The 55,508-nt window shown below is 64.5% G+C and carries 57 protein-coding genes, 1 tRNA gene and 1 riboswitch (2 of these 59 only partly in view); of the genes, 18 read left to right on the top strand and 40 right to left on the bottom strand.

Annotated features, from left to right (window positions below; genetic code table 11):
• Positions 1–508, top strand: partial view of a capsule polysaccharide biogenesis protein gene (locus tag M8744_RS01405; protein WP_251408259.1) — the final stretch only. 1,529 nt of this gene lie to the left of the window's left edge; the window shows 508 of its 2,037 coding nt (coding positions 1,530–2,037); the start codon falls outside the window, past its left edge; it ends in the stop codon at positions 506–508.
• Here the strand turns inward: M8744_RS01405 and ribD are convergent.
• The 3 genes from ribD to M8744_RS01390 form a co-directional block, all read right to left on the bottom strand.
• Positions 505–1,605: a bifunctional diaminohydroxyphosphoribosylaminopyrimidine deaminase/5-amino-6-(5-phosphoribosylamino)uracil reductase RibD gene (gene ribD / locus M8744_RS01400; protein ID WP_252409357.1), complete on the bottom strand. Its 1,101-nt coding sequence runs from the start codon at positions 1,603–1,605 to the stop codon at positions 505–507. The two genes, M8744_RS01405 and ribD, sit on opposite strands and share 4 nt — an antisense overlap.
• Positions 1,602–2,075, bottom strand: a complete 474-nt coding sequence (nrdR, locus tag M8744_RS01395) for a transcriptional regulator NrdR (protein WP_251408253.1) — start codon at positions 2,073–2,075, stop codon at positions 1,602–1,604. The genes ribD and nrdR overlap by 4 nt, the downstream gene beginning before the upstream one ends.
• 192 nt (positions 2,076–2,267) lie before the next feature.
• Positions 2,268–2,672: a secondary thiamine-phosphate synthase enzyme YjbQ gene (locus M8744_RS01390; RefSeq protein ID WP_251408251.1), complete on the bottom strand. Its 405-nt coding sequence runs from the start codon at positions 2,670–2,672 to the stop codon at positions 2,268–2,270.
• Here M8744_RS01390 and M8744_RS01385 point away from each other — a divergent pair.
• The gene (locus M8744_RS01385; RefSeq protein WP_251408248.1) at positions 2,660–3,655 is read left to right on the top strand and encodes an AEC family transporter; all 996 of its coding nucleotides are present in this window, start codon (positions 2,660–2,662) and stop codon (positions 3,653–3,655) included. The genes M8744_RS01390 and M8744_RS01385 overlap by 13 nt on opposite strands.
• On the opposite strand, the gene M8744_RS01380 is transcribed toward M8744_RS01385, so the two are convergent.
• The 10 genes from M8744_RS01380 to M8744_RS01335 all read right to left on the bottom strand — a co-directional run bounded on the left by M8744_RS01380 (position 3,649) and on the right by M8744_RS01335 (position 15,810).
• Positions 3,649–4,062, bottom strand: coding sequence for a hypothetical protein (locus tag M8744_RS01380; protein ID WP_251408245.1), 414 nt, complete (start codon positions 4,060–4,062; stop codon positions 3,649–3,651). The genes M8744_RS01385 and M8744_RS01380 overlap by 7 nt on opposite strands.
• 119 nt (positions 4,063–4,181) lie before the next feature.
• Positions 4,182–4,442, bottom strand: a complete 261-nt coding sequence (locus M8744_RS01375; protein ID WP_251408242.1) for a hypothetical protein — start codon at positions 4,440–4,442, stop codon at positions 4,182–4,184.
• Between the two features lie 208 nt (positions 4,443–4,650).
• Positions 4,651–6,630 (bottom strand): RNA polymerase sigma factor RpoD, encoded by a 1,980-nt coding sequence (gene rpoD / locus M8744_RS01370; RefSeq protein ID WP_251408239.1) that lies wholly within the window; start codon positions 6,628–6,630, stop codon positions 4,651–4,653.
• Between the two features lie 122 nt (positions 6,631–6,752).
• Complete coding sequence (dnaG, locus tag M8744_RS01365; RefSeq protein WP_251408236.1) at positions 6,753–8,690, bottom strand: DNA primase; 1,938 nt, start codon at positions 8,688–8,690, stop codon at positions 6,753–6,755.
• Positions 8,691–8,743: 53 nt separating this feature from the next.
• Entirely contained in the window at positions 8,744–9,058 is a 315-nt protein-coding gene (locus M8744_RS01360) for a DNA primase (protein ID WP_251408233.1), read from the bottom strand.
• A gap of 69 nt (positions 9,059–9,127) precedes the next feature.
• Positions 9,128–9,673 carry a sarcosine oxidase subunit gamma gene (locus M8744_RS01355; protein ID WP_251408230.1) on the bottom strand — a complete coding sequence of 182 codons (546 nt, stop codon included), beginning with the start codon at positions 9,671–9,673 and terminating at the stop codon, positions 9,128–9,130.
• Entirely contained in the window at positions 9,666–12,596 is a 2,931-nt protein-coding gene (locus M8744_RS01350) for a sarcosine oxidase subunit alpha family protein (RefSeq protein WP_251408227.1), read from the bottom strand. The genes M8744_RS01355 and M8744_RS01350 overlap by 8 nt, the downstream gene beginning before the upstream one ends.
• A complete protein-coding gene (locus tag M8744_RS01345; RefSeq protein ID WP_251408225.1) occupies positions 12,593–12,865 on the bottom strand; it encodes a sarcosine oxidase subunit delta in 273 nt (90 codons plus the stop codon). Before M8744_RS01345 ends, M8744_RS01350 begins: the two co-directional genes overlap by 4 nt.
• A 69-nt stretch (positions 12,866–12,934) precedes the next feature.
• Positions 12,935–14,188, bottom strand: a complete 1,254-nt coding sequence (locus M8744_RS01340; RefSeq protein WP_251408222.1) for a sarcosine oxidase subunit beta family protein — start codon at positions 14,186–14,188, stop codon at positions 12,935–12,937.
• A gap of 191 nt (positions 14,189–14,379) precedes the next feature.
• Positions 14,380–15,810, bottom strand: coding sequence for a Glu/Leu/Phe/Val family dehydrogenase (locus tag M8744_RS01335; RefSeq protein ID WP_251408219.1), 1,431 nt, complete (start codon positions 15,808–15,810; stop codon positions 14,380–14,382).
• Between the two features lie 320 nt (positions 15,811–16,130).
• On the opposite strand from M8744_RS01335, the gene M8744_RS01330 reads away from it, so the two are divergent.
• From M8744_RS01330 to M8744_RS01320, 3 genes are read left to right on the top strand one after another with little or no spacing between them, the layout of a single operon-like run.
• Positions 16,131–17,567 (top strand): pilus assembly protein TadG-related protein, encoded by a 1,437-nt coding sequence (locus M8744_RS01330; protein WP_251408216.1) that lies wholly within the window; start codon positions 16,131–16,133, stop codon positions 17,565–17,567.
• Positions 17,568–17,620: 53 nt separating this feature from the next.
• Positions 17,621–18,100 (top strand): TadE/TadG family type IV pilus assembly protein, encoded by a 480-nt coding sequence (locus tag M8744_RS01325; protein ID WP_251408214.1) that lies wholly within the window; start codon positions 17,621–17,623, stop codon positions 18,098–18,100.
• 5 nt (positions 18,101–18,105) lie between these two features.
• The gene (locus tag M8744_RS01320; RefSeq protein ID WP_251408211.1) at positions 18,106–18,663 is read left to right on the top strand and encodes a TadE/TadG family type IV pilus assembly protein; all 558 of its coding nucleotides are present in this window, start codon (positions 18,106–18,108) and stop codon (positions 18,661–18,663) included.
• A 21-nt stretch (positions 18,664–18,684) separates the two neighbouring features.
• On the opposite strand, the gene M8744_RS01315 is transcribed toward M8744_RS01320, so the two are convergent.
• Both M8744_RS01315 and M8744_RS01310 read right to left on the bottom strand, forming a co-directional pair.
• Positions 18,685–19,158 carry a hypothetical protein gene (locus M8744_RS01315; protein WP_251408209.1) on the bottom strand — a complete coding sequence of 158 codons (474 nt, stop codon included), beginning with the start codon at positions 19,156–19,158 and terminating at the stop codon, positions 18,685–18,687.
• A gap of 138 nt (positions 19,159–19,296) precedes the next feature.
• Positions 19,297–19,884: a TetR/AcrR family transcriptional regulator gene (locus M8744_RS01310; RefSeq protein ID WP_251408206.1), complete on the bottom strand. Its 588-nt coding sequence runs from the start codon at positions 19,882–19,884 to the stop codon at positions 19,297–19,299.
• A gap of 67 nt (positions 19,885–19,951) precedes the next feature.
• Between M8744_RS01310 and M8744_RS01305 the strand changes: the two genes are divergently transcribed.
• The 5 genes from M8744_RS01305 (at position 19,952) to M8744_RS01285 (ending at position 24,587) form a co-directional block, all read left to right on the top strand.
• Positions 19,952–20,275 carry a hypothetical protein gene (locus M8744_RS01305; protein WP_251408203.1) on the top strand — a complete coding sequence of 108 codons (324 nt, stop codon included), beginning with the start codon at positions 19,952–19,954 and terminating at the stop codon, positions 20,273–20,275.
• Positions 20,276–20,386: 111 nt separating this feature from the next.
• Positions 20,387–21,673, top strand: coding sequence for a homoserine dehydrogenase (locus tag M8744_RS01300; protein ID WP_251408200.1), 1,287 nt, complete (start codon positions 20,387–20,389; stop codon positions 21,671–21,673).
• Positions 21,674–21,697: 24 nt separating this feature from the next.
• Positions 21,698–22,663, top strand: coding sequence for a class II fructose-bisphosphatase (glpX, locus tag M8744_RS01295; RefSeq protein WP_251408197.1), 966 nt, complete (start codon positions 21,698–21,700; stop codon positions 22,661–22,663).
• A 7-nt stretch (positions 22,664–22,670) separates the two neighbouring features.
• On the top strand, positions 22,671–24,413 hold the full coding sequence (gene recJ, locus M8744_RS01290; RefSeq protein WP_251408194.1) for a single-stranded-DNA-specific exonuclease RecJ: 1,743 nt from the start codon (positions 22,671–22,673) through the stop codon (positions 24,411–24,413).
• 99 nt (positions 24,414–24,512) lie between these two features.
• Positions 24,513–24,587, top strand: a tRNA-Glu gene (locus tag M8744_RS01285).
• Between the two features lie 443 nt (positions 24,588–25,030).
• On the opposite strand, the gene M8744_RS01280 is transcribed toward M8744_RS01285, so the two are convergent.
• The 9 genes from M8744_RS01280 to M8744_RS01240 all read right to left on the bottom strand — a co-directional run bounded on the left by M8744_RS01280 (position 25,031) and on the right by M8744_RS01240 (position 35,043).
• Positions 25,031–26,110: a TRAP transporter substrate-binding protein gene (locus tag M8744_RS01280; RefSeq protein ID WP_251408192.1), complete on the bottom strand. Its 1,080-nt coding sequence runs from the start codon at positions 26,108–26,110 to the stop codon at positions 25,031–25,033.
• A 29-nt stretch (positions 26,111–26,139) separates the two neighbouring features.
• Complete coding sequence (locus tag M8744_RS01275) at positions 26,140–27,696, bottom strand: TRAP transporter large permease (RefSeq protein ID WP_251408189.1); 1,557 nt, start codon at positions 27,694–27,696, stop codon at positions 26,140–26,142.
• On the bottom strand, positions 27,693–28,205 hold the full coding sequence (locus M8744_RS01270; RefSeq protein WP_251408186.1) for a TRAP transporter small permease subunit: 513 nt from the start codon (positions 28,203–28,205) through the stop codon (positions 27,693–27,695). Before M8744_RS01270 ends, M8744_RS01275 begins: the two co-directional genes overlap by 4 nt.
• Positions 28,202–29,794, bottom strand: a complete 1,593-nt coding sequence (locus M8744_RS01265; RefSeq protein ID WP_251408183.1) for a gamma-glutamyltransferase family protein — start codon at positions 29,792–29,794, stop codon at positions 28,202–28,204. Before M8744_RS01265 ends, M8744_RS01270 begins: the two co-directional genes overlap by 4 nt.
• Positions 29,791–30,471 carry a GntR family transcriptional regulator gene (locus M8744_RS01260; RefSeq protein WP_251408179.1) on the bottom strand — a complete coding sequence of 227 codons (681 nt, stop codon included), beginning with the start codon at positions 30,469–30,471 and terminating at the stop codon, positions 29,791–29,793. The genes M8744_RS01265 and M8744_RS01260 overlap by 4 nt, the downstream gene beginning before the upstream one ends.
• Before the next feature lie 502 nt (positions 30,472–30,973).
• Entirely contained in the window at positions 30,974–31,993 is a 1,020-nt protein-coding gene (locus M8744_RS01255; RefSeq protein ID WP_251408176.1) for a GGDEF domain-containing protein, read from the bottom strand.
• Between the two features lies 1 nt (position 31,994).
• Positions 31,995–32,582 carry a heme NO-binding domain-containing protein gene (locus M8744_RS01250; protein ID WP_251408173.1) on the bottom strand — a complete coding sequence of 196 codons (588 nt, stop codon included), beginning with the start codon at positions 32,580–32,582 and terminating at the stop codon, positions 31,995–31,997.
• Between the two features lie 98 nt (positions 32,583–32,680).
• A complete protein-coding gene (locus tag M8744_RS01245; RefSeq protein WP_251408170.1) occupies positions 32,681–34,246 on the bottom strand; it encodes a trimethylamine methyltransferase family protein in 1,566 nt (521 codons plus the stop codon).
• A gap of 107 nt (positions 34,247–34,353) precedes the next feature.
• Entirely contained in the window at positions 34,354–35,043 is a 690-nt protein-coding gene (locus M8744_RS01240; protein ID WP_251408167.1) for an HAD family hydrolase, read from the bottom strand.
• Positions 35,044–35,146: 103 nt separating this feature from the next.
• Between M8744_RS01240 and M8744_RS01235 the strand changes: the two genes are divergently transcribed.
• Positions 35,147–35,602: a MarR family winged helix-turn-helix transcriptional regulator gene (locus M8744_RS01235; protein WP_251408163.1), complete on the top strand. Its 456-nt coding sequence runs from the start codon at positions 35,147–35,149 to the stop codon at positions 35,600–35,602.
• Positions 35,603–35,615: 13 nt separating this feature from the next.
• On the opposite strand, the gene M8744_RS01230 is transcribed toward M8744_RS01235, so the two are convergent.
• Positions 35,616–35,900, bottom strand: a complete 285-nt coding sequence (locus tag M8744_RS01230) for a DUF3572 domain-containing protein (RefSeq protein ID WP_251408160.1) — start codon at positions 35,898–35,900, stop codon at positions 35,616–35,618.
• Positions 35,901–35,981: 81 nt separating this feature from the next.
• On the opposite strand from M8744_RS01230, the gene M8744_RS01225 reads away from it, so the two are divergent.
• Positions 35,982–37,367: a diguanylate cyclase domain-containing protein gene (locus tag M8744_RS01225; RefSeq protein ID WP_251408157.1), complete on the top strand. Its 1,386-nt coding sequence runs from the start codon at positions 35,982–35,984 to the stop codon at positions 37,365–37,367.
• 31 nt (positions 37,368–37,398) lie between these two features.
• Here M8744_RS01225 and M8744_RS01220 read toward each other — a convergent pair whose 3' ends face one another.
• The 4 genes from M8744_RS01220 to M8744_RS01205 form a co-directional block, all read right to left on the bottom strand.
• Positions 37,399–37,902, bottom strand: a complete 504-nt coding sequence (locus M8744_RS01220) for a periplasmic heavy metal sensor (RefSeq protein ID WP_251408154.1) — start codon at positions 37,900–37,902, stop codon at positions 37,399–37,401.
• Positions 37,903–37,905: 3 nt separating this feature from the next.
• Positions 37,906–38,289 carry a hypothetical protein gene (locus tag M8744_RS01215; RefSeq protein WP_251408151.1) on the bottom strand — a complete coding sequence of 128 codons (384 nt, stop codon included), beginning with the start codon at positions 38,287–38,289 and terminating at the stop codon, positions 37,906–37,908.
• Complete coding sequence (locus tag M8744_RS01210; RefSeq protein WP_251408148.1) at positions 38,279–38,866, bottom strand: RNA polymerase sigma factor; 588 nt, start codon at positions 38,864–38,866, stop codon at positions 38,279–38,281. The genes M8744_RS01215 and M8744_RS01210 overlap by 11 nt, the downstream gene beginning before the upstream one ends.
• Positions 38,867–38,944: 78 nt before the next feature.
• Positions 38,945–39,493 (bottom strand): EF-hand domain-containing protein, encoded by a 549-nt coding sequence (locus M8744_RS01205; protein ID WP_251408145.1) that lies wholly within the window; start codon positions 39,491–39,493, stop codon positions 38,945–38,947.
• A gap of 216 nt (positions 39,494–39,709) precedes the next feature.
• On the opposite strand from M8744_RS01205, the gene M8744_RS01200 reads away from it, so the two are divergent.
• Complete coding sequence (locus M8744_RS01200; RefSeq protein ID WP_251408142.1) at positions 39,710–40,090, top strand: DUF983 domain-containing protein; 381 nt, start codon at positions 39,710–39,712, stop codon at positions 40,088–40,090.
• Positions 40,091–40,116: 26 nt separating this feature from the next.
• Complete coding sequence (locus M8744_RS01195) at positions 40,117–40,827, top strand: NUDIX hydrolase (protein ID WP_251408139.1); 711 nt, start codon at positions 40,117–40,119, stop codon at positions 40,825–40,827.
• Between the two features lie 135 nt (positions 40,828–40,962).
• Here M8744_RS01195 and M8744_RS01190 read toward each other — a convergent pair whose 3' ends face one another.
• The 3 genes from M8744_RS01190 to M8744_RS01180 form a co-directional block, all read right to left on the bottom strand.
• The gene (locus M8744_RS01190) at positions 40,963–41,616 is read right to left on the bottom strand and encodes a class I SAM-dependent DNA methyltransferase (protein ID WP_251408136.1); all 654 of its coding nucleotides are present in this window, start codon (positions 41,614–41,616) and stop codon (positions 40,963–40,965) included.
• A gap of 78 nt (positions 41,617–41,694) precedes the next feature.
• Positions 41,695–42,597 carry an EamA family transporter gene (locus tag M8744_RS01185; protein ID WP_251408133.1) on the bottom strand — a complete coding sequence of 301 codons (903 nt, stop codon included), beginning with the start codon at positions 42,595–42,597 and terminating at the stop codon, positions 41,695–41,697.
• Positions 42,598–42,617: 20 nt separating this feature from the next.
• Positions 42,618–43,580: a fatty acid desaturase gene (locus M8744_RS01180; protein ID WP_251408130.1), complete on the bottom strand. Its 963-nt coding sequence runs from the start codon at positions 43,578–43,580 to the stop codon at positions 42,618–42,620.
• A gap of 106 nt (positions 43,581–43,686) precedes the next feature.
• Here M8744_RS01180 and M8744_RS01175 point away from each other — a divergent pair, with 106 nt between their 5' ends.
• Positions 43,687–44,547: a helix-turn-helix domain-containing protein gene (locus M8744_RS01175; protein WP_251408127.1), complete on the top strand. Its 861-nt coding sequence runs from the start codon at positions 43,687–43,689 to the stop codon at positions 44,545–44,547.
• A 15-nt stretch (positions 44,548–44,562) separates the two neighbouring features.
• Here the strand turns inward: M8744_RS01175 and M8744_RS01170 are convergent, their stop codons facing one another.
• Both M8744_RS01170 and M8744_RS01165 read right to left on the bottom strand, forming a co-directional pair.
• Positions 44,563–45,009, bottom strand: a complete 447-nt coding sequence (locus tag M8744_RS01170; protein WP_251408124.1) for a lipocalin family protein — start codon at positions 45,007–45,009, stop codon at positions 44,563–44,565.
• On the bottom strand, positions 45,009–46,058 hold the full coding sequence (locus M8744_RS01165) for an aldo/keto reductase (protein ID WP_251408121.1): 1,050 nt from the start codon (positions 46,056–46,058) through the stop codon (positions 45,009–45,011). The genes M8744_RS01170 and M8744_RS01165 overlap by 1 nt, the downstream gene beginning before the upstream one ends.
• A 123-nt stretch (positions 46,059–46,181) precedes the next feature.
• Here M8744_RS01165 and M8744_RS01160 point away from each other — a divergent pair, with 123 nt between their 5' ends.
• The 3 genes from M8744_RS01160 (at position 46,182) to metG (ending at position 49,872) form a co-directional block, all read left to right on the top strand.
• Positions 46,182–46,781: an ImuA family protein gene (locus tag M8744_RS01160; RefSeq protein ID WP_251408118.1), complete on the top strand. Its 600-nt coding sequence runs from the start codon at positions 46,182–46,184 to the stop codon at positions 46,779–46,781.
• An 86-nt stretch (positions 46,782–46,867) separates the two neighbouring features.
• Positions 46,868–48,091: an MFS transporter gene (locus M8744_RS01155; protein WP_251409989.1), complete on the top strand. Its 1,224-nt coding sequence runs from the start codon at positions 46,868–46,870 to the stop codon at positions 48,089–48,091.
• 71 nt (positions 48,092–48,162) lie between these two features.
• Complete coding sequence (gene metG / locus M8744_RS01150; RefSeq protein ID WP_251408115.1) at positions 48,163–49,872, top strand: methionine--tRNA ligase; 1,710 nt, start codon at positions 48,163–48,165, stop codon at positions 49,870–49,872.
• A 6-nt stretch (positions 49,873–49,878) separates the two neighbouring features.
• Here metG and M8744_RS01145 read toward each other — a convergent pair whose 3' ends face one another.
• The 6 genes from M8744_RS01145 to M8744_RS01120 all read right to left on the bottom strand — a co-directional run.
• Positions 49,879–51,327 (bottom strand): TrkH family potassium uptake protein, encoded by a 1,449-nt coding sequence (locus M8744_RS01145; protein ID WP_251408113.1) that lies wholly within the window; start codon positions 51,325–51,327, stop codon positions 49,879–49,881.
• 118 nt (positions 51,328–51,445) lie between these two features.
• Positions 51,446–51,670, bottom strand: a complete 225-nt coding sequence (locus tag M8744_RS01140; RefSeq protein WP_251408110.1) for a hypothetical protein — start codon at positions 51,668–51,670, stop codon at positions 51,446–51,448.
• Between the two features lie 123 nt (positions 51,671–51,793).
• Positions 51,794–52,129, bottom strand: coding sequence for a hypothetical protein (locus tag M8744_RS01135; RefSeq protein ID WP_251408107.1), 336 nt, complete (start codon positions 52,127–52,129; stop codon positions 51,794–51,796).
• Between the two features lie 203 nt (positions 52,130–52,332).
• Complete coding sequence (gene folE2 / locus M8744_RS01130; RefSeq protein ID WP_251408104.1) at positions 52,333–53,433, bottom strand: GTP cyclohydrolase FolE2; 1,101 nt, start codon at positions 53,431–53,433, stop codon at positions 52,333–52,335.
• A 117-nt stretch (positions 53,434–53,550) separates the two neighbouring features.
• Positions 53,551–54,732, bottom strand: coding sequence for an O-succinylhomoserine sulfhydrylase (gene metZ / locus M8744_RS01125; RefSeq protein ID WP_251409986.1), 1,182 nt, complete (start codon positions 54,730–54,732; stop codon positions 53,551–53,553).
• Positions 54,733–54,797: 65 nt separating this feature from the next.
• Positions 54,798–54,874: riboswitch (SAM riboswitch) on the bottom strand.
• Between the two features lie 83 nt (positions 54,875–54,957).
• Positions 54,958–55,508 carry the 3' portion of an inner membrane-spanning protein YciB gene (locus tag M8744_RS01120; protein ID WP_251408101.1) on the bottom strand. Its footprint extends 58 nt past the window's final position, so 551 of the gene's 609 nt are visible here — the last part of the coding sequence; its start codon lies beyond the right edge, outside the window — the gene reads right to left on this strand; it ends in the stop codon at positions 54,958–54,960.

Here is a 55,508-nt window from a genome sequence, read left to right as displayed (position 1 = left end):
GCAGGCCGCGCGCGCGGCCAACCCCGACGCGGTGATCCTGTACAAGCCGCACCCGGATGTCGAGGCCGGGCTGCGGCCCGGGAATATTGCGCCCATCGACCTGGTGGGGCTTGCCGACCGGGTGCTTGACCTGACCGATCCGGCCGCCGTGCTGCCCCATGTGGACGAGGTATGGACGATGACCTCGCTGCTGGGGTTCGAGGCCCTGATGCGCGGCGTGCCGGTGGTAACGCTGGGGGCGCCTTTCTACGCCGGATGGGGCCTGACGCGGCACCTTGGTCCCGCCCTGCCCCGCCGCACCGCGCGCCCGACGCTGGAAAGCCTGGTGCATGCAACGCTGATCGACTATCCGCGCTATCGCGACCCGGTCACGGGCCAGCCCTGCCCGGTCGAGGTTATCGTGACCCGGCTGGAACACGGCCGCCTGCCCGCGCCCGGCGTGCCGTTGCGGCTTTTGTCGAAATTGCAGGGGGTTTTTGCCAGCCAAGCCTACCTGTGGCGGCGTTAGGCCGGGGTCCGCCACCAGCGATGCAACACGTCACCACCCAGGGCGCGCGTTTCCACCAGCTTGAACCGGGGCGCCTCGGCCAGGCGTGCCACGCCCATAACGCCCACGGCGGGCCGCCCTTCGGCCCCTATGACGACACCGGCGGAAAAGCCGACCAGTTCATCCACCAGCCCCGCGGCCAGCAACGACGCGGCCAACGCGCCGCCGCCCTCGCAGAACACGCGCGTCAGCCCTGCCGTGGCCAGCTCTGACAAGACCGAGCCCGGGTCGAGTTGGCCCCCGATCACGGCGCAGGGCAGACGTTTCGCCCCGATGCCATCCCAGGCGTCGGCCAGCGGGCCGTCGGGGTCAGGGCCGTGGCACAGCCATACCGGCACCTCGCGCGCGGTGCGCGCCAGTTTCGACGATAGCGGCAAATCCAGCCGGCGCGATACCACCACGCGCACGGGCTGCCGCGCGGCGCCGATGTCGCGTACGGTCAGCGATGGATCATCGGCGCGCGCCGTGCCCGCGCCCACCATCACCGCATCATGGGTCATGCGCATCGCATGCACCGCGCGACGGGCCTGCGGGCCGGTGATCCACTGGCTTTCGCCGGTGGCGGTGGCAATGCGCCCGTCAAAGGAATTGGCCAGTTTGAGCGTAAGCCAGGGCCGCCCCTGTCCGCGCACCAGCCGGAACCCGGCCAGGTCCTGCGCCGCCCTTTCGGCCAGAACGCCGGTGTTCACGTCAATGCCCGCCGCGCGCAAAAGGGCAAGGCCCTTGCCCGCCACGCGGGGGTCGTTGTCTTCAAGCGCAACGACCACGCGCGCCACGCCTGCATCAATCAGCGCATCGGTGCAGGGCGGGGTCTGGCCGTGATGGGCGCAAGGCTCCAAGGTGACGTAAGCGGTAGCGCCTTGTGCCAGCCGGCCGGCCTGCGCCAACGCCTGCGGCTCGGCATGGGGCCGCCCGCCCGGCGCGGTCCACCCGCGCCCGACGATGCGGCCATCGCGCACGACCACGCAGCCGACCGCGGGGTTGGGCCAGGCGTTGCCCTGCCCGCGCCGCCCCAGCGAAAGGGCCAACGCCATGAATCTCGCGTCGTCCCCGGTCACTCTTTCGGGGCCGCATCCACGTCGGGGCGCAGCTCGGATACGAATTTATCGAAATCGTCGGCCGCCTGGAAGTTCTTGTAAACGCTGGCAAATCGCACGTATGCAACGGTGTCGATCCGCGCCAGCGTCTCCATCACTATTTCCCCGATCGTCTTCGACGGAATATCCGTCTCGCCCATGCTTTCAAGGCGGCGCACGATGCCCGAAATCATCTGGTCGATGCGCTCGGGTTCGACGGGCCGCTTTTGCAACGCGATGCGGATCGAGCGTTCCAGCTTGTCGCGGTCGAAATCTTCGCGGCGGCCATTCGTCTTTATCACGACAAGATCGCGCAGCTGCACCCGTTCATAGGTGGTAAAGCGCCCGCCACATGCGGGGCAAAAACGCCGGCGCCGGATCGACACGTGATCCTCGGCGGGGCGTGAATCCTTTACCTGCGTGTCTATGTTTCCGCAAAACGGGCAGCGCATTGCCGTTCCCCTTATTCTTCTGTCTCTGCCTCTGGTGGTGGCTTTGCCCCACTTATCCACAGGCACTATAGGACAGCGCCCAAGTTTTGGGTAGGGGGGAAATGCGACCCCAAGATAGGGCGTTTCTCCATCTGACACGGCGCTGCAACAGGCCGCAATGCAGGTGGCCGCAAAAGGCGAGACGCCAGCAAATCAGCCCAGATGCGCGGCCACCTGCCGGGTATGGGGCGCGTCGCGATGCTCGAACAGGTAGATGCCCTGCCAGGTGCCCAGCCGCATCCGCCCGCCCTGCACCGGGATTTGCAGGCTGACGGGCAAGAGCGCGGCCTTGATATGCGCGGGCATGTCATCGGGGCCTTCGTATGTATGGGTCAGGTAGGCCATGCCGGGGTCGGTCGTGGGCGGCACCAGACGATGAAAGAAGGCGCGCAGATCGCTCTGCACCTCGGGGTCGGCATTTTCCTGGATCAGCAAACTGGCCGAGGTGTGGCGCACCATCAGCGTCAGCACCCCGTCGCCCGTCACCCAATCGGCCACGTCGTCGGTGAATTCGTAAAGCCCCTGACCACGGGTCCGTATCTGGAATGTATGCTGCATGGGCGCAGCTTTACATCGCCATCCATGCACGGCAAGACGAGGCGCGCGATCCGTCAAAGGGCACATGCATGTTCCAGATCATCCTGACCGGGCTTCTGCCCCCGATCCTGCTGGTCGGCCTTGGCGGGGCGGTGCGGCGGCGGCTTTCGGAAAATGCCTGGGCCGGGCTGGACCGCCTGAATTTCGAGATCCTGTTTCCGGCGTTGATCTTTGTCACGGCCGCCGCGCGGCCCATTGACCCGGCCAGCCTGACGCTGATCGGGCCGCTTGTCTGGGCGATCCTGGCGCTGGGTCTGGGCCTGGGGTGGTTGGCGCGCCCGCTTGGCCCGGCGCGGTTTCTGGATTTCGCGGGCGCCTGGCAGACCGCCTGGAGGTTCAACACCGCGCTTGGTTTCGTGGTGGTGCAGGCGCTGCCCTCGACCGATCCGGCGCTGTTCTCCATCATCATCGGCATGGCGATCCCGGTGGCAAACATCTTTGCGGTGGCCGGCCTGTCACGTGGCGAGGGGCTGCGCCTTGGCCCGGCCTTGCGCAAGCTGGCGTTGAACCCGTTTCTACTGGCAAGCCTGGGTGGCGTGGCGGTGGGTGTCAGCGGGCTGACCATTCCGCAACCGGTGCTGGCGCCGGTCTCGTTGCTGGGCCAGGCGGCGATCCCCGTTGCGCTGATTTCCATCGGGGCGACGTTGAATTGGCGGGCCATGGCGAAACTCGACCGCTTTTCGGCCTGCCTTGTGACGACCAAGCTGGTGGCGCTGCCCGCGGCAGTCAGCCTGGTTGCCCTGGCTGTCGGGGCCGGGCCCGGGCTGGCGCCGGTTCTGGTGGTTTTCGCAGCCTTGCCCACGGCCTCGGCCGCGCATGTGCTGGCCGCGGGTTTCGGGGCCGACAGGCAATTGGCCGCCACCCTGATCGCGCAGGGCACGATATTGGCGGCGCTTACATTACCCGCCTGGATGGCCGTTGCCGAGATGCTGGCCCGTCAATAAAGCCAGAGCGGGTCATCGTCGAAGCAAAAGCTGGTGCGGGCCATGCCGATACTGACATTGAACCCGACCTCGCTGACCGAAAGGCCATAGCGATTGTCATCACCCGCACGGCGCCCGGGGCCGTCATCCACCACGAAGGCCACCGCGCGGCGGCCGGGGCGGGTTTGGCTGGCGCCACGGGGCGCGGCAACCGACACACGGCCCGCGACGGGCGCGCCAAGTACCGATTGCGCATAATCGGCTGCCGCGCAGAAATACTGCTGCGGTCCCGAGCCGGCACGGCCGATCACCTCGAACCGGGCGCCATCGCCCATGGGAACAACCCGCAACCCGTTGATCGCCGCGAAATCCGCCAAGGAAGGCGTCGCCGCGAACAGGGCAAGTGAGATGGCAAGACTGCGAAACATGCTCTTTCCTTTCCCGTGACAATATGGGGCTTGGCGGGCGCCTTGGCTTCACGATCGGGTGAGGGCCAGCGATTGGGCAAGGCATCCCCGGGCCGCGCAAGCGCCCGGGGGGCGACGCATCAGCTTGCCGCGGGCATTTCGGCCGCGTCGTCGATGCGCACGCCGGATTTTTCAAGCTGGCGCAGCGCGATCAGCGCGGTCTTCGTCCGCGCGCGGCGCTCGGTGCCCCAGGCGGCCTTGATCGCGGCCTGGTCGGCCTTGGGGTTTGTCTTTTTGAACTCGGCCTTCCAAAAGGCCATTGCCACCTTGCGGGCCAGCTTGCGGCGGGCCTTTTGCTCGGGTGTCATGGTTTTGCCGGTTTCGTCTGTCTTACTGTCCATGGGGGTAATCCTGTATGGGAACGCCTGCGCCACTCCGGCTGCCCCTTCACGGGGCGCAGCAAGGCGGCGCATGGAATCGGATTACGACGATGACTGCACCCGCGCCAGCAGAATTTGCACACCGTACATCAACCAAAGCGGAAAACTGCCGGACCGCAAAAAAAACCGGCCCGTATTCGGGCCGGTTCCAGCGCAATCAAGGTTGCGGTCACTGATCCAGGAAGGACCGCAGCTTGCGCGAACGTGAGGGGTGTTTCAGCTTGCGCAGGGCCTTGGCCTCGATCTGGCGAATACGTTCGCGCGTCACGCTGAATTGCTGGCCCACCTCTTCAAGCGTGTGGTCAGTGTTCATGCCGATGCCAAAACGCATCCGCAGCACGCGTTCCTCGCGCGGGGTCAGGCTGGAGAGAACCCGCGTGGTGGTTTCCTTGAGGTTTTCCTGAATCGCGGAATCCAGCGGCAGGATCGCGTTCTTGTCCTCGATGAAATCGCCAAGCTGGCTGTCCTCCTCGTCGCCGATGGGCGTTTCGAGGCTGATCGGCTCCTTGGCGATCTTCATCACCTTGCGAACCTTTTCCAGCGGCATCTGCAGCTTCTCGGCCAGTTCCTCGGGCGTGGGCTCACGACCGATCTCGTGCAGCATCTGGCGGCCGGTGCGCACCAGCTTATTGATGGTCTCTATCATGTGGACCGGGATGCGGATGGTGCGCGCCTGGTCGGCGATGGAGCGGGTGATCGCCTGCCGGATCCACCACGTCGCATAGGTCGAGAACTTGTAGCCGCGGCGATATTCGAACTTGTCCACAGCTTTCATCAGGCCGATATTGCCTTCCTGGATCAGGTCCAGGAATTGCAGGCCACGGTTGGTGTATTTCTTGGCGATGGAGATCACGAGGCGCAGGTTGGCCTCGACCATTTCCTTTTTCGCCTGCCGGGCCTCTTTCTCACCCTTCTGGACCTGCTGCACGATGCGGCGGAATTCGCTGATATCCAGGCCGACATACTGGCCCACCTGGGCCATGTCGGCGCGCAGTTCCTCGATCTTGTCGATCGACCGCTCCATCAGCATGGTCCAGCCACGGCCGGTCTTTTGCTGCATGTCGTCCAGCCAGGTCGGGTCCAGCTCGCGGCCACGATAGGCGTCGATGAACTCGCGGCGGTTGATGCGGGCCTGGTCGGCCAGCTTGACCATCGCGCTGTCGATGGACATCACGCGGCGGTTGATGCCGTAAAGCTGGTCGATCAGCGCCTCGATGCGGTTGTTGTGAAGGTGCAGCCCGTTCACCAGCTCGACGATTTCCGAGCGCAGCGACTGGTAGGTCTGCTCTTCGTTGGCCGAGAACTTGGAATCCTCGTTCAGCGTGGCCGAAATCCGGCTGTCCTGCATTTCCGACAAGCGCGCGTAATCGTCGGCGATACGGTCGAGCGTTTCCAGCACGCGCGGCTTCAACGCCGCTTCCATCGCGGCGAGGCTCATGTTGGCCTGGTCGTCCTCGTCGTCGTCGGCTTCCTTGGCGATGGGGTTGCCGTCGGCATCCAGTTCGGGCTCGTCGTCTTTCTTTTCACTGGGCGGGGCGGTCACGTTCGCCGCCTCGACGACGGGTTCCTCGTCATCGGCGTCCAACTGGTTGCCAAACGTCGCCTCAAGGTCGATCACGTCGCGCAGCAGGATGTCCTCGGACAACAATTCGTCGCGCCAGATCGTGATCGCCTGGAAGGTCAGCGGGCTTTCGCACAGGCCCGCGATCATCGTGTTGCGCCCGGCCTCGATCCGCTTGGCGATAGCAATCTCGCCCTCGCGGCTCAGCAATTCGACGCTGCCCATTTCGCGCAGATACATGCGCACCGGGTCATCCGTGCGGTCCAGCTTTTCCTGACCACCCGAGGACACGGCCACATCGCGGGTCGAGTTCGCCTCGACAACGGCGGTCGACTTGCCATCCTCGTCTTCGGCTTCTTCTTCCTCGATGATGTTGATGCCCATCTCGGAGAGCATCGACATCACGTCTTCGATCTGTTCCGAGCTGACCTGGTCGGGGGGCAGCACCTGGTTGAGCTGATCGTAGGTGATGTAGCCACGCTCACGCGCCTCGGCGATCATCTTCTTGACCTGCGTTTGGCTCATGTCGAGCGAGACTTCGGCTTCGCTGACGTCCTGCTGTGTCTCTTCGGCGTCTTTGGCTGCCATTCAATGCTCCTGCAAGCTGCGTCCGGGCTCGGCTGATTCGGTATATGATCGAATCATTAACGCGTTAGGGTGATTCGTTCACCGTTTACCGTGTCTTACTTACCTATTCCTCTCCAAAATCGCTACCGGCGGGGTTTGGTATAGGTAATCTTGTTAAGCAGCGCGTCGAATGCGCTGCGCTCATCTCGGTCCATCATCAGACCATTCGGCCCCTTGTCATAGGCGGCCTTGTCTTCTTGTTGGCTGCGCAGGGCGCGATTCCGGGCTTCGGCGGCTTCGCGCAGGCGCCATGTCAGCGCCTCGTCCGCAACCCCGCTCAATTCTTCCTCGGCCTCGGCGATCTCGGCAACCAGCCCCCTAAGGGCACTGAGCTTGCCGAATGCCTCGTCCAGCGTCAGCCTTGCCTGCTCGGCGTCACCGGGGTGGCGCACGGCAGGGCATATGGCCACATGTGGTATTCGCATGAGGTTTTCAAGGGCATCATCCCCGATCCGTGCACCCACGGCAGCCCGCGCATCGGCGCCGGGCGGCAGCGCCAGCAGCTCTGCGCGGATGGCGTCGTGGTCGCTGTCGCGGCATTCCATGCGCTCCAGTTGCGGTTCGACCTCGTCGATGACGGAAGGCGTGGCGATCAGGGTGGCCAAGATCACCGCCTCGCGGATATGGTCATCCACCCGACTGTCCGCCGCCGCCAGCAGCGAGCTTTTGGTCGAGGCCTGGGGGGTGCCGGGTGGCTGCCATTTGCGCCCCTGCCCGCGCCCGCCGTTGTTGGAACGGCGCGGGTTGAAAAGCTGCCAGCGCATCTCCTTGATGGCCTGCCCGTAATGGCTGCGAATGGATGGATCGCTGATCAGCTTGATCTTTTCGCGCAAGACCCGATCCAGCGCGGCGCGGCGTTCGGGGCTGTCGAATACCTGGCCCTCGGTTTCGCGCGCCCAAAGCAGCTGGACCATGGGCAACGCGCCATCCACCAGGTTTTGCATCGCGCCCGCGCCGCTGGCGCGGATCAGGTCGTCGGGGTCCTGGCCTTCGGGCATCAGCGCAAAACGCAGCGATTTGCCCGCTTCCAAAAGCGGCAACGCGATGTCGATCACCCGGTAGGCTGCACGCAGGCCGGCCTTGTCGCCATCAAGGGCAATCACCGGCTCGTCGGCGATGCGCCACAAAAGACGCAGCTGATCCTCGGTCACGGCGGTGCCCAGCGGTGCCACGGTAGCGCCGAACCCCGCCTGCACCAACGCGATCACATCCATGTACCCCTCGGCCACGATCAGGGTCTGGCCCTTGCCGGCAGCCTCGCGCGCGGGGCCATGCCAATACAGGCTGCGGCCCTTGTCGAACAGCTCGGTCTCTGGCCCGTTGAGGTACTTGGCCCGCGCGTTCGGGTCCATCGAGCGACCGCCAAAGGAAATGCAGCGCCCGCGCGGATCGCGGATGGGAAAGATGATGCGCCCGCGAAACCGATCGTACGGCGCGCGCCCATCATCGGGCCGTGCGGCCAGCCCCGCGTCGATGATTTTCTGCGGGTCCACGCCCCGGCCCGTCAGATGCGCGAAGAGCGCGTTGCCCTCGGGCGCGTATCCCAGTTCGAACCGCTCTTGCGCGGCAGCCTCCAGTCCCCGCCGCGCAAGGTAGTCGCGCGCCCCTGACGCCGCCTGCTGGTTGAGCGACAGGCGGAAGAAGCGCACCGCGGCCTCGGTGATCTCGGCCAGTTCACTGCGCCGGTCAGCCTTTTGGGCGGCCTGAGGGTCGCGCGCGGGCAAGGTCATTCCGGCCTCGCGCGCCAGGATCTCGACCGCCTCCATGAATTCGACATTCTCGGTTTCGCGCACAAAGGAAATCGCGTCGCCCTTGGCGTGGCAGCCAAAGCAGTAATAGAATCCCTTGCGGTCATCGACGTGGAAACTGGCCGTCTTTTCCTGGTGGAAAGGGCACGGCGCCCACATGTCACCCTTGCCCTGGTTCGATTTGCGCATGTCCCACATGACCTTGCGACCGACCACCTGGGTCAGCGAGGTGCGGCTGCGCAGTTCTTCCAGGAATCCGGGGGGTAGGCTCATGCCTTTGAATATCGGGGCTGGGGGCGCGAATGTCCAGTCGCGCCGGGCACGCGTCAGGGCTTGAAGCCGTCGCAGGCCGCGCGAAATTCTCCGGCCACGTCGCTTTCAAGCTGGTCGTCGGGCAAGGCAAAGACCCAGCCCACCAAGGGGCTGACCGCCTCGGTATAGGGCGCATCCATCCCGGCCCGGTCGCGGGTGATCTGCCGGATCGCACGATTTTCGCGCCGGCCCTCGGTGCGCAGGGACACGGCCTGGGCCACGATCTCGGTCTGTGCGGCGCAGCGCGCCGCGCGTTCGGCACCTGTTTCGGCAAGCGCCGGAAGGGAAGTTGCGGCCAGGCACAGGGCCGCCAAGGTGAAACGGGTCATTTGCATCCCCCACTCAGTCCAATCACATCGGGTTTGGCAGGGCACGGGCGCCTGCGCAAGCCTCTGCCGTTACCTGCGGGCGGCAACCCCGCGCATCGCGGCGTCCAGGTCATGCACCAGCGTCGTGGCCATCGAGCGGAACACCATCATCTGCCATGCCTGCGCCCCCACCCGCGTGATCGCCGCCTGCATATGTGCCAGTTCGGTCCGGGCCGTGGCATCCACCGCGAAAACCGCGTCGCGCAGGTCCAGCGGCGTCAGACGCGCCAGCACGTCGCGTGCCTCGGCGCCCTCGACCTGCACCACCGCCCAGGCATCGCCTTGATCCGTCAGTGCCGCGTGACGAGCCAAGGTAGGCTTGGGCGCCACCCCGACAAGCAGCGCATGGGCGTGTCCGAACCACAGGATGCGCACATGGCCCTTGACGCGGGTCTGCCCCGGCGCGGGCCCCCCCAGCCCATGCGCACGATCAAGGGCGCCCGCCAGCGTCTTTTCCTTGCCCTTGAAGGGCGCGATCGCCGTCATCGGGCCCGGATCGACCTCGGTCACCGTCACGCGGCCCGCGCTTATCGGCAACAGGCCCGCGCAAGGGGTTTTCGCAGTCAGTTCAGCCACGGGCGCGCCCTCCTTCCGGGTCAAGGACCACCGGATCGACAACCTTGCAGGTGGTTTCCACCCCGCGCACATGATCGACCATGCGGATTTCCTCGCCATGGCGCGCGCGGCCATCCTTCAGGAACCCGAGCCCCAGGAAATGCCCCAATGTGGGCGAGAATCCCACCGAGGTGATATATCCCTGATCGTTTTCGCGCACCGCCTCCTCGCCTAGGCAGAACAGGTGCGCGCCCGCGGTCAGTTGCTTGACCGCCCCTGTGGGCATCAGCCCCACCAACTGTTCGCGCCCGGGTGAAACCAGCCCTGGCCGCGCGGCCATCGCCTTGCCGATACAATCTTTTTTCGCGCTGATCATGCGCGCCATCCCGATGTCGAAAGCGGTTGTGCGGCCGTGAATCTCCGAATGGGTGATGAACCCCTTTTCGATGCGCAGCACGTTCAGCGCCTCCATCCCGTAGGCGCCGCCCCCCATTCCCTCGGCCCGTGCCACCAGCGTGCGGAACAGGCTGTCCCCAAAGCGCGCGGGCACCGCGATTTCATAGGCATGTTCGCCGCTGAACGATATACGGAACAACCGCCCCTGAACGCCCATCACCGACACCGGCCCGCACCCCATGAAGGGAAAGCTGTCATCGTCGACGGGGGTGTCGAGCAGGCCATTCAGAAGCTCGCGCGATCTGGGGCCGGCCACGGCGAATTGTGCCCATTGTTCGGTCACCGAGATGAAACTGACATCCAGGTCGGGGCGCAGCGCCTGGTGCACAAATTCCATGTGCTTCATCACCTGCCCCGCGGCAGCGGTGGTGGTGGTCATCACGAAATGATCCTCGCCCAGCCGCGCGGTGGTGCCGTCGTCCATCACGTGCCCATCCTCGCGCAGCATCAGGCCGTACCGCGTGCGCCCCACCTTGAGCGTCGAGAACATGTTGCAATACAGCATGTCCAGGAACGCGCCCGCACTAGGCCCCTGCACGTCGATCTTTCCCAATGTGGACACGTCGCAGACGCCCACTGCCTGGCGGACCATCCCCACTTCGCGGTCGCAGGATTGGCGCCATGTCTTTTCGCCCGGTCGCGGGAAATAACCGGGGCGATACCACAGCCCCGCCTCGACCATGGGCGCCCCCATTTCGACGCTGGCGGCATGGCTGGTGGTAAAGCGTTGCGGCGCAAACCCCTTGCCTTGCGCCCCTGCCCCCATCGCCGCGATGGGCACGGGCACGTAGGGCGGGCGAAAGGTGGTGGTCCCGGTTTCCGGAATACCCCGGCCCGTCGCATCGGCCAGCACCGCCAGCGCGTTCACGTTCGAGTTCTTGCCCTGGTCGGGCGCCATACCTTGCGTGGTATAGCGTTTCATGTGTTCGACCGATGTGAAGTTTTCGGTCGCGGCCAGCTTTACATCCTTCACCGTCACGTCGTTCTGGAAATCCAGCCATGCGCGGCCCTTGCCCGGCACCGCCCAAAGCGGGCGAATGCGATAGGGCGCATCCTCGGCCCGCGGCAGATCGGTCTTCCTCGCGCGCTTGCCCAGATCCTTCGCAACCGCCTTGCCCGCCGCGACCCCGGCGGCAAGGCAGGCATGGGTCGAGAAATCGCCCGCGCAGGCCCCTGCCGTTATCATCCCCGGAACCGCCCCGTCACACGGCACGAAAGCCGCCAGGTCAGGCGACCACGCGGGCCGCCGCCCCGTGTGGCAGGTCAGGTGCAGTGTCGGGTTCCAACCCCCCGAGATTGCCAGGCAGTCGGTGCGGATCTTGTCGATGCCCGACATCGTGGCGATGCTGATCGCCTCAAGCCCGCCGCGCCCATGCGCATCGGTAACCTGCGCGCCCGCGTAGCGGCGCACCGGCAGATCGGTGGTCGCCTCGGGGCGGGAATCGATCAGCGCGGCCACGTGAATGCCCGCCGCCAGCAGATCGGCCACCGTGCGATGCGCATCGTCATTGTTGCCGAACACCGTCACCGCCTTGCCCGGGCTCACGGCCCAGCGGTTCACGTAGGCGCGCAACGCGCCGGCCATCATCACGCCGGGGCGGTCATTGTTGCGAAAGGCCACCGGGCGCTCCAACGCGCCCGCCGCCAGGATCGCCCGTTGCGCATGGATGCGCCAGAAACAGGCGCAAGGCGCGTCGGAATGACCGGCCCAGTCGGGCGCGGGCCGTTCAAGCGCGCCATAGGTGCCGCCATCATAGGCGCCGGTTACGGTGGTGCGAGTCATGATCCGCACGTTGTCCATCGCGCGCAACGCCTCGACCATATCCTCCGCCCAGTCGGCGCCGGGCTGGCCTGCCACCTCGATCGTCTCGGCATTGAGCCGCCCGCCCGGGCGGGAATCCTCATCCGCCAGGATCACGTCCAGCCCGGCGCGCCCGGCCACCAGCGCCGCCATCAACCCCGCGGGCCCGGCGCCGATCACCAGCAGGTCGCAATGGGCAAAGGCCTTTTCATGATAGGCGTCATTGTTTTTGCCCGACAGCGCCCCCAGCCCGGCGGCGCGCCTTATGAACGGCTCGTACAGCCTTTCCCAAAAGGCCGCGGGCCACATGAAGGTCTTGTAATAGAACCCCGCGCCAAGGAACGGGGCCGCAAGGTCGTTGAGCGCCAGAAGATCGAAATCGAGGCTGGGCCAACGGTTCTGGCTGCGGGCCTCCAGCCCCTCGAACAGTTCCACCATCGTGGCGCGCTGGTTGGGGTCTTGCGCAGCAGCCCGGCCCAGCGTGACCAGGGCGTTGGGCTCTTCGGAGCCGGCGGTGAAAACCCCGCGCGGGCGATGATACTTGAACGATCGCCCCACCACGCGAACGCGGTTGGCAACCAGGGCCGAGGCCAGCGTGTCACCGGCAAAGCCCTCGTACTGTCGCCCATCGAAGCTGAAGCCTATCGTTTGCGTCCGGTCGATCTGGCCACCGCTTGCCAACCTCATGCCCTGCCCCCCGTGACATCACGCGCAAGCTCTGCCCCGAACACCTCGTGGGTGACGGTATCGCGGCTGACCACCAGCCACGCGCCGCAGCCCAACCCGTGAAACCACAGGTCGCGCGTCGGCCCGGCCGGGTTTTCGCGGTTGTGCAGATAGTCATCCCACGCCCCAAGCCCCGCGTCGGGCGCAGGCCGGTCCAGCGTCAGCGCATGGCCCATGTAATCGAATTCGCGGCTGTCGCGGTTGCCGCATATCGGACAGGGTATCCTCATGGGCGCACCCGCCCTGTCATCTTGCCAAGCCACGTGGCGCCAATGGCGCCTACGGCCTGCCCTTTGCGCCTAGTGCAGATTGTGTTGCGCACCTGTGCCCTCCTCGTCCATCAGGCCATGCCCGGTGCGGAACCTGTCCAGCCGCAGCTTTTCCGCCGCCGGGTGGGGGCGGTCCTGCGCGATCAGGTGCGCAAGGCAATGGCCAGCGCCCGGCACCGCCTTGAAGCCGCCATAGCACCAGCCGCAATTGAGGTAGAGCCCGGCCACATCCGTGCGGTCGATGATGGGTGAGCCATCGGGCGACATGTCCATGATGCCGCCCCAACTGCGCAGCACGCGGGCCTTGCCGATCATCGGCATCAGCGTCATGGCCGCCTCCATCACGTGCTCGGCCATGGGCAGGTTGCCGCGCGCCGCGTAAGAGGCATAGAAATCGAGATCGCCCCCGAACACCAGCCCGCCCTTGTCGGACTGGCTGATATAGAAATGCCCCATACCAAAGGTCACGACATTGTCGATCACGGGCTTCAGCCCCTCGGTGACAAAGGCCTGTAGGATATGGCTTTCGATGGGCAGCCGCATCCCCGCCATCGCCGCCACCTGGCTGGACCGGCCCGCAACCACCAACGCCACCTTTTTCGCCCGGATCGCGCCGCGGCTGGTTTGCACGCCGCGAACCTGGCCGTTCTCGATGTCGATGCCGGTGACCTCGCAATTCTGGATTATGTCGACGCCACGGCTGTCGGCCCCACGGGCATAGCCCCAGGCCACCGCGTCATGCCGCGCGGTGCCGCCGCGGCGGTGCAGAAGACCCCCATAGATCGGGAATCGGACATTGTCGAAATCGAGATACGGCACAAGGCGCCGCACACCCTCCCGATCCAGCAGTTCGGCATCGTCGCCCTGGTTGATCATGGCATTTGCCCGCCGGGCAAACGCATCGCGCTGCCCATCGGAATGGCACAGGTTCAGAACGCCGCGCTGGCTCATCATCACGTTGTAGTTAAGATCCTGCTCCAGCCCCTCCCAGAGCTTGAGAGAGTGGGAATAGAACTCGGAATTGCCAGGCAGGTTGTAGTTGGCGCGCACGATCGTGGTGTTGCGGCCCACGTTGCCCCCGCCGATATATCCCTTTTCCAGCACCGCGACATTGGCCAGACCATGTTCTTTCGCAAGGTAATAGGCGGTCGACAAACCATGCCCGCCGCCGCCGATAATCACGATGTCATAATCGGATTTCGGCGCCGGATCGCGCCAGTGCGGCCGCCACCCCCTGTTGCCGGTCAGCCCTTCTTTCAGGACGCGCAGGCCCGAAAACCGCATCTCATTCTCCTGCTTCGCCTGGTCCCGAATTGACACCCGTCACGGTCAGGTTAGCAACGGGCGGTGCCGCGGTCCGCCACGCTTTTCGACACGAACTGTTCTGTCTGCGACGGAATGTGCCGGATTCCGCCCGGCAGACCGACCGCCGGGGGACGGCGAGGCGGTCACCCCGCCCCGCAAAACCGCGCGCCTCAGATGCCCTTGGCGCGATAGCTGGCTGCCACCCGTTCGATGGCCACGATGAAACCGGCGGTGCGCATGTCGCGCACATCGTCGCGGCTGTGCCACATCTCGGACATCGACTGATAGGCGGTGCGCATCGTGTCATCCAGGCCCGAGCGAACCAGTTCAAGCTCGTCTGCGCCGCGCAGGTATTTCGTCTTGAAATCCGGCGTCATGGTCCAGGCGTCACCCAGGTAGCGATCAAGGCGCTCCAACTCGTCCACGACCAGTTGGTGACGGGCCTCTTCCTGGCGACGCTGCAACCGGCCGAAACGGATATGGCTGAGGTTCTTGACCCATTCGAAATAGCTTACCGTCACACCGCCGGCATTGGCGTAAAGATCGGGAATGATGATCGTTCCTTTCTCGCGCAAGATCTCGTCGGCGCCCGCAGTGATCGGGCCGTTGGCCGCCTCGATGATCAGCGGCGCCTTGATCCGCGCGGCATTGTCGAGCGAGATCACCCCTTCCAACGCGGCCGGGATCAGGATGTCACATTCTTCCTCAAGCACCACCGCGCCATCGGCGACATGGCGTGCATCGGGAAAGCCCGTCACACCGTCGTGGCGCACGATCCAGTCGCGTACCGCCTGCACGTTTATGCCGGCGGGGTTGAACAGCGCACCGTCGCGCTCGATGATGCCGGTGATCAACGCCCCGTCTTCCTCCGACAGGAACTTGGCGGCGTGATAGCCCACGTTGCCCAGGCCCTGCACGATCACACGCTTGCCATCAAGCTTGCCCTCCAGACCGGCCTTCTTCATGTCGTCGGGATGGCGAAAGAACTCGCGCAGGGCGTATTGAACGCCGCGACCCGTCGCCTCGACCCGGCCAGCGATACCGCCGGCATTGGGCGGCTTGCCGGTGACACAGGCGCGCGCGTTGATGTCGGTGGTGTTCATCCGCGCGTATTGGTCGGCAATCCAGGCCATCTCGCGCTCGCCCGTGCCCATGTCGGGGGCGGGCACGTTCTGGGCCGGGTGAATCAGGTCACGCTTGGCCAGTTCATAGGCAAAGCGACGGGTGATCCTTTCCAGCTCCTCCTCCTCGTATTGACGGGGATCGATGCACAACCCGCCCTTGGAGCCACCGAACGGCGTTTCGACCAGCGCGCATTTGTAGGTCATCAGCGCCGCCAGCGCCTCGACCTCGTCCTGGTTCACCTCGGGGGCATAGCGGATGCCACCCTTGACGGGTTCCATGTGCTCGGAATGGACCGAGCGGTAGCCGGTGAACGTGTGCACCTGCCCGCGCAGCCGCACGCCGAACCGCACGGTGTAGGTGGCGTTGCAGACGCGGATCTTTTCTTCCAGCCCGGGCGGCAGATCCATCAGCGCAACCGCGCGATTGAACATCAGGTCCACACTCTCGCGGAAACTCGGTTCGGCCCTGTTCGACATGTGACTTCTCCTCCCTGGCTGTTGGCGCGGGCGATGCGTAGTGTGCGCCTCTTGACCCTGCAACGCTTTCGATCACCTTAACGCCTGATCGCCACAGGTCCATGGGGTCGGGCGAATTCTGTCGCGGCGGCTGAATGTGCAAGGATACGGGATGATAAACCCGACCTGCGCCATATTGCCTTGGCCCAGGCCACAATGATTCAATTTGGCCACATTTCAGACCCGATTCTGGACAAACATCCTAGCCATAAGTGAACCCGACCGCCGTAGCTCCGCCCGGAGTCTGATTCGGTCATTTGTGGTGAAGAGAGGTGCTGGATATGGCAGACGGGTTCAAAGGAAAGGGCGCAGGCAGCGCGCGCCGATTGTATCCCGACCGTGCGGCATTGCGCTTCTTCCGTCGTTTTCACAAGGAAGAAGACGGCGTGATGCTGGTCTTTTCAATCATGGTCTTGATGATGATCCTGCTGATCGGCGGGATCGGCGTCGATCTGATGCGCCACGAGATGACGCGCACACGCCTGCAAGCGACGCTGGACCGCGCTGTGCTGGCCGCTGCCGATCTTGACCAGCCTCTCAACCCCACCGGCGTGGTCGAGGATTACTTTGCCAAATCCAACATGGCCGACTACCTGACCAACGTCACCGTGCGCGAAGGCATAAACTTTCGCAACGTCGAAGCCAGCGCCGCGGCCGAGATGAAGACGACCCTCATTCACATGGCAGGCATCAAGACGCTGACCGCCCCAGCGCATGGCGCCGCCGAAGAGCGGATCGCCAATGTCGAAGTGTCGTTGGTGCTGGATATCTCGGGCTCGATGGCGAACAACAACAAGATGGCCAACATGCAGTCGGCAGCGCGCCGCTTCATCGACACGGTGCTGCGCGGTGACGACAATGACAACGTCTCGGTCTCGCTGGTGCCGTATTCCGAACACGTCAATATCGGTGAAGACCTGTTCAGCCTGATCGATACCAAGCATTTCCACGATTACTCGTATTGCGTGGAAGTACCCGACGGGCACATGCAGCAAACCTGGCTGAACCAGGGCCACCAGTTCGACCAGGCCCAGCATTTCCAGTGGAATTTCGACGGCTGGAACAACGATCGCTCCAACACGATCTGCCCGCGCTTTGATTATGAAACCGTCACCACCTTCAGCCGCAACGCCAGCGCCCTCAAGGCGCAGATCGACCAGTTCCGCCCCCGTGCCGGCACGTCGATCTTCCTGGGCATGAAATGGGGCGTCGCCCTGCTCGACCCGGAGTCGAACAACATCGTTCAGGGCATGGTCGGCAAGGGCAAGGCAGACTCGGTTTTCGCGGACCGCCCCAAATCATTTACCGATCACGAGACGCTGAAAACCGTGATCCTGATGACGGACGGCAAGAACGACTATTCCCACCGGATCGCGCCCTGGTACTATCGCAATGATAGCCACTACGTGCACTGGAACCGCTACAATTTCTGGTGGTACCTCAACTACGAAGTGCGCAAGCATCACTACAACAACTGGTACCGCGAGTATTACAACCCCACGACGGGCGATGCGCTGACCCATCACATCTGCGAGGCGGCCAAGACGAATGGCATCATCATCTGGTCGATCGGTTTCGAAGTCGACGACCACGGCGCCGACGTGATGCGCGATTGCGCCTCTTCACCCAGCCACTTCTTCCGGGTGGAAGGCATTGAAATCCGCGAGGCGTTCGAAGCGATCGCACGCCAGATCAACCAGCTGAGGCTGACGCAATGATACGCCGGCTCGACGCATACCTGCACCGCTTGCGCCGCGGCGAGGACGGGACCGTGACGACAGAATTCGTCATCATGTTTCCGCTCTTCATCTTCCTGACGCTGGCAGGCATCGAGATGGGGATCATCGCCGTGCGCCAGGCCACCCTGGAGCGGGCGGTAGACCTGACGGTGCGCGATATCCGCCTGGGCACCGGCACGGCCCCGCAGCATGACGAGATCAAGGATCTGATCTGCGCCCGCTCTGCGATGGTGCCTGATTGCAAGACCAACCTGCGGCTGGAAATGATCCGGGTCGACCCGAGAAATTTCACCGCCCCGCCGGCGGTGCCCGACTGCACCGACCAATCCGAAGAGGTGAACCCGGTCCGCCAATTCTCGAACGGGCTCGACAACGAACTGATGATCCTTCGCGCCTGTGCCAAGTTCAAGCCTTACTATCCGCTCAGCGGGATCGGGAAAGAACTGAACAAGGACAATGCGGGCTATGCCGCCATCACGGCGACGACCACCTTTGTCCAGGAACCGAGGTAACGGCGATGTGGCTTGAGCGTATGAAAACCGGCCTGCGCGGTTTCCGCGATGACCTGCGCGGTGTCGTGGCCGTTGAAAGCATCATCGTGTTGCCGCTGCTGTTCTGGGCGCTCTTGGCGATGTACGCGTTTTTCGATGCCTATCGCCAGGCCGGCCTGAACATCAAGGCGGCCTACACGATCGGCGATCTGCTGTCGCGGGAAACCAATTACGTCACCGACGACTACCTCGACACCACGCACCAACTGTTCGACCTGATGACCCGGTCACAGTCGAACTCGAAATTGCGGGTGACCGTGGTCAAGTGGAACGAAAGCGACCAGCGATACCAGCGCGACTGGTCGAAAACGCGCGGCGGCATCCCCGAACTGACCAACACCGATGTCAAGAACCTGGCCGAGAAACTGCCCGACATGCCGGATGGCGAGCGGGTGATCGTGGTCGAGACCTGGGCAAGGTACGCCCCGCCCTTCAAAGTCGGCATCGACGAGCAGGATCTTTACAATTTCGTCTTTACCCGCCCGCGTTTCGCGCCACAGCTTGTCTGGAAAGACGGCATCTGACGGTCACGGGCGCCGCGCCTCTCAATGCCGGTCATCCAGCGTGATCTGGATCGCGTCGGCCATGGCCCGCGCCATGTGCCCCGAGGGCACACCCCCGACCGCCAGCCGGTTGCCCCAGCGCCACCAAAGACCGGGTTGCCAGGCCGGCGCGGCCGATGATTTCAGGCGCAGCACGAAACCATTCGATGGCTTGAAGGCGAACATGCCCCGCTCTACCCCCGCCATTTCATCAACCCGCGCCAGCACCCGGCCGCGGTCATCGCGCAAATCCTCGGGCGTCAGCAGTAACACGGCATCGGTGGCGCGATAGACGCGCCCGGCGAATAGCAACGCCGCCACGCCCATCAAGGCCAGTATCGCCCGCCAAAAGACGCCGCCGGGCGCCTCGGCCACGGCCAGCCAAAGCAGCGTCACCCCAAGCCCGGCAACGATCACCACGCTCGACAGTCGCCGCCCCATCGAACAGGCCACTTGTGCCACAACAGTTTCCGACATCTGGCCGCTCCTTTTCATTCAAACCCGATGTGCCCCGCCTTTCGGCCGCGGTCAACGCCCCGCGGCTGCCCGCCGGGCCCAAGCGGCCCGCTTGGCACGGGTAATTGCGCATGTGCAATCGATAAAGGGCTGCGCCTGTCAGGCCGCCACGGCCTTGCGCACCATGTCCCAATAGATGGTTTCGACCTCGTTGACGCTCAGCCGGCCGGCAGGGCGATACCAAGTGGTAACACCTGTCAGCATGGCGATCACCGCAAGCGTCGCGATCTTGCTGTCGGCGACGGCAAACAGCCCCGCCGCCACGCCATCGCGCAGGATGCCCTCCAACTCGTCCTCGTAGCGGCGGCGCAGCGCTTCGATGGTTTCGAAATTCTCGGGGCTCAGGTTGCGCAACTCCATGTAGGACACGAACACCGCGTCGGGCCGCTCAAGGTGGAACCGGATGTGGAACCGCGTGAATTCCTCAAGGCGTTCCAAAGGCCCGCCATGTTTGCCGCGCTGCGCACGCTCGGCCAAGAGCGCGTCCATGTGTCCGCGCATCAGGTCCAGCAACAATGTCTGTTTGTCCGGTGTGTAGTTGTAAAGTGCACCCGCTTGAACGCCCACCTCTGCCGCGATCTGCCGCATAGAAACAGCGGCAAAGCCGTGGCGCGCGAACAGCTTTAGCGCCGCGTCATGGACGCGGGGACCAGTGGTTTGCGAGTGGGAGCCTGCGGTGCGCGCCATGCGCACAGGTTAACTGAACACCTGTTCAGATAAAAGCCCCAGCTTGCCTTGCGCGCGCTATCGGGGCATGACTGGAGCAACCACGACAGCGGAGACCGCCTTGCCCCTTTTCCTGCGCGCCCTGCCCCTTGTGCTGGCTGGACTGGCCGGTTGCACACAGTTTCCCGAACTGGACTATCGCGCCGAGGATCTGGACCCTTACGCGCCCTACCCCGCGCTGGTGCCGGTCGAGCCGTTGCTGGCACAGTCGGGCCAATCACGCGTGACCGACGAGGACGCACCGGCGCTGCGCGCCCGCGTGGCCGCGCTGCGCGCAAGGGCCGCGCAGTTGCAGCGCACGACTATCGACAGCGACACGCGCGATCGCATGAACCGGGGTGTGGCGCGCTGACCGCGCCACCGAGCCAGGCGCGCGCAAAATTCCGAAACCCGCGTTGCATGACCCTGCCAATCTGGATACATCCCTCCAGACCATGAAAACAAGGAACGGACGGAGGCCCCGATGAGCACCCCCTTGCGTCTTGGCATTGCCGGTCTGGGCACCGTCGGCGCCGGCGTCATAAAGATCGTTCGGAAACAGGCATCGCTGCTGCAGCATCGCTGCGGCCGCGAAATCACGATAAGCGCGGTCTCGGCCCGCTCACGCGACAAGGATCGCGGCGTGAACATCAGCGCCTACGCGTGGGAAGATGACCCTGTCGCACTTGCCACGCGCGACGACGTGGACGTGTTCGTGGAGCTTATGGGCGGCAGCGACGGCCCGGCGAAGGCCGCGACCGAGGCGGCCCTGGCAGCGGGCAAGCACGTGGTCACGGCCAACAAGGCCATGCTGGCCACGCATGGCCAGTTGCTGGCGGGACTGGCCGAACAGACGGGCTGCGCGCTGCGCTACGAGGCGGCGGTGGCCGGAGGCATCCCCGTGGTCAAGTCGCTGGGCGAGGGCCTGGCCGGAAACGAGATCACCCGCGTCATGGGCGTCATGAACGGCAGCTGCAACTACATCCTGACGCGGATGGAGAGCGCCGGTCTTACCTATGAAGAGGTGTTCGACGAAGCGAACGCGCTTGGCTTCCTCGAAGCCGATCCCGAGCTGGACGTGGGCGGCATCGACGCTGCGCACAAGCTGGCGATCCTGTCGGCGCTTGCCTTCGGCACGCGCGTCGATTTCGACGGGGTCGAGATCGAGGGCATCGGCCGCGTCAAGATCGAGGATATTCGCCACGCGGCCGATATGGGCTATCGCATCAAGCTGCTGGGCGTCGCCCAGATGACCGGGCGCGGGCTGGAACAGCGTATGGCCCCCTGCCTGGTGCCCGCGCTGTCGCCCATTGGACAGCTTGAAGGCGGTACGAACATGGTAGTGATCGAGGGCTCGGACGTGGGTCAGATCGTGCTGCGGGGCGCCGGCGCGGGCGAAGGGCCCACCGCCAGCGCGGTGATGGGCGATGTCTGCGACATCGCGCGCGGGTTGCGCCTGCCCGTCTTTGGCCAACCTGCCGAAACGCTTGCCACCGCGCCGCGCACGCAATCGGCAACGCCCGCGCCCTATTATCTGCGCATGGCGTTGCATGACAAACCCGGGGCCCTGGCCAAGATCGCCACGGTATTGGGCGAGGCCGGCATCTCGATCAACCGGATGCGGCAATATGGCCACGCCGATGACGAGGCCCCGGTTCTGATCGTCACCCACAAGACAACCCGCGCCGCTTTGAACCAGGCGCTGGAAGCGATGGAAGGCACCGGCGTCGTGACGGCTGCCCCGGTGGCACTGCGGATTGAAAGCGTCTGAACAGTCGCATCTAGGAGATGTCGAATGACCGATAACGCCGAATTCCACGACCGCATGCTTTCGCTGGGGCTGGCCCGCGTCGCCGAACAGGCCGCCATCGCCAGCGCCGCGTTGGTGGGCCGCGGTGACGAGAAAGCCGCCGACCAGGCCGCCGTGAACGCCATGCGCGACCAGTTGAACCTGCTCGACATCCAGGGCGTCGTGGTCATCGGCGAAGGTGAACGGGACGAGGCACCGATGCTTTACATCGGCGAAGAGGTGGGCAGCGGCACCGGCCCCTCGGTCGATATCGCGCTGGACCCGCTGGAAGGCACGACGCTGACCGCCAAGGCCATGCCCAACGCGCTGACAGTCATCGCGATGGCGCCGCGCGGCACCCTGCTGCACGCGCCCGACACCTACATGGACAAGCTGGCCATCGGGCCGGGCTATGCCGATGGTGTCGTGTCGCTCGACATGAGCCCGAAAGAACGGGTCGAGGCGGTGGCAAAGGCGAAGGGCTGCAAACCCGGCGGCATCACCGTGTGCATCTTGGAACGCCCCCGCCATCAGGACATGATCGCCGAAGTGCGCGGCACCGGCGCCGCGATCAAGCTGATCACCGACGGCGATGTGGCAGGCGTCATCCATTGCGCCGAGGCAGACAAGACCGGCATCGACATCTACATGGGCACCGGCGGCGCCCCCGAGGGCGTGCTGGCAGCCGCGGCCCTGAAATGCATGGGCGGGCAGTTCTACGGCCGGTTGGTGTTTCGCAACGACGACGAAAAAGCCCGCGCGGCAAAGGCCGGCATCACCGACCTGAACCGGATTTATGCCCGCGACGAGCTGGTGACGGGCGATGTGATCTTTGCCGCGACCGGCGTTACAGATGGCTCGATCGTGAAGGGTATCAAGCGCAGCCCCGGCTGCGTGGAGACCGAAACCATCCTGATGCGGTCGCGCACCGGCTCGGTCCGGCGCATGACCTATCGCACGCCGGTCGAATAGGCCGACGATGGGGTTCCTGGGCGTCGATACCTCTCTGACCGGGCGCCGTTGGGTGGGCCCCGGCGACGAGATCGAACGACAGGCCGAGGCGATGGCACAGCAAACCGGCCTGCCCCGCCCGCTATGCCTGACGCTGGCCCGGCGCGGCGTCGCGCCCGATGAGGCAAGGGCATTTCTCGAACCGCAACTGCGCGATTTGTTGCCCGATCCGCGCAGACTGCGCGACATGGAAACGGCCGCCGCGCGCTTTCTGACCGCCGTCAAGGGGCGGCAGCGCATCGCCATTTTCGCCGATTACGACGTGGATGGCGGCAGCTCGGCCGCGCTGCTGATCTGGTGGCTGAGGGCCCTGGGACAGCAGGCCACGCTTTACGTGCCCGACCGTATCGACGAGGGATATGGCCCGAACGAGCCGGCCATGGCCGCTCTTGCTGCCAATCACGACCTGATCGTCTGCGTCGATTGCGGCACGCTCAGCCATGATGCGATCGCTGCCGCGCAAGGCGCGGATGTCGTGATCCTCGATCACCACCTGGGCGGCGAGACCCTGCCCGAGGCGCTGGCCGTGGTGAACCCCAACCGGCAGGACGAAACCGGCGATCTTGCCCATCTCTGCGCCGCGTCCGTGGTGTTCCTGATGCTGGTCGAGGCGAACCGCCAGATGCGCTCTGACGGTGCGCAGGGCCCTGACCTGATGGGCCTGCTGGACCTGGTCGCGCTGGCCACGGTCGCCGACGTGGCGCCGCTGCTGGGCGTCAACCGCGCGCTGGTACGGCAAGGCTTGCGCGTGATGGCGCGGCGCGAACGACCGGGCTTGGTGGCGCTGGCCGACGTGGCGCGGATGGACAGCGCGCCGCGCGCCCATCACCTGGGCTTTCTGCTGGGCCCGCGGGTGAACGCGGGCGGGCGTATCGGTGCCGCCGATCTTGGCGCGCGCTTGCTGGCCTGTGCCGACCCGCACGAGGCATTGGCCATGGCCGAACGGCTGGACCAGTTGAACACCGAACGCCGCGAGATCGAGGCCCAGGTGCGCGACGCCGCCTTGGCCCAGGCCGAGGCGAGGGGGCTGGATGCACCGCTGGTCTGGGCCGCTGGCGAAGGCTGGCACCCGGGTGTCGTGGGCATCGTGGCCAGCCGCCTGAAGGAAACCACCAACCGCCCCGCCATCGTGATCGGTTTCGACGGGGACGAGGGCAAGGGCTCGGGCCGGTCTGTCTCGGGCGTCGATCTGGGCGCGTCGATCCAACGGCTTGCCGCCGAAGGGCTGCTGATCAAGGGCGGCGGGCACAAGATGGCCGCCGGGCTGACCGTGGCACGCGGGCAGCTGGAACCGGCAATGGCACGGCTGGCGGAATTGCTGGCCAAACAGGGGGCCGGCGAGCTGGGCCCGACCGACCTGCGCCTGGACGGCGTACTGATGCCCGGCGCCGCCACGCCCGAACTGATCGACCAGCTTGAGGCGGCAGGCCCCTTTGGCGCCGGTGCCCCCGCCCCCCGGCATGCCTTTCCGGACATGGCCATTCGCTTTGCGAAACGGGTAGGTACGGGGCATTTGAAGCTCAGCTTCGGTGACAGCACCGGGCCGGTGATGGATGCGATCTGTTTCGGCGCCTTCGACGGCCCGCTGGGCCCGGCGCTCGAAGGGCATGGCGGCGCACGCTTTCACCTGGCCGGTCGTGTCGAGATCAATGAATGGGGCGGCCGCCGCACCGCGCAACTCCGCCTGGAAGATGCCGCGCCGGCCACCTGATCCGCCCTTTCCGCGCGCATCGCAAAAAACTGCGGTCCTTTGCATTTTTCCACTTGCACGTCGGCACCGCATTTTCTACATACCGCGCACACCAAGAGTGGCCCGTTCGTCTATCGGTTAGGACGCCAGGTTTTCAACCTGGAAAGAGGGGTTCGATTCCCCTACGGGCTGCCACCTTACCTCGCAAAACTTTGATTTATTTATGAACTTTGCGAGTGGCGAACTGTGTTCCACCGCAGTTTCCGCCCCGGTATGAATTTGTTTTGCGCGAAATATATTGCGAACATCAGGCAGGCCGGTGCCTTTTTGCGGCGGGCGCACCGTGACGTCCCGTGGCAAATGCCCGGGGTTTTCGCGTGGCGCGTCTCAGCTGCATCGATCAGTTCGGCCGGGGAAACTGCGCCCCGGCGAAGCATGTCGACCATGGCGACGGTGCCGAGCGCGCAGCGAACGCAGGCACTGCTTGCCCTTGAACAAGGCGCCGTGCCTCCAAGCCGCAGGGCGCCTTGGAGGCCAGCAGAAAGCCAGCCTTGAACGCGGGAAAGCGGACCGGCCAACAGATGCAATCGGTTTTCACATCCGGGCGCGACCCGTTCCCGGCCAGGCTGGCCGCTCGTTCAGCCGAAGAAGCTCTGACGCTTGGTCAGGAAGGCTGAATCGTAGAAGCGCTTGTACTGCGTCGACTGCCGCGCATAGGCATAGTAGGCCTCGACGAAACGCTGATGGAAGTCGCTGGTCTGTTTCACCTCTTCGATGACCTCTGCCGCGGCAACCTCGATCGCGTCCCAGACATCATCGGGGAAGGTGTCGATGGTAAGTTCGGGCATGTTTTGCAGCTTTTCATAGGCCTGCAAATGCGCGTGCAGCGTATAGGCGGACGAGCGGTTCGCCTCGGCCTCGGTCACGGCCTCGACCATCACGCGTTGCGCATCGGTCAGCGCATTCCACGCATCCATGCCGATACCGAACTCGATACCGCCGTAAATCTCGACCGGCGAAGGCGCATACATGAAACCGGCCACGTTCTGCAGACCGAATGCAAGGTCATTGGACGGCCCGACCCATTCGGCCCCGTCGAGCGTGCCCGCCTGAAGCGCGGGGAAAATGTCGCCGGGCGGAATTGATGTCGGGTTCACGCCAAGCTTGCGCAGCACTTCGCCGTAAAGGCCCGCCGCGCGGAAGTTGAGCCCCTGCAAATCGTCGAGCGACTTGATCTCTTTCTTGAACCAGCCGGCAGTCTGAAGGCCGGACCCCCCGCCAATGAAGATCTTGAGACCGCGCGGGTTGGTGAATTCGTCAAGCAGCTCCTGGCCGCCGCCGAAATACATCCAGGCGTGCATCTCGTCATAGGTCAGCCCGAAGGGCGCGGCAGTGAAAAAGGAATGCGCGATATCGCGCCCCGAGAACCACGACCCTGATCCGTGATACACCTCGGCCGTGCCGCCTTCGACCGCCTCTTGCGTGGCGAAGGGGGCGACCAGTTCGCCGGCGCCGAACACCTCGACGTTGATCGCGCCCTCGGTGATATCGGTGATCCGCTCGGCCCAGCGAAGCGCCGAGACACCCGGACCGGGCAGGCCGCGGGGCACCGAAGTGACGAGTTTCCAGTTATGCTGCGCTTGCGCGCGGACGATGTTGGGCGCCGCGAGGCCCGCCGGTGCGGCCGCAGCCGCCGTGATGAAGGCTCTTCTTTTCATTTTGATCGCATCCCTGTTGTTTGGACCGTTCAGTTATAGATCGCATCGGGCAACCAGGTTGCCAGCTCGGGGACCAGGAAGACGGCCGCCAATGCAATCATCTGCAAGAGGATGAACGGTACGATCCCCTTGTAGATATCCACGGTGCTCACACTGGCGGGCGCAACGCGGCGGAAATAGAACAGCGCGTAGCCGAATGGCGGTGTGAGAAAACTTATCTGAAGGTTGAGGCTGATCAGAATCGCGAACCACACGGGATCGACGCCCGCAGCCATGAGCGGCGGCCCCGCGATCGGCACCACGATAAAGATGATCTCGACATATTCGATCACGAAGCCCAGCACGAAGATGATTGCCATCACGACCAGCACGGCGGTCATGTTGCCGCCCGGAAGATTGTGAAGGAAATCCTCGACCATCGCTTCGCCGTGCAACCCGCGAAAGACCAGCGCCAGCATCGTGGCACCCAGCACGATGAGCGTCAGCATCGAGACCATGCTGGCCGTGTTGAGCGCGACTTGCCACATGCCGCCAAGGCGCAGTTCCTGCACCATTGCCGCAATCGTACCGAAGCACAGGATAGCGAGCGCCGCAAAGCCCGCGCCGGCCGCCAGCGGCCCGGCCTGCGCACCGCCGAAGAACTTGACCACGACCAGCCCAAGCGCGGCGGGCAAAACCGAGATCATCAACACCCGCCGCCAGCGTGACACGCCTTCACGGTCCATTGCCGTCATCACGAGGGCCCCGGCCGCGCCAAGTGCCGCGCTTTCTGTCGCCGTTGCGATCCCGCCAAGGATCGAGCCCAGCACGATCACGATCAGTCCGAGCGGCAGAACCAGCGTATAGATGACCTCGCCCATGTCGGGGCGCGTCTGGTTGCCCGCCTCGTCGCGGGGCACGACCGGCGGGCAGCTTCCGGGCCGCCGCAAGGTGGTTATGAAAATGTAGATGATATAAAGCAGAACCAGCAACAAACCGGGGATGAAGGCGCCCGCGAAGAGATCGCCCACCGATACCGGTTCGACCGCCCATTCCCCCGCCGACCGCCGCCCGGCCTGGTAGGCCGAGGACACCTGGTCCGTAAGCAGGATCAACAGGATGGAGGGCGGGATGATCTGGCCAAGCGACCCCGAGGCGCAGATCACGCCGGAGGCCAGCGACTTGGAATAGCCCGCCGACAGCATTGCAGGCATCGCGATCATGCCAAGCATGAAAATCGTCGCCCCGATCACTCCGGTGGAGGCGGCCAGCAACGCGCCGACAAGCACGACCGCATAGGCCATGCCGCCTTCGCGATCACCGAAAAGCGCCCCTGCGGTCAACATCATGCGCTTGGCGATGTTCGACCGCTCAAGCAACCCGCCCATCAGCACGAACAGCGGCACGGACAAGAACACCTCGTTCGTCAGGATGCCGAATGCGCGTGAGGGGAAAGCCGATAGAAACCCCAGATCGAAAACCCCGAGAGAGGCGCCAAGAAAGGCGATCAGCGTCGGCGTCCCGATCAGAACGAATGAAACCGGGGCGCCCGACAGTATCCCGCCCAAAAGGACGATGCCCAGCAGGAAAAGGAGTATACCGCTCATGTCTTGGTGTCCTTGCCATACAGGCTGGGCCGCAACCCTAGGATCAATGACACCACGGCAAGCGTCACAAAGACCAACGCCGTGATCGTCTTGAGAATGAAGAAGCCGGGCAACCCGCCCAACGTGGGAGAGCTTTCCAGCACCCGCCAAGAGGTTTGCACCATTGGCACCGCCTTCCACGCGGCCCAGCTCATGGCCGGGAACAACAGGCCCAGCAGGGCAATCCGGTCGATCACCCTGCGCATGGCGGGCGGGAAACGCTGGTTGAAGACATCGACGCGCACGCTTTCGTCATACAAGAGCACGGCCGCAAGCGGCAGCGAGACGATGAAAAAGAACAGGTAGGTCAGCAGGTCCGTGGCCCAGGGGGCCCCGATCGAAAAGACGTACCGCAGCGCAACGATCACGATCTGCGCAAACAGCAGGGAAATCACCGCGAAGGCTGCGATACCGCGCAACACCCCGGCAAAACCGAACCGGTTGCGGCCTGTTCCATCCCGTTCCGTCATGCGCCCAGAGCGATGCCGTCTTTGCGCGGATCGCTCCCCCCTGTCAGCAGCCCGGTGTTCACATCCCGCCGGATAGCCTGGGCCCCGCCCATACCCACCGCTGCACGGGTCAAGGTGTGCCCCATCTCTTCCAGCTTGGCGGCGACCGTCTCGCTGAACGTGCTTTCCAGTTCAAGTTTGCCGGTCGCGATATCCAGGAAGCTCCGTGGCGCATCGATGGCCGCCTGAATGTCCATGCCGAAATCGACGAGGTTCGAAAGCAGATGTGCGTGGCCCGTGGCCTGGTATGGCCCGCCCATCACGCCGAAGGGCATGGCATAATGGCCGGGAACCTCGATCAAGCCGGGCAGCAGGGTATGCAGCGGCCGTTTGCCTCCGGCCAGTTCATTGACATGGCCTTCGTCCAGCGTGAACCCCGCGCCCCGATTTTGCAGGGCCACCCCGTAACGTTCCGATGCCCAGCCGGACCCATAGGGCCAGAAGACCGAGTAGATCAGCGATACGCACAGCCCGTCGCGGTCAACCACGGTGATATAAACGGTGTCCTTGTGCATCGCCTCGGCGCGAGGCTGAAGGATGGTTCCGGCGCGCTTGGGGTCAATCTGGCTGGCCAGCGCATCCACGGCCTGCTCTGACAACATACCGTCAAGGTCGAGCGTGCCGTCGCCGGGGTCACCGACGAAACGGTTTCTGGCGGCATAGGCCAGGCGCGTTGCCTCGGCTTCCAGGTGCACGCGCTCGGCGCCGTTCGGGTCAAGCGCCGCGATATCGAATTTCTCCAGAAGCGCGGCAATCAACAGCGCGGTTGCCCCCTGCCCGTTGGGCGGCAGTTCGACAAGGTCGTGCCCATGATAGGCCCGGCGGATGGGCGTAACCGGCGTGGCCTGCGTCGCGGCGAAATCCTCGGCCGTGTGCAGCCCGCCCTCGGCGCGCAGCGTGGCAAGGATGTCTTCCATGATCGGACCTTCGTAGAACGCTTTGGCCCCGTCTTGCGCAATCAGCCTGAGCGCATCGGCCTGCGCCTTCGAGGCAAAAAGCTCTCCTTCCCGATAGGGCTGCCCGGCGTTCAGGAAATGCGTTTTCCCGGCGCCCTTGAGCCGGCCGTGGAATGTTTCGGCATCGATTGCCGTGCGCCGATGAACCGGCACGCCGCTCTCGGCATAATGGATCGCAGGGGCAAGCACCGTGGCGAGATCGAGCCTGCCATCTTCGCCGATCAAGCGGTCGAAGGCATCAATTGCACCCGGCACGGTTACCGAATGAATGGAATCAGGCGAGACCGAGGCCAGACCCTGCGCACGCAGGTTTTCCGCGTGAAGCGCCGCCGGGGCGCGGCCCGAGCCGTTCAAAGCGCGCGACTTGCCCGTCGAAGGATCGTGGATCAACGCGAACACATCCCCGCCAAGCCCGGTCATGGCGGGCTCGCAGAACCCCAGGACAAGCGCACCCGCCACCGCCGCATCGACAGCATTACCGCCCTCGCCCAGAATCTCGAGCGCGGCCCGCGCGGCGAAGGGATGGGACGTGGCACACATGGCATCGGTTGCGAACATCGGCGCACGGCCGGGGCCTTGGTAGGAATGACTCATCGGGTATTGCCTTTCACCTTGGGTGCGTCGGACTGCGCAGCCGTGTCTTCAAAGAACTTCTGCAGCGAGATCAGCGCCTGCGCGATATGCTCACGCATCAGCATGCCAGCCCGCTCGGCCTCGCCCGCCAGAACCGCCGCAGCGATGGCCGCGTGTTGCCGGTGTGGCCGGTCGAGATCGGCGTTGTAGCCTTCCATGGTATAAAGGGCGGCGCTGTATGGCGTGATCTTGAGCCGCGTCTCTTCGGCCACGGCCTTGAGCATCCAGTTTCGCGACGCATCGTGGAGAAGCCCGTGGAACTCGAAATCCATCTCCAGCGCGGCGGACCGATCGGTGCGCGCGCTGATATCTTCGGAGGTCGCGATCAAGGCCCGCAGGCGCAGGCGTTCGGCGTCGTTCATGCGCACCGCGGCGCGCGAAGCACAGATCGCCTCGATCTCTCCCATTGCTTCGAAAGCCTCGTTCAGCTCGGCTTGATCGAAGCTGCGCACCACCGCTGAACGACGGGGCCGGATCTCGACCAGGCCCGACGCCCCGAGTTGCCGGATCGCTTCGCGAACGGGGGTTCGGGACACGCCGAACTGCTCGGCCAGGGAGTGCTCATCCAGCCGATCGCCCGGCTTCAACTCTCCCCTCAAAACGAGGTCAGCGATTTTCTGACGCAGCGTATGGGGCATCGGTCCTCCTGTTTCTTTACGCTATGGCGACAAACTGTATTCTGTAAACCATTTTTGCATACAATTTTATTTCTTACCACACAATTGACGTAAGTATATGTTAATTATTGGTTATTATTCCCCTGGTCGCGCCATCGCAGTTGAAGTTCAGCCTGGCAGCGTCAGCGAGACCCCAAATCAGCCCATCACACGAGGTTGGTGGACCGGCTTCTTGGCCCTTCGTCGATTCAGGCAACGCAGGCTCCACCGCTCCTGGCCTATGCCACGCAGCCGAGGGAAAGCAGGTAGGACTTGCAGGCGTGGGCATCGAAAGCCCAACCTCGGACAACGCCCGATGATTGGCGCCTTCGAATGGCTGCGCGCCAAAATGATGTCTCGCGAAACGCGATCCAGCGGCATCTGGACTCTGCCAAGTCATGCATGGCGAGCGTTGCGGCCGGTATCAGAACCGCGCCACGATCTCATCGAGCGATAGGTTGCAAATCGGGCCGTGCCTGGCCCTTTACTTCTGCGCCGCCTGAAGCGCGGGCCTTGGGTCGGGTGGCGTGTCAGCGGGGGACGGTTCATAGATCGTGTGACGGGCCCGCCCCTGTCGCTTCGACACGTACAACGCCACATCCGCGTCGCCCATCATCCGCGCCATGTCAGGCCGGCGATAAAGGTCGGATCGCGTGGTGCCGATGCTGCACGAGATCCGGCACATCTTGCCCTGGAAGGGGATCGGTTTTTCCAGCCGGTCGATGATGCGACGTGCGATGCTTTCAATCCGGGCAGGATCGGTAAGCCCGGGCAACACGATCACGAACTCATCACCGCCGACGCGCGCGACGGTGTCTTGTTCCCGGGTCTCATCAACCAGATAGCGGGCAACCTTTTGCAGAACACGGTCGCCCGCTGCATGCCCCAGCGTGTCGTTCACCGATTTGAAGAAATCCAGATCGAGATGCATCAGGGCAAAAGGCGCCCCGCTTTCGCCAAGCCGATTCAGCACGTGATCAAGCGCGCGCCGGTTCTTGAGCCCGGTCAAAGTGTCGGTATAGGCCTGCTCCTCTGCCGCGACCCTGGCCGCCTGCAGGCGCTGGTTCAGCTTTCGGCTGGCCTCCATCGCGGCGGATTTCGCCTCGACAAGGTAGAGCATTTCAACGGTCATGTCGGTGGCCGCGAAATCGGCGTTGGTCAGAGCATAGTCGCGCACCGCATCGAGAATCGAGATGCCGAACGAGAGATTGACCACCGCACCATCTTGCCAGGGCACCAGGATGCCCTTGAACCCGGTCTTGGGCGTATCGCGAAATTGCAGGTGCATGCGCGTGCCGGCAACCCGGCGCAGGTCTTCCATCGTGGTCAGCCCGCGGGGGCGCTGCACCTCGAACAGCTCCAGGAACCGGGCGTTTTGCAAATCCTGCATCGGGCGCAGCTTGCACAGGGTCGCGCCGGCATGGGTGACATGCCCCGTGCCAGACAGCACCATGTGCATCGGGCAAAGCGCGTCAAGCACGGGTATGACATCAAGCGCGCGCATACTACCCGGCCCCGGCACCCAGGTGAAAGCTACGCCCCTCGGCATAAGCCGTTTCAACAAGCACGATCGAGATAACCTCGATCGGGCCGGCGTCGCCGGAGTGGTCAAGCATCACCAGCGCGCCGTAATCGTCGGCCATGGCGCGCAAGACACCCACCATCACGTGCCCGAACCCGGCAAAATCCGCATGGACCGTAAGGCTGAAGCTGTTGGACGAGAGATCGCGCAATTCCAGCCGGGGCAGATCCAGGTCGTCAACCGCAAGGCGCGCCCTTTCGGGAAGATCGTCGAGCGAATGCAGGAAGTCGACGAAATCGACGCCACCAAACCGCAAAAGGCGGCGCAATGCCTCGGTTTTGGGATGAGACACGAGATACGTGCCGATATCTTCTAGAACATCGTTGCGCGGTTTGCCCAGCACGTCCGTGATCGCGTCCAGAACACGCCATGTCAGGCTGGTTTCATAGCGCAGCATCGCTTCGAACCCGTCGAATCCCAGTTGCGCGATGCGCGCCACGTCTGCCCAGCGATCATCACCATAGGCATCGCGGACAAAGCACTCGATCGCCCTGTTCATCAGGCCGTGCATGACCCCGCTCCTTTCCACTCGTACATCGGGCAGAGTATGGGACGGGGGGTTAAGAAACCCTCAACATGTCCACGACCGGCGGTTTCCGCGGACAGGTCTCAGAAATCGGTCGGCGCGCCGCCCTCGGCCTTGCGGCGGGCCACGAAATCGGCCAGCTCGTCGCGGATCGCCTCGTCCATCGGGGGGGGCTCGAAACTGCCGATGATGTCCTTGTAGACGCGATGCGCGCGTTCGGGCGTCCAAACGGCACCGGCTGCTTCCCAGGCTTCGAAATTGTGCCAATCCGACAGGAAGGGTTGGTAGAACGCGGTGGTATAGCGATCCTGCGTGTGCTGCGTGCCGAAGAAATGCCCGCCCGGCCCCACGTCGCGGATGGCATCCAGCGCCAGCGCCTCGGCGCTGGTATCCACGATCGCGGGTTCGAAATAGCGCTGGATCTGTTGCAGCACCTCGCAATCCATCACGAACTTCTCGGGGCTTGCGATCAGCCCGCCCTCCAGCCAGCCGGCGGCGTGATAGACCATGTTGCTGCCCGACTGGACCGCCGCCCACAGGCTGTTCGATGTCTCCCACACCGCCTGACCGTCGGGCACATTGGCCGCACACACACCGGAGGACCGCATCGGCAACCCGTAGAACCGCGCCATCTGGCCGGTCATCTGGGTCGAGCGCATGTATTCGGGCGTGCCAAAGGCAGGCGCACCGGATTTCATGTCGACATTTGAGGTAAAGGTACCGATCACGCAAGGCACACCGGGGTTGATGTATTGCGCCAACGCGATGGCGCACAGCCCCTCGGCCAGCGATTGCGCGACCGCGCCGGCCATCGTCACCGGGGCCATCGCCCCGGCCAGGGTAAAGGGCGTCACCACCAAACCCTGCCCGCGCCGCGCCAGCCGCATCCAGCCATCCAGCATAGGTTCGTCATGCTTGAGCGGCGAGGTCGAGTTTATGTTGGTATACATGCGCGGAGTGGCCTCGAATTCCTCGTGGCTCCAACCACCCGCGATGCGCACCATTTCCATGACGTCCTCGACCCGTTCCCGGCCCAGGCTGTAGGCGTGCATCACCTTGTCCGACAGCGTCAACTTGTCATACAGCACGTCCAGGTGGCGCACGCTGGCATGTATGTCCACCGGCTCGACCGGGTAGCCGCCCGCGAAATGGATACAGTTGAAATACTGCGTCAGTTTCAGCAGGTTGCGGCACATTTCGCGCGTGCCGGGCAGTTTGCGGCCCAGCTCCATGTCCCAGTAATTGGGCGGGGACGAGACGTTTCCGAACAAGATGTGATTGCCGCCGATGGTGATCTGCCGGTCAGGGTTGCGCGGGGTAAGCGTGAATTGCGACGGTGCCCGGCCGATCATTTCCATCACGAAATCGCGGTCCATGCGCACGTTTTCACCCTCGATGGTGCACCCTGCCTTGCGCAGGATGTCGCGCGCCTCGACATTGAGGAACTCGATTCCGATTTCCTCGAGGATGGTCATCGCCGCTTCGTGAATCGCGGCAACACCCTCGGGCGGCAAGGGTTCGGTCGGATGATCGGTGTTGACAGGTATGCGCCAGGCCGACTGCTCGATAACCGCCGTGCCACGGCGTGCCGCATTGCCGGAACGGCCACCGCCGCGACGCTTGCGTGTGGGGGTTTCTGCATCGACCATGTCATACGCTCCTGTCCTGCGGATCAAATCCAGCAGATCACGCAGAGCACGGCGGGTTCCTGTCGATTCGCGACGGAACTCGTCGGTTTTGGGCGGGTGCTGTGGCGCTATTCCACCAGCCAGGTCGGCAGATGACCGATATCGGGCAGCACCACGTCAGCCATCGGGGCAAGCTCGTCATGCCCGGCCATGCCGGTCAGGACGCCGACGGTGCGCATCCCGGCCGCGCGCCCTGCCACCAGGTCGTGCAGACTGTCGCCAACCATCACGACATTGGCAGGTGCCAGCCCCACGAAGGTGGCAAAGGCCAAAAGCGGCTCGGGCGCCGGCTTTGCGCCGTGGCCGCTGTCGAACCCGGCAATGAAATCGAACCTTCGGGCAATGCCGGCGGCGTTCAGATGGGCCATGGCGGTAACTTCGCTGTCATTCGTCATGACGCCCAACCGCAGACCGCGCGCGCCCAGCTCCGCCAGGAACGGATCGAGCGGCACCGCCGGGGCCAGGGGCGCCCGGGCGGCCATCTCGTCAAGCAGGCGTTCGATCTCGTCCAGGTCGCGCTCGGGCAGGGCCGAGGCCAGGCATTCGGCCGCCTCGCGACTGGTGCCGGCAATCACCGGGCTGTCGGGGTGGAACGCCCCCGCGCCCAGATCGAAGCGCGCGGCATCCGCCATTGCCTGCGCACGCACCGCGTCGCCGCCCGACAGGTGGTCGATCACCCCCGCCGCCCAGCCATTCCAGGTGGCGCCGAAATCGAACAGCGTGCCATCCTTGTCGAAAATGATGCCCTGAATATCCATGCCCTGCCCCAATGCGCGCGCCCCACTCGACACTGTCGCGACCGCGGGTGCGCGACAAGCCCTCTCGCTTGACTTTCGGCGCCTTTGTCGCCCTTTTGACCGTATGAGTACAGACCCACCCTATCGCCTGCACCACTCGTTGGGATACCATCTGTCGATCGCCGCCCGCGTGCAGGAAAGACGGCTGGATGAACAGTTGCGCACGCTCGGCCTCACGCGCACGACCTGGTGCATCCTGCTGGCCGTGGGGAACGAAGGGCTGAGCCAGCCATCCGACATCGCGGATTTCGTCGGCATAGACCGCACCGCCACCAGTCGCGCGCTGCGCCACATGGAAAGCGACGGCTTGCTGGCCCGCTCGTCCGGAGAGCAGGACAAGCGCACGCGTCGCGTGGTTCTGACCGAGAAGGGCTGCCATGCCATACGGGCAGCCACGCCCTTTGCGCGTGACAACGCCCAGATCATGGCTGCGCAACTGGCCCCCGGCGAAGAGGAAGAACTCAAACGCCTGCTGACCAAGCTGCGCGGGGCCGAGGGCACGCCGCTTACAACGCTCTGAAGAAACGGCCCGATCAGGTCCAGTGTACCTGCGCGCCACCGGGCAGCGCCGCGCGGGCCTGCATGGGCGCGGTATAAGCAGTGCCGGTGTCATCGCAAAACCGTATGACCCAGGCATCGTCCATCATCAGGAAATCCAGCACCGCCCCCAGGAATGCAGGGTCGGCCGCCTGCCCGCGCAGGTCGGCCTCGGTCAGGCCCGAGGCGCCCATGAATACCGGCAACAGGTCATCCGTGGCCGCCAGCCAGCCAAGGGCGGACAGCGCCAGCGTTTCGGCGGCTTCTTGCGTGTAAGACAATTTCGAATATCCCCGGAAAGGTTTTCTTAACCTTAGTTCATAAAGCTCTGCACATGTTAGACGCAAGGTAAGGACTCCTTCATGCCCGGGCGCGTGCTTATCGTCGATCCACTGGCCACCAACCGAATCGTGCTGCGGGCCAAGCTGACTACGGCCTATTACGACACGGTGCTTGCCGGAAGCGGCGCCGAGGCGCTGGAGCGCCTTGCCGAACCCGGCACGACATTGGCACTGATCGCCGCCGACGTGGCGGATATGCCGGGCCTGGAGCTGTGCCGACGCATCCGTGCGACCCATCCGGTCGGATCTTTGCCGATCATCATGATCGGTTCGGCCATGAATTCGGCGCACAGGTTGAACGCGCTTCTTGCAGGGGCCGATGCGGTGCTTGGGCGCCCTGTCAGCGACACGTTGTTGCTGGCGCAGATTCGCTGCCTGATGCGTGGCAGCGAAAGCCTGGAGGAATTGCGCCTGCGCGAAGGGTCGAACCGTGCCCTTGGGCTTGACGAGCCGCCTACCCCGTTTCAGCGCCCGTTCCGAATCACCGTCATGTCGGAAGACCGCGTTGCCGCAGGCGCGCTGGCGCATGCTCTGGACACGCGCCTGCCACACCAGGCCCAGGCCGCCGACGGGCCGAGCCTGGTGCACGGGATGGTCTCGCGGTCGGTGCCGGATCTGGGCGTGGTGCTGATCGGAGATCAACCCTATGACCCCGCGCCACAGTTGATCGCAGGGTTGCGCGCCCAGCCCGAAACGCGGCGACTGCCGATCATGGCATTGACCGCCCAAGCGACCGAGGCGCATATCGCCGCGTTGCTGGATCTCGGCGCCGACGATGTCGCCCCGCGCGCGATTTCAGAGGATGAGCTGGATTTGCGATTGGCTCGCCTGATCGACGCCAAGCAGCGCGCCGACCGCCTGCGCGACACGGTGCATGACGGGCTGCGCGCGGCGGTAACGGATGCCCTCACCGGGCTGCACAATCGGCGCTACGCGCTGCCCCAGCTCAAACGCATGGCGGAAGAAAGCCGGCAGACGGGCCAGGGGCTGGCGGTCATGCTGGCCGATCTCGACCATTTCAAATCGGTGAATGATGCCTATGGGCACGCGGTGGGCGATGGCGTTCTGCAACAGGTCGCCCAAAGACTGCGCCAGGCATTGCGCCCCGGCGACATGCTGGCGCGCATCGGCGGCGAGGAATTCCTGATCGCCGCGCCGCGCCGGTCGTGCAAGGCCGCCAAGATGACGGCCCGTGGGCTGTGTCGTGCGGTGGCCAGCGCACCGCTCGTCGTGCCGGGCTGTCCGCACCAACTGCACCAGACGATCAGCGTGGGCCTTGCGATGGCGGGGCCGTCAATCCTGCCCGACCGGGCCGAAGCCCTGATGGCCCGGGCAGATCATGCGCTTTATGCCGCGAAGACAGGCGGGCGCAACACGGTCACCCTGGCCAAGCAGACCGCCGCTTGACACGGCGTTCCGGCCACCGGCCGGCGTCGCCTCAGCGCGACTTGCCGTGATGCGACATGGCCTCCAACTCCTGCTCGACCCGGTCGGCAAAGGCGCGGCGATCCGCTGTGCTCATCGCCTCAAGCCGATCCAGCATCAGCGCCCGCGCCAGCCGCCGCGTATCCGCGCCGATGGAAAATTGTGCCTCCATCTGCCGCGCCAGCGCGTCACGGTCGAACGGGTCGGCCCGCAGGCTGTCCAGCACCGTGTCGAAACTGTCTTGCATCCGCTCGCGCAGCGCATCACGCCCCGGCAGTTGCGCGCGCATCTCGTCGCGGATCGCGCGTTTGTCCTCGGGGCTCAGCGCACGGATATAGGCCACGGTGACCCTGTCGGAGCGCGGAGCATGGCGCCCCTCGTCCGGCACGCCATGGCGCCAGATCATCCCCGCCACCACGCCCGCGACAGCCAGGTTCAGCGCCAGCGAAGCCAACAACACGCCGCGCAGCCACGCCTTCATCCGCGGTGGCGGTGTCGATGTTTCGGTCTTGCCCATGTGTTACCCTTCCTCCAGCGCCAAAAGGTCCAGCTCGTCGCCGGATATCATGCTGACAAGCAACGGATCGGCCTCGCCGAAACCCGCCAGCGACAGCCCCGTCAGGGCCGCGGGCGGGCTTATACCCAGCCAAAGCCCCGCCACCCCTGCCGTGGCCAGTCCCGCCATGGCGGGCCAGCCCCCCAACAGGTCGACCAGTTGCCGCAAGCGCGTCGGGCGCGGCGTGACAACGGCTGACGCCATCGCGACCTGCCCGGCAGCCGCCTGCGTCGCCTGCGCGTCGTCCAGCACCCGCGCCAACAGCTCGGCCGAGGGCGCCGGCGCGGTTTTCCGCGCCGCGTCAAAGAAGCCGTCAAGCCCGTGGTTCATCTTGTCATCATCCATCATCGCCAAACCCCAATTCCTCGCGCCGTCCGGCCAGGGCCGCCGCCAATGCCCGTTTTCCCCGCGCGGTAAGCGATTCCACCGCTTCTACGCCGATTTCCATTATCTCGGCGATATCGGGGTTCGAGAACCCTTCGATATGGCGCAGAACGACCGCCTGTCGCTGCCGCGCCGGCAATGCGTCCAACGCCTGCTGCAACGCATCGGCCCTTGCCTGTCGCATAAGCTCGTCATCGGCGCCGGGGGCGTCATCGACCGGCTCGGGCACGCTATCCAGCGCCACCCCGCGCCGGCGCCGTAACCTGTCGGCGCAAAGATTTGCCACCACGCGATATAACCAAGTGGTCACTTTCGCTTCGCCCTGCCGCCACTCGGGCGCGATACGCCACAGGCGCATCATCGCCTCTTGCGCCACGTCCTCGGCCTCGTCCCGGTCCCCCAGCAAGCGATAGGCATGGGCCAAGACGCGCGGGGTGAACCGCAAGGTCAGAACCCGCGCCGCCGACGCGTCGCCATTGGCAAACAACGTCAGCACCGTGTCGTCGGGCAGATCGTCAAGGGCATCCAGCGGCATGGTCATTACCTGTCTGGCCTACTCCGCTACCAGCGAAAGCACAATCAGGGCCGGGCTACACGCCCGGCCCAGGGGGCGCCGGGATCAGTCGCGCCCGAACCGGTGACCACCATGTTCACCACGCGCGCCATGCATGCCGTGATGGCCGCGTTCGCCGCGTTTCTGCATCTTGCCGTGCTTTTGCATCTTCTCGCGCATGGCCGACATCTCTTCCTTGCTCACGGCACCGTCGCCATCGGCATCGGCACGTTCCATCATCTGAACCATGCGCGCGCCGCCCATTTCCTGAAAACTCAGCTTGCCGTCACCATCGCTGTCGCGCCACTGTGCCATGCGCTTGTGACGCTCGGTCGCGCGCTCGGCGGCGCGGGCCTGGGCGGCGGCCACCATTTCCTCGGCGCTCAGCGCCCCGTCACCATCGGTGTCGACCTGGTTGAAACGCTCTTTCGCACGCGCCTCGATCTCGGCGCGGGTCAGCTTGCCATCCTGGTCGGTATCCATGGCCTCGAAGTCGATACGCGGGCCATCGCCGCGCTGCATGCCGCCCATCATGCCGCCCATCGGGCCGGCCGTGACAATCGTTCCGGCCACGATCAGCGCGCTCAGGCTGGTGATAAATACTGCTGGTTTCATTGCGTCTCTCCGTTTCTGCTTTCGACCAAGGCCATTCTGCCCGGTTCTGCAGGGTAAAACGCACGGCACCCCGGTTTCCGTCGCAACGAAAGCACCGGGTCACGCAGCCGTGATAACGCCGCTCTTTGCGACATCGCGACGCAATGACATCTCGCCCACTTTCAGATGCGTCACCGATGGGTCATGTTAAATGCCGTGCGAACGAAGGGATCAGAAATGTCCGAGCAAACGATGGAACGCGAAACACGGCCCGCAGTCTTGCATGGCTGGCGTGGAAAGTGCCCGCGTTGCGGCAATGGCCCGCTGATGAAAGGCTACCTGAGCGTCCGCCAGAGCTGCCCGGTGTGCAAGCAGGAGTTTTACCACCACCGCGCCGATGACGGCCCGGCCTACCTGACTATCCTTCTGGTGGGGCACCTGATGGCGCCGCTGCTTCACATCGTCTTCGTACAGTTCCGACCCGAACCGCTGGTGCTTTTCACCATATTCGCTATTGGCTGCGTCGGATTGTCCCTCTACCTTCTCCCCAGACTGAAAGGGGCAATGATCGGGTTCCAGTGGGCCCGTTACATGCACGGGTTTGCCGAACCTGGCTGATACCGCGCCCCTAAATGGGGAACGCTATGACACTCGACAAATCCGCCATTCGAAACGCCGCCACGGTCATCGTGCTGAGAAACCGGTTCGAAGATCCGCATGTGCTGATGGGACAGCGCGGGTCAACGGCGGCCTTCATGCCCAACAAGTTCGTCTTTCCCGGCGGGGCGGTTGACCCCGACGATGCCGTCATTCCGCTGGCCAGCCCGGTGCCCGAGGTTTGCCGGGCCCGGCTGGCCGAGGATGCCGACAGTTCGCTGATCCACGCGATGTCGGCCGCCGCCATACGCGAGCTGTGGGAAGAAACGGGCTTGGTGCTGGGCCGGCCCGGCGACTGGACGGGCGATGTTCCCGGTGATTGGAAAACATTTGCCGCGACGGGCCACGTGCCGGCGGCGCATCCGCTGCAATTCGTGTTTCGCGCCATCACCCCGCCGGGGCGGCCACGCCGGTTCGATGCGCGGTTCTTCCTCGTCGATGCCGACGAGGTGGCCAGCGATCTTGATGATTTCTCGGCCGCATGTGACGAGCTATCACACCTGCAATGGATCGCCCTGCCCAAGGTGCGCGAGTTCGACCTGCCCTTTATCACCGAGGTGGTCTTGGCCGAGGTCGCGGCCCGCGCCCATGACCGGGAGCCCCCAAAAAGCGTGCCATTCTTCCGCAATAACGAGGAAGAAAGCCTGTTCTTGCGCCTGGGCGGGGTTGGCCCGATGACCGGGCGCAAGCACGGCTGACAGGGTCGGTGCGCGGCGATCAGGCCGCGCGCAAGCGACACCACAGATCGACCCCGGCCTTGACGGTCCGCGGGCCGGCCTGGCGATGCGCGCACCGGCTGTCGTGCCGGTGCCGCGCCCGCCACCCTGCACGTGTCAGGCCACTTTGCACAGCGTGTGGATCACCTTGATCTCGTCGCCGAAGTCATCATTTCCGGGCAAGTAGGCACGCGGCTCGCTAACATGCGCGACCTGCCAGAGCCCCTCGTCCTCCAGCCGTTTCAGCATGTCGGGAAAGCGTCGTGTCGCCCACAGGTCGTCGCGCTGGGTAAAGGCAATGGCGCCGCCGCCGCACACGATGCGGCACAGGTCGCGCATCAACGGCTCTGCCGCGTCGACATAGGTCAGCACGCCGACCGAGACCGCCGCATCGACCGCGTCATCACCAAAGGGCAAGGGCAGTTGTTGCAGATCGTGCTGCACCAGCTCGGCATAACTGCCGCGCTGCACGGCCACGGCAAGCGAGCGCCCCGATATGTCGACGCCATCCAGCACGTAATCGCCACGCGCGCGCAGCGCGTCGCCCATCAACCCGGTCCCGCATCCGACATCGAGGATGCGCGCGCCCTCGGGCAGGTGCGGCACAAGCAGGTCGCAGGCGTCTTGCGGTGCGCGATAATTCCAATCGCTCAGCGTCGAATCATAGTTCTCCGCCCAGTCGTCATAATACGCCTGCACGGCCTGCGCATCCGTGCTGCCCTCGCGCAGTGATTGAAATCTTTCATCCGGTGAATCGGCATCGGCCGGCATGGTTGCCTCCTTTACGGTTGGTGTTCGGGGTTCGCGCCAGTGGTAAAGCCTGCCGGCCGCAGGTGCAAATTCGCGCCTTCAGACTAGCAGGATAAGGGCCAGAACGCTGATCGTAAGCAGCGCGATTCCCCCCAGTTCCTTAAGCGTGGGTCGTTCGCCGAAAAACAGCACCGAGGCGAAAAGCGAAAATATCAGTTCCACCTGCCCGACGGCGTTGACATAGGCCGCGTTTTGCATGGTGAAGGCGGTGAACCAGCACAGGCTGCCCGCCATGGATGTCAGCCCGATCCATTTGGCGCCGCGATGCGCGGCCAGAACATGGCCCACCTGCCCCGGTTCGCGCCAAAGCAGCCAAGCCCCCAGCGCCAGCATCTGCGCGGTCGCGACAGCGGCCAGCGTGACCAGCGCGCGCAGGCCCGGATCATCGCTGGCAATTTCCAGCGACGCGCCCCGATAGGTCACCCCCGACACCGCGAACAGGATGCCCGACAGCAGGCCCAGCCCCGCCGCCGGGTTCATCACCCGGCGCCGCCAGTTTCCGTCGATCTCGGGCATGTCCGACAACAAGAGCACGCCGCCAAGGCCCAGCAGGATCGCGATCAGGGCGCCGGGGCTGACGCCCTCGCCCAGCACAACCAGCCCCACCAACGCGGTCTGCACGACCTCGGTTTTCTTGAAGGTGATGCCTACCGCGAAATTGCGCCGCTTGAACAGCAGCACCACGCATACCGTGGCCAGTATCTGCGCCAGCCCGCCTATCATCGCATAGGCCCAGAACGCCCCCGAAAGCCCGGGCATCGCATGCGACGTGGCCCAAAGGTAGACAGGCAGCAGCACCAGCACCAGCGGCGCGGAAAAGACGAACCGCGCAAAGGTGGCGCCCGCCGCGGACAAGGCGACAGTCGAAAGCTGTTTTTGCAGCATGAAACGCACGGTTTGAAATGCCGCGGCGCAGAACGTGATCCCGACCCATGTTTCCATGCGGCCCTTCTGCCCCGGATTTACCGGGCGCGCCAGATCGGATGCGGCACCGGGTCTTTCGCCCGCAGGAAATACTGCCGAAAAATCTCTCGGTAGGAGCGGTAAACATAGGCGTCGTTGCGGCGGCGGTAATGGTCGCGATGGCGGGCATAAAGCGCGGGCAGCTTGTACCAGGCCACGCGGGGATGCATGTGATGCACCACGTGCAAGTTGTTGTTGAGGAATATCAGCGCCAACGGCCCGCGATCCTCGATGATCACGGTACGGGCGCGGGCGCGCTCATGCGCCCGGTGTTCCAGAAATGTGCGGATCTTCAGCACCGACAATGCCGCGTAGCTGGCCAGCAGATAGGCCCAGAACGGCATCTGGCCCACCGCCAGCAGCCACCACAGCACCACGCCTACCGCCGGCACGTGCCACATCCAGGCGCGCAGAACGCCGGGCGCGCCAGCCATTACCAGGCGCCAATCCCCCGCCATGAACGCCACCTGCCCGATCGCGGGGCCCAGCAACATCCGCCCCAAAAGCGTGTTGTTTGCGATCAAAAGCGCCTGTTGCCACCGTGGCAGCCGCGCCCATTTGCGCGGATCGAGGTAATTCGTTTCCGGGTCGTCATAGGGGTCGGTCAGGATTTCGTCATGGTGATGCGCAAGGTGGGTGTCGCGAAACCGCCCATAGGGAACCAGCAGTGCCAAGGCGGGAAACACCAGCGCCTCGTTCAGCCACCTGCTGCGAAACGGGTGGCCGTGCAGGGCCTCGTGGCACAGCGACGAATGCAACGCCACCGCCAAGGTCACCAGCGCCATGCCCGCGGGCAGCCACCATGCGGCTGCCCAGGTCGTGCCCAGCCCCCACAGCGTGTAGGCCCCCGCCAAAAGCGCCAGCGTCGGCCACTCTACCCTGTCCTTGTTGCGCAAACCGGCACTCTCGTCTTGCGATACGTCAACCTGCCCCGTCACCACGGGTGTGTCCCGTACTGCCATTCTGCCTCCGATTTCGGTGTTGTTCGTGCTTGTTACGCGCCAGGCCAGCGGTAGAACATTCAGAATATGATTAACAAAAATCCCCGATGGTGATAACAATCATCAAATGATACAAAACATCGACAAGCGTCGCCGTGCTACACAGTTCCGCAACCGCCTGGACCAGGCGATGAAGGCTGCGGGCCTGTCACAAAGCGCGTTGGCGCGCACCATCGGGGTTGACCGGTCAACGATCTCGCAATTGCTGAAGGATGATGGCGCACGGCTGCCCAATGCACAGGTGGTGGGCGAATGCGCCGCGTGCCTGGGGATTTCGGCCGATTGGCTGTTGTCCCTGTCGGACCGGCCCGAAAGCGCGGCAGACCTGTTGGCCAGTTCGCTGACCCTGACCGAGGCGGCGCGCGCGCCGGTCGACCAGCAGATATTCGACTGGCACCAAGAGGCTGCAGGATACAAGATCCGCCACGTGCCGGCCGGCCTGCCCGACATGCTGAAAACGCCCGAGATGATGGAATGGGAATACGCGCCCCACCTTGGCCGCACCGCCAGTCAGGCCATCGGCGCATCGCAGGACCGGCTGGAATGGATGCACAGCGCGCCCTCCGATTACGAAATCGCGGTGCCTGTGTTCGAACTGGTCAGCTTTGCCTCGGCCACCGGGTATTACGAAGGGCTGCCCGCCGCGACCCGGCACGCGCAGATAGATCGTTTCCTCGAACTGCACGCGGCGTTTTATCCCCGGTTGCGCCTGTATGTCTTTGATGCGCGGCGGCTTTACTCGGCACCGCTGACGGTTTTCGGCCCCCTGCTGGCGGTGCTCTATGTCGGCCAGACCTATATGGCGTTCCGCGACTCGAACCGGGTCCAGGCCTTTGGCGCGCATTTCGACCACCTGGTGCGCGAGGCCCAGGTGGGCGCGCGCGATGCGGCGGCCTATATCGAAACGCTGCGTGCGCGCATTGACTGAGCGTTGCCCGCCCTGTCAGCCCGCCGTCTTGAGCCGCGCCATGTCATAGCCCTGCCACGCCATGATCTTGCGCGCGGCGGCGATCCTATCGGCCCCGCCCGTCGGCGCACGATCAAGCACCAGCGCGGTTTTCCCGTCCGGGCTGCCAAGCGCAGCGGTACGGTTGTCAGCGTCCAGCCAAAGCACCCACAGAACACGGCCCGACAATGGCCCACGCGTGACCTTGAACCGGCCCGGACCTGCGGCTTGCAGCGCGTCAAGCCGCAGGCGGTCGCCTGCCACCACGGGCCCCAGCACAGGGCCCACACGGACATGCCAGTCGCCCGAAAGCCGGGCCGCCGTTACATCGACCTGGCTGGAAATAGGTGCCGCGGCATCGCGATAGATCGCCGGGCCGGTGGGCGCCCCGCTCGGCCCGCAGGCGGCAAGCAAGGCCAGGGCCAGGGCAGCGGTGCGATACATCAAAACGGCATGGGGTGCGCGCGGTGCACATCGTCGATGGATTGGCGCAGATCGTCGTCCAGCCTCACATCCGCCGCGGCAAGCGCATGATCGAGCTGCGCCAGCGTGGTCGCGCCAAAGATCACCGAGGTCATGAAGGGCCGCCCCGCCGCCCAGGCCAGCGCCATGTGAACCGGATCAATCCCATGTTCACGCGCCAGTTCAAGATAGGCTTGGACAGCATTGAAAACGCGCTCAGATTTCCGCCCGCCCATTTCAGGATTCAACGACATGCGCGAGGCATCGGGCACGTCACCGCCCTGGTATTTTCCGGTCAGGAAGCCCGCGCCAAGCGGTGAAAAGGCCAGCAAGCCGACATCTTCGTTCACGGCCACCTCGGCCAGGTCGGTGTCGAACAACCGGCAAAGCAGCGAATATTCGTTCTGGATACTGGCCGGGCGCGGCCCGCCCAGCCTGTCGGCCACGTCGCACCACCTGGTCGTGCCCCAGGCGGATTCGTTCGACAGGCCGAAATGGCGGATGTTGCCCTTCTCCACCTGCCGCGACAGCGCCTCCATGCAATCTTCCATATGGGTGATCGTGGCGGCGCGGTCCTGGCCCGAGGGGTCGTAGCTCCAGTTGCGGCGGAACTGGTAACTGCCGCGGTTGGGCCAATGGAACTGGTAGAGGTCGATCACCCCGGTCTTGAGCCGCCGCAACGATCCTTCGACCGAGGCGGCGATGGTGTCCGACGAAATCAGCGGCGTGCCACCGGGCCGGATGGCCGAGCCCTCGCCCGGGTGCTTGGTGGCCAGCACGATATCACCGCGCCGCCCCGGATTGGCCGCGATCCAGTCGCCTATGATTTCCTCGGTCAGGCCAACGGTTTCGGGCGAGACAGGGTTGACCGGGTACATCTCGGCCGTGTCGACGAAATTGATGCCCGCCTCAAGCGCGCGGTCGATCTGGGCATGGGCCTCGGGTTCGGGCGTCTGGGTGCCGAATGTCATGGTGCCCAAGCACAATTCGCTGACCATCAGGCCTGTACGGCCCAGCGGGTTCTTCTTCATCTGTCACGCGCCTTTCGCTGCTTTGTTTCCGTGTTCGCGGCCACACTAACCGCGCCAGCCGGAAATGCCAGCCGGATGGTGGCCGGGCTTGAGAACATTTGACGAACATCTATACTCTGCCGCATGAATGCACTCACGTTGCCCCGCCACCCCCGGCACGGCCCCAAGGCCGTGGCACCCGTGCCCGACATGGCACTGGCGCGCGGTCGCGTGCACGAACTGTGCGGCCCGGCGCGGCGCAGCGCGGCCTTGTGGTTGGCAGGCGCCATGACGGGGCCGGTGCTTTGGATCACGCCCGCGCGCAACGGTGACCGGCTGTCGCCCTGCGGCATGGCCGGCTGGGCCGATCCGGGGCGGTTCCTGTTTGCCGACCCGCGCCGCGACGAGGATGTGCTGTGGTGCATGGAAGAGGCGCTGCGCAGTACCGTGGTGCCGCTGGTGGTGGCCGATTTGCCACGCCCACCCGGCCTGACGCCGGTACGACGGCTGCACCTTGCCGCCGAAACAGCCGGGATGGCGCCGCTGGGCCTGATCCTGACGCCGGGCGATGGTGGCGCACCCGGGGTGGAAAGCCGCTGGCACATGGCCCCGGCGCACGGGGCGGATGGCCCTGCCTGGCGTCTGGAGCGCCGCCGCGCCCGCACCCTGCCACCCAAGGCGTGGCAAATGCGATGCCAGGACGGGCGGCTGAGCGCCGGTCCGGCCGCACCGCCCCAGGGATAGGCCCGGCCCGGCGCGGGTGAAAAACGACACGTGCTGTCGACAAGCGGCTTGCGCCCCGGGCCGGTCCTGCGATGGTGGGCGCTATTATGCGCTTGCTGATCACCTTCGCCGCCCTGTTCCTGTCCGTCATCCTGCTGCAGCTGTCCACCGGCGGCGTGGGGCCGCTGGATGCTTTGTCGGGGCTGGCGCTGGATTTTAGCACGGCACAAATCGGCCTTTTGGGCTCGGCCCATTTCCTGGGATTCTTCATCGGATGCTGGTGGGCGCCACGGCTGATGGGCTCGGTGGGCCACAGCCGCGCCTTTGCCGCTTTTACCGCAACGGGCGCAATTGGCCTTCTGGCGCATATGCTGGTGATCGACCCGCTGGCCTGGGCCATTATGCGCGTGGCGTCGGGGCTGTGCGTGGCCGGGTGTTACACGGTGATCGAGGCATGGCTGCAAGCCAAGGTTACCAACGAATCGCGCGGCCGTACGATGGGTGTTTACCGGGTGGCCGACATGGGCGCATCGCTGATGGCGCAAATGGTGATATCGGTGCTGGAGCCAGCCAGCTACGTGTCCTACAACCTGCTGGCGCTGCTGTGCTGTGCGGCGCTGTTGCCCATCACCTTGACGCGCGTGTCACAGCCCGAAACGCCCGCCGCACCGCGGCTGCGCCCGATGCTGGCGGTCACGCGCTCGCCGCTGGCCGCGGCCGGCGTGATTGTCGCCGCGCTATCAAGCGCGTCGTTTCGCATGGTGGGGCCGGTTTACGGCACAGGTGTGGGGCTGGCGACCGACCAGATCGCCTATTTCCTGGCCGCCTTCGTGGCGGGCGGGGCGTTGGCGCAATACCCGGTGGGGTGGCTGGCAGACAAGTATGACAGGCGCTGGGTGCTGATCTGGCTGTCCGTCGCGGCGATCGGGAGTTGCCTTCTGACCGCGCTGATGCGCGATTTGACCACGACACAGATATTGCTGACCGCCGGGCTGTTCGGTTTGACGACCTTTCCGATCTATTCGGTCGCCGCCGCACATGCCCATGATTTTGCCGACAGTTCCGAGCGGGTGGAGTTGTCGGCCGCGCTGATGTTCCATTTCGCACTTGGGGCCATCGCCGCACCGCTTGTCGCCTCGTGGCTGATCGCGGGTTTCGGCCCGCCCGCCATGTTCGCGATGATCGCCGTGGGCCACGCGGTGCTGGTGGTATTCGGGCTGATCCGCATGCGGGCGAGGCCCGGGGTCGAACGGCGCACACGGTACGTTTACGCGCCGCGCACGTCCTTCCTGATCGGGCGGCTGACAGGGCGCGACCGGGAAAACCGCTAAGATCGGTGCGCCACTGGCCCCCGACGGCAAGCTGCGCTAAAGGGGGCCGGACGCAGAACAAGGGCACGCATATGGCACGGCATCTGATCACCTCGGCGATTCCCTACATCAACGGGATCAAGCACCTGGGCAACCTTGTGGGCAGTCAACTGCCCGCCGATCTTTTCGCACGCTACCAGCGCGAACGGGGGCACGAGGTGCTGTTCCTGTGCGCCACCGACGAACATGGCACGCCCGCCGAACTTGCCGCCGCCAAGGCCGGCAAACCCGTGGCCGAGTATTGCACCGAAATGCACGAGGTTCAGGCGCGCATCGCAGACGGGTTCGGCCTGTCCTTTGATCATTTCGGCCGCTCGTCGAGCCCCGAGAACCACAAGCTGACCCAGCATTTCGCCAAGGTGCTGGACGAGGCCGGACTGATCCGCGAGGTCAGCGAAACGCAGATGTATTCAAAGGCGGATGGCCGCTTTCTGCCCGATCGTTATATCGAGGGCACCTGCCCCAATTGCGGCTTCGAAAGCGCGCGCGGCGACCAGTGCGACAACTGCACCAAGCAGCTCGATCCGGTGGAGTTGATCAACCCGCGATCCACGATCAGCGGCTCGACCGACCTCGAGATGCGCGAGACCAAGCACCTGTACCTGCGTCAATCCGCGATGAAGGACGAGTTGGAAAAATGGATCGACACCCGCGAAGGCTGGCCCGTTCTGACGACCTCGATCGCAAAGAAATGGCTCAATGACGGGGACGGGCTGCAGGATCGTGGCATCACGCGTGACCTTGATTGGGGCATTCCCGTGCAGCGCGGGGATGAGCCCTGGCCCGGCATGGAGGGCAAGGTTTTCTATGTCTGGTTCGACGCGCCCATCGAGTATATCGCCTGCGCGCAGGAATGGGTGAACGCGGGCAAGGGCGATGACTGGGCGCGCTGGTGGCGCACCGACAAGGGCGCGGATGACGTGAGCTATACCCAGTTCATGGGCAAGGATAACGTGCCGTTCCACACCCTGTCTTTCCCCGCCACGATCCTTGGCTCGGGTGAGCCGTGGAAGCTGGTCGATTACATCAAGAGCTTCAACTACCTCAATTACGATGGCGGCCAGTTCTCAACCTCGCGGGGGCGCGGCGTGTTCATGGATCAGGCGCTGTCCATCCTGCCCGCAGATTACTGGCGCTGGTGGCTGCTTAGCCACGCGCCCGAAACCTCGGATGCCGAATTCACCTGGGAAAATTTCCAGTTGAACGTCAACAAGGACCTGGCCGACGTGCTGGGCAATTTCGTCAGCCGCGTGACCAAGTTCTGCCGCAGCAAGTTCGGCGAGACGGTGCCCGAAGGCGGCGCCTGGGGGCCGCAGGAACAGGCCGTGATCGAAGAGCTGTCGCGCCGGGTGCGCAGCTACGAAGGCCACATGGACGCTATCGAGGTGCGCAAATCGGCCGCCGAACTGCGCGCGATCTGGGTGGCGGGCAACGAATACCTGCAAGAGGCCGCGCCCTGGGCCACCTTCAAGGAAAACCCCGAGCGGGCGGCAGCACAGATCCGCTTCGCGCTGAACCTGATTCCGCTTTACGCAACGCTGTCGGCGCCCTTCATCCCCTTCACCGCGCAAAAGATGCTTGACGCGATGGGTGTCGCGGGGCAATGGCCCGGCGACGTGGCGCAGGCCCTGGAACGGATGCCCGCAGGCCACGGGTTTGCCGTGCCCGACAACCTGTTTGCCAAGATTTCCGATGACCAGCGCGAGGATTGGCATTCCCGCTTTGCCGGGGTGCGCGACTGACCCGCGTCAGCCCCGCCAGAAGGTGCTGGTGAAAAGCACGTATACAACCACCAGCTCCAGCCGGCCAAGCAGCATGCCGAAGATCATGATATACTTGGCGCTGTCGGGAAAGGCGCTCAGCGCGCCGCTGTCGCCCACCAACTCGCCAAAGGCAGGGCCGACGTTGAAAATGGCCGTCCAGGCACCTGTTGTGGCCTCCATGAAGGGAAGGCCGGTCAGCGCAAGCGCCACGGACATGAGGCCGAGCGTCAGGATGAACATGGTGAACATCAGCATGACCGACTCGATCACGTCCTGCTCGATCGGGCGACCCGCCAGCCGCGGAGAGACAATGCGATTGGGGCTGCCGATCAGGCGCAGCTGGGCTGCCAGCGCCTTGAACAGGATGAGATAGCGGAAAACCTTGATCGAGCAACCCGTTGACCCGGTGCAGCCGCCAATCGCCCCCACGGCCAACAGAACGACCAGCGGCGCCGCGCCCCATAGCGTGACATCGCCGTCGCCATAGCCAGTGCCGGAAAAGATCGACACCACGTTAAAGGCAACGTGGCGGAACATGTCCTCGTCGAGAGGGTCGCCCATGATGACACGCATCGCGAAGATCAGAAAGATCGCGGCGGCAATCGCAAGGGCATAAGCCTGCACCTGGAAGTCGAACAAGAGCGGGCGAAACTTGCCCGACCCGATCAGCATCAACCGCACGAACGGTACCGATGCCAGGAACATGAACAGGATACAGGCGTATTGCAGCGGGGCCGAAAAGCCGCTGAACGAGGCATCAGAGGTGGAAAACCCGCCGGTGGAAACCGATGTCAGCGCGTGAACAGTGGCCACGAACGGATCCATCCCCAGCACGATATAAGTCAGCACGCAGGCCAGGGTCAGCACGATATAGGTGGCAAGAAGCGCCTTAGAAATGTCGATGGCGCGCGGCATTACCTTGCCTAGCGTATCAAAACTTTCGGATCGGAAGAACTGCATGCCGCCCACGCGCATGATGGGCAGGAACAGCATGGCCACGATGACGATCCCCAGCCCGCCAAGCCATTGCAGGATGCCGCGCCAAAGCAACAGCCCCTTGGGCAGGTCATCGAGCCCCGCGAACACGGTGGCCCCGGTGGTTGTCATGCCCGACATTGCCTCGAACAAGGCATCGACGAACCGGGCCTGGGTCGCTCCCATCATGAAGGGAATCGCGGCAAAGGCGGGCAGCGCCACCCATGTTCCCACAGTCAGCAGGAACCCTTGCCTGATGGTGATTTCCCGCCCCCGGCTGTTCTGGCAGGCCAGCGCCACGAGGCTGCCGGTCAGAAAGGTCAGAACAGCGCTTTCAAAGAATACGGGCCAATGTTCGCGCCCTTCCGCGAGGTCCACCAGCATGGGCGGAACCATCAGCAGGCCAAGCACGGCCACAAGCAAGCCGATCACGTATCCGACGGGGCGCGGGTCCAACATGGATCGAAGGCTTGGCCGCGTGGATGCGCGCTGTCAAGCGCCGCCGCGCCGCACCCCCGTAACGTGATGCAGGGCGCGGCCAGGCGCGAGGGAACGACGCCCGGCCATGCCTTGCGCCTCAGACGTAGTAGAGGTCGCGGAAGACGTAATGCGCGATACGGTCACGGCGCAGGCCCATCTCGGCCAGTTCGGCGTCGGTCTTGGCCGACAGGGCCTCGATCTCGGCGCGGCGCGTCTTGGTATCGGCGTAGTTTTCCATCCAGTTCAAAAGCGCGGCGCCCAGGGCGGCCAGCGGGTTACGGATGGTCGAGGTTTTGGTGTTGTTGGTGCTGATAGTTGCCATTTTTCGGAACCTTTCGTCTTAACGTCGTTTTCGGTTCCTCCCTGCGACAACAAATAGGTCACAGCATCTGACCTTACCAGTCGCAAGACCGAATAGCCGGCTTGCAACTGGCGCAACCCCCGGTCACGCGTCGAACCGCCCGCTCGGCATCTGCGGCGGCGCCGAGGGTGCGCGGCGGCGCCTTTGCGTGCCAGGGGCCGGGCTCTCAGGGCCTGCGGCGGGGCTGCGCTTTGCCGTCTTGGGTTTCGTCGCCCTTTTCCGGGTCTTCGCGGCCTTGGACCGGGAGGCGGGAGTGGCGACGACCTTTTCAACCTTTTTCAGGTCATGCGGAGCCAGCGGATGGGCCTGAAGCATCGCCATCCACATGGCGTGGGTCATGCGCAGCTGGGTTTCCATCGCCGTCGCGGTGACGTGATAGGCATACCAGCTGAAACGAACAGGCAGGGGTATCGACACCATGGGTACGCTCCTTGGTCAGTGCATCTGGGCGCGGATGATCATGGCAAAGCGTAACCGCAAGACATGACAGGCGCGCGACAGATCAAAAGATGCCATGCCCAACATGAAAACGGGCCGCCGCACATACGCGACGGCCCTTCAACTGGCCAGTTTGCCCCGGTTTTCAGCGCCAAGCGCCAAGTGCGCACAAGAAAGCGGCAGTTTTACCCGACGTGGAACAGCGACGCGAACAGCCGTGGGTCAATGCTTTCGGCTTCGAACGTGGCGCCTTCGGTGAGCACGCTGACTGCATCGTGGCTGTGCAGGCTTTCCTGGTGGCTGGCAATCACGCGGAAATCGCCCACGCGGTCATCACGCTTCAATTGTTCGCAAAACAGCCGCGTGGCATCCTCGACAAATATGGGGTTCGCGGCGTTCAGCTCGGCAAAGGCCTGCTCGTCCTCGCGCTTGACCATCACTTGTGTTTCGGTCGGCACGGCCTCGCGTGCCATGTCGATCAGGTCTTCGAACCACAGGCAATCGCCCTGTGCCACCTCGACCGACAGGCGCGCCACCGATCGCTGCGAATGCGGCGTCGCAAGCTGGCCCCGCGCCATGCGGGCATGTTCCGACAGTTCCAGCGAGCACGGGCAGGTCGAGCTGTAGACATAATCGAGGTGAACGATCTTCTTGCGCACACCGTTCTGTTCGACCAGTTCCAACGCGATGTCGTAGTATTGATAGCCCGACAGGCCCGAGCGCAGCGATGGCACGCGCACCGGGTAAGACAGGCGCATCTGGATACGCGCGTCGAAACTTTCCAGATCGGTTTTGTAATCGTCCAGCGCGGCCTCGATCACCTCGAACGAAAAGATCTTTTCGGCGTGCTTGTAAAATGACCGCATGATCCGGGACATGTTGATGCCCTTCTTGTCGGCCTCAAGGCTGACCGTTCCGGTCACGCTGGTTTCCAGCGTCAGGTCACCATTGTCACGGGTATGATACTGGATCGGCAGGCGGAAATTGCTGATGCCGACATGCTGGATTTGCTGTTTCGCGCCGCGGATCAGGCTGGAAGGGCCGTTTTGCAGATCGGGCAGCGTGGCCTTGTAAGCGGCATCGACCGCGAACCCCTCGGGATAGTCGCGGCTGAGAGTCGGATAGGCGCCGTCGCCCCCGCCCGGCAAAAGCCGCGCGATGGCCGGGTCGAGATCGGCAATTTCCTCGGGCTTGGCGACCTTGGCCCATTGGCGCAGGCGTGCCAGCGCCTCGCGTGCGTCCTCGCGATCCGGCTGGCGGTCAATCTCTGGCGTGTGAATGTTCATAAGGCGGCCCCTTCGCTCCTGCTCGCATGGATAACTTAGGGGCAACCCCCGCATATTTCCAATTACGAAAGGTATTACGCGGGAAACGACCCGCCGGATCACAAGCCGCAGACGCGCTCACACCGCGTCGAGCGCCTGTTTCATATCAGCCAGAAGATCGTCTTGATCCTCAAGCCCGCACGACACGCGCACCAGGCCGGGCGTTATGCCCAGCTGCGTTTTCTGCGCCTCGGGCAAGCGTTGATGCGTCGTGGTGGCGGGATGGGTGACGATGGATTTCGCATCGCCCAGGTTGTTGGATATCACGAAAACGTGAAGCGCATTCAGAAAGCGGAACGCGGCCGCCTGCCCGCCTTTCAGGTCGACCGACAGAACCGTGCCGCCAGCCCCCATTTGCGCCTGCGTAAGCGCGTGCTGCGCGTGGTTGGCAAGGCCGGGATAGATCACCCGCGCCAGCGCCGGGTGGCCCTGCAACGCCTCGGCCAGCGCGTGGGCCGTGGCGGTCTGTGCCCGCACGCGCAAGTCGATGGTTTCAAGGCCCTTCAGCATCACCCAGGCAGTAAAGGGCGACATCGCCCCGCCAGTGTGCTTCATGTAGGGTTCCACGGTTTTGCGGATGAACGCCTCGCTGCCCAGGATCACACCGCCCAGGGTGCGCCCCTGCCCGTCGATATGCTTGGTCGCGGAATAGACGACAACATCCGCCCCCTGCTCCAGCGCGCGGGAATAGACCGGCGTGGCAAACACGTTGTCCACGATCACGGTGGCACCGGCCGCATGGGCGATTTCCGATACCGCCGCGATGTCGATGACTTCGAGCGTTGGGTTTGAAATCGATTCGAAGAAACAGACCCTGGTTTCCGCGCGCATGGCAGCGCGCCATGCATCCAGGTCGGTGCCGTCAACAAAGGTGACCTCGACGCCAAAGCGCGGCAGGATCTCTTCGAGGACATACAGGCACGAGCCGAACAGCGCCCGCGCCGCCACCACGTGATCGCCGGCGCGCAACATGGCCATAAGCGCGCCGTTCACAGCCGCCATGCCGCTGGCCGTGGCAAAGGCATCCTCGGCCTCCTCCAGCGCGGCAATCCGCTCTTCGAACATGGCCACGGTGGGGTTGCCGTACCGGGCGTAGATGAACTCATCGGGGCCCGATTGCAAAAACCGCGCCTCGGCCTGCTCGGCGCTGTCGTAGACAAAGCCCTGGGTCAGGAAAATTGCCTCGGACACTTCGCCCCATTGGCTGCGGCGTGTGCCGCCATGCACCAGCTTGGTGCGGGGTTTCCAGTCATTCTTCATCACGCAGTCCTCCGGGCCCTGTCGCAGCCCATGAAAAAACCCCCGGTCGCGGTCAAGCGAAAGGGGGCCCTTTGCGTCTGACCTTTTAGCGGGATGTTTTACGTGGCCCGCAATCCGGTAACAAATCGCCACGCGGCATCGTGTACGCCGCGCATCGGCAGGCGTCAACCGCCAGGCCTGCCCGCCCCGGGAAACGGGCAAGACGTGCGGCCCGCGCCAATGGCATCACTCGGCGCCGTCATCGTCCTGCTCGCCGTACTTGCGAAAAATGTCGCCCTGGAAGATGAAGAACAGGAAAACCGCCGCCGTCAGGCCGAAAGTCTTGAACCAGACCCAGCTTTCGGTGCTCATCGTGCGCCAAATCACCTCGTTCAGGACGGCAAGGCCAAAGAAGAAAAAGCACAGGCGGCGGGTCAGCTTCATCCAGCCTTCCTGCGCCAGCGGCATCATCTCGTCCATGACATGTTGCAGGTAGCTTTGGCCGCGCACCAGGCCGAAGCCAAGGATCCCCGCGAAGATCAGGTAGATCATCGTGGGCTTCATCTTGAAGAAGCGGTCGTCGTTCAGCCAGACCGACAGCCCGCCGAACACCACGACCAGAACCAGCGTCACCACCTGCATCTTTGACAGCTTGCCGGTCAGTTTCCACAAGAGCCCGGTGGTCACGATCATTAGCGGGATGAACCCGGCAGTGACCAGGATGAACCCGCTGTAATCGCGCCCGGCGATGGTAAACACGTTGTCCTTGATCAGCAGGTAGACCACGAAAAAGACCA

This window comes from Lutimaribacter degradans (assembly GCF_023703375.1).
Taxonomy (GTDB): domain Bacteria; phylum Pseudomonadota; class Alphaproteobacteria; order Rhodobacterales; family Rhodobacteraceae; genus Lutimaribacter; species Lutimaribacter degradans.
This window is presented reverse-complemented; position numbering and strand designations above follow the sequence as displayed.

Coding starts and splice junctions, on each gene's coding strand:
- rpoD (WP_251408239.1), bottom strand. CDS start 6,630: ATGGCAGCCAAAGACGCCGAAGAGACACAGCAGGACGTCAGCGAAGCC.
- M8744_RS01385 (WP_251408248.1), top strand. CDS start 2,660: ATGTATGCTGCATGGGCGCAGCTTTACATCGCCATCCATGCACGGCAA.
- recJ (WP_251408194.1), top strand. CDS start 22,671: ATGGGGTTCCTGGGCGTCGATACCTCTCTGACCGGGCGCCGTTGGGTG.
- M8744_RS01220 (WP_251408154.1), bottom strand. CDS start 37,902: ATGGGCAAGACCGAAACATCGACACCGCCACCGCGGATGAAGGCGTGG.
- M8744_RS01310 (WP_251408206.1), bottom strand. CDS start 19,884: ATGGCGCGCACCGCAGGCTCCCACTCGCAAACCACTGGTCCCCGCGTC.
- metG (WP_251408115.1), top strand. CDS start 48,163: ATGGCACGGCATCTGATCACCTCGGCGATTCCCTACATCAACGGGATC.
- M8744_RS01235 (WP_251408163.1), top strand. CDS start 35,147: ATGAGTACAGACCCACCCTATCGCCTGCACCACTCGTTGGGATACCAT.
- M8744_RS01225 (WP_251408157.1), top strand. CDS start 35,982: ATGCCCGGGCGCGTGCTTATCGTCGATCCACTGGCCACCAACCGAATC.
- M8744_RS01180 (WP_251408130.1), bottom strand. CDS start 43,580: ATGGCAGTACGGGACACACCCGTGGTGACGGGGCAGGTTGACGTATCG.
- M8744_RS01200 (WP_251408142.1), top strand. CDS start 39,710: ATGTCCGAGCAAACGATGGAACGCGAAACACGGCCCGCAGTCTTGCAT.
- M8744_RS01185 (WP_251408133.1), bottom strand. CDS start 42,597: ATGGAAACATGGGTCGGGATCACGTTCTGCGCCGCGGCATTTCAAACC.
- M8744_RS01135 (WP_251408107.1), bottom strand. CDS start 52,129: ATGGTGTCGATACCCCTGCCTGTTCGTTTCAGCTGGTATGCCTATCAC.
- M8744_RS01265 (WP_251408183.1), bottom strand. CDS start 29,794: ATGAGTCATTCCTACCAAGGCCCCGGCCGTGCGCCGATGTTCGCAACC.
- M8744_RS01170 (WP_251408124.1), bottom strand. CDS start 45,009: ATGTATCGCACCGCTGCCCTGGCCCTGGCCTTGCTTGCCGCCTGCGGG.
- M8744_RS01255 (WP_251408176.1), bottom strand. CDS start 31,993: ATGCGCGCGCTTGATGTCATACCCGTGCTTGACGCGCTTTGCCCGATG.
- M8744_RS01160 (WP_251408118.1), top strand. CDS start 46,182: ATGAATGCACTCACGTTGCCCCGCCACCCCCGGCACGGCCCCAAGGCC.
- M8744_RS01275 (WP_251408189.1), bottom strand. CDS start 27,696: ATGAGCGGTATACTCCTTTTCCTGCTGGGCATCGTCCTTTTGGGCGGG.
- M8744_RS01215 (WP_251408151.1), bottom strand. CDS start 38,289: ATGATGGATGATGACAAGATGAACCACGGGCTTGACGGCTTCTTTGAC.
- M8744_RS01375 (WP_251408242.1), bottom strand. CDS start 4,442: ATGGACAGTAAGACAGACGAAACCGGCAAAACCATGACACCCGAGCAA.
- M8744_RS01240 (WP_251408167.1), bottom strand. CDS start 35,043: ATGGATATTCAGGGCATCATTTTCGACAAGGATGGCACGCTGTTCGAT.
- glpX (WP_251408197.1), top strand. CDS start 21,698: ATGACCGATAACGCCGAATTCCACGACCGCATGCTTTCGCTGGGGCTG.
- M8744_RS01345 (WP_251408225.1), bottom strand. CDS start 12,865: ATGAGGATACCCTGTCCGATATGCGGCAACCGCGACAGCCGCGAATTC.
- M8744_RS01210 (WP_251408148.1), bottom strand. CDS start 38,866: ATGACCATGCCGCTGGATGCCCTTGACGATCTGCCCGACGACACGGTG.
- M8744_RS01335 (WP_251408219.1), bottom strand. CDS start 15,810: ATGTCGAACAGGGCCGAACCGAGTTTCCGCGAGAGTGTGGACCTGATG.
- M8744_RS01350 (WP_251408227.1), bottom strand. CDS start 12,596: ATGAGGTTGGCAAGCGGTGGCCAGATCGACCGGACGCAAACGATAGGC.
- dnaG (WP_251408236.1), bottom strand. CDS start 8,690: ATGAGCCTACCCCCCGGATTCCTGGAAGAACTGCGCAGCCGCACCTCG.
- metZ (WP_251409986.1), bottom strand. CDS start 54,732: ATGAAGAATGACTGGAAACCCCGCACCAAGCTGGTGCATGGCGGCACA.
- M8744_RS01250 (WP_251408173.1), bottom strand. CDS start 32,582: ATGCACGGCCTGATGAACAGGGCGATCGAGTGCTTTGTCCGCGATGCC.
- M8744_RS01190 (WP_251408136.1), bottom strand. CDS start 41,616: ATGCCGGCCGATGCCGATTCACCGGATGAAAGATTTCAATCACTGCGC.
- M8744_RS01390 (WP_251408251.1), bottom strand. CDS start 2,672: ATGCAGCATACATTCCAGATACGGACCCGTGGTCAGGGGCTTTACGAA.
- M8744_RS01320 (WP_251408211.1), top strand. CDS start 18,106: ATGTGGCTTGAGCGTATGAAAACCGGCCTGCGCGGTTTCCGCGATGAC.
- M8744_RS01195 (WP_251408139.1), top strand. CDS start 40,117: ATGACACTCGACAAATCCGCCATTCGAAACGCCGCCACGGTCATCGTG.
- M8744_RS01280 (WP_251408192.1), bottom strand. CDS start 26,110: ATGAAAAGAAGAGCCTTCATCACGGCGGCTGCGGCCGCACCGGCGGGC.
- M8744_RS01300 (WP_251408200.1), top strand. CDS start 20,387: ATGAGCACCCCCTTGCGTCTTGGCATTGCCGGTCTGGGCACCGTCGGC.
- folE2 (WP_251408104.1), bottom strand. CDS start 53,433: ATGAACATTCACACGCCAGAGATTGACCGCCAGCCGGATCGCGAGGAC.
- M8744_RS01270 (WP_251408186.1), bottom strand. CDS start 28,205: ATGACGGAACGGGATGGAACAGGCCGCAACCGGTTCGGTTTTGCCGGG.
- M8744_RS01340 (WP_251408222.1), bottom strand. CDS start 14,188: ATGCGGTTTTCGGGCCTGCGCGTCCTGAAAGAAGGGCTGACCGGCAAC.
- M8744_RS01380 (WP_251408245.1), bottom strand. CDS start 4,062: ATGTTTCGCAGTCTTGCCATCTCACTTGCCCTGTTCGCGGCGACGCCT.
- M8744_RS01145 (WP_251408113.1), bottom strand. CDS start 51,327: ATGTTGGACCCGCGCCCCGTCGGATACGTGATCGGCTTGCTTGTGGCC.
- M8744_RS01315 (WP_251408209.1), bottom strand. CDS start 19,158: ATGTCGGAAACTGTTGTGGCACAAGTGGCCTGTTCGATGGGGCGGCGA.
- M8744_RS01360 (WP_251408233.1), bottom strand. CDS start 9,058: ATGACCCGTTTCACCTTGGCGGCCCTGTGCCTGGCCGCAACTTCCCTT.
- M8744_RS01205 (WP_251408145.1), bottom strand. CDS start 39,493: ATGAAACCAGCAGTATTTATCACCAGCCTGAGCGCGCTGATCGTGGCC.
- M8744_RS01140 (WP_251408110.1), bottom strand. CDS start 51,670: ATGGCAACTATCAGCACCAACAACACCAAAACCTCGACCATCCGTAAC.
- M8744_RS01260 (WP_251408179.1), bottom strand. CDS start 30,471: ATGCCCCATACGCTGCGTCAGAAAATCGCTGACCTCGTTTTGAGGGGA.
- M8744_RS01305 (WP_251408203.1), top strand. CDS start 19,952: ATGACTGGAGCAACCACGACAGCGGAGACCGCCTTGCCCCTTTTCCTG.
- M8744_RS01155 (WP_251409989.1), top strand. CDS start 46,868: ATGCGCTTGCTGATCACCTTCGCCGCCCTGTTCCTGTCCGTCATCCTG.
- M8744_RS01175 (WP_251408127.1), top strand. CDS start 43,687: ATGATACAAAACATCGACAAGCGTCGCCGTGCTACACAGTTCCGCAAC.
- nrdR (WP_251408253.1), bottom strand. CDS start 2,075: ATGCGCTGCCCGTTTTGCGGAAACATAGACACGCAGGTAAAGGATTCA.
- M8744_RS01330 (WP_251408216.1), top strand. CDS start 16,131: ATGGCAGACGGGTTCAAAGGAAAGGGCGCAGGCAGCGCGCGCCGATTG.
- M8744_RS01165 (WP_251408121.1), bottom strand. CDS start 46,058: ATGAAGAAGAACCCGCTGGGCCGTACAGGCCTGATGGTCAGCGAATTG.
- M8744_RS01245 (WP_251408170.1), bottom strand. CDS start 34,246: ATGGTCGATGCAGAAACCCCCACACGCAAGCGTCGCGGCGGTGGCCGT.